The organism is Paenibacillus rhizolycopersici (genome assembly GCF_014947195.2).
Lineage (GTDB): Bacteria > Bacillota > Bacilli > Paenibacillales > Paenibacillaceae > Fontibacillus > Fontibacillus rhizolycopersici.
Genome location: NZ_JADCNN020000016.1, coordinates 57,672 through 104,704 on the forward strand (window position 1 = coordinate 57,672; position 47,033 = coordinate 104,704).

A 47,033-nucleotide genomic window follows, 5' to 3' on the forward strand; every position below is an offset into this window, starting at 1 on the left:
GGACTAGGGACTGCTCCTGATAGGACTGCGAAGAGAACGCGAACAGGATCGCCATCATCGCGATCGCCGGCAGCCAGCACAGCCAGGGTCGAAGGTTGTGCAAAGGGGGTCACCTCGTTTGTTTGTGATATGAATGCATAAGAAAACCCCGGGTTCCTCCGGGGTGTTTGCTAGCGAATCTTCAATTGTTAACCATCGTACCGTTCATATGTAGGTCGGCTGTGCCGGATGATTACAGTTTGATTACGTTAGCGGCTTGTGGACCACGAGCGCCTTCAACGATTTCGAACTCGACGGATTGGCCTTCTTCCAGCGTTTTGAAGCCTTCAGTTTGGATCGCGGAGAAGTGTACGAATACGTCGCCGCCTTCTTCAGTTTCGATGAAACCGTAGCCTTTTTCTGCGTTGAACCATTTTACTTTACCTTGCATGCACTAACATTCCCTTCGTTATCAAATAAGAGTGTGATCCTTGTAACCAAGCCTCACATGTCTGACTATACCACCCGAACTTATCCAGTGTCAATTACCAAGGAAAAGGTTTTACTGTAAGGAATTTGTAAAGATTTGTCGGAATATAGTCAGCTGTTGTCGTGGGATCGGAGTCACACCTTAACCTTATTAACCGGGAAGGGAGGGGCATGAAACATATCTAAAGTATAGAGTTCCTAACTGCTTCAATTATCTGATTGCTCATGTAGTCAATCATCTGGTCATTTAACCCCGGATAAACCCCAACCAAGAAGGTGTCCTCCATAATTTTGTTCGTATTGTCTAAAGAACTTGCTTGTCTGTAATCAACATTCTCAAAAGCCGGTTGCTTGATAAGATTACCTGCAAACAACATTCTGGTTTGAACTTTGTTTTTTTCCAAATGGGTAATCATTTTATTCCTTGATAAGCGGTTACCATCTTTAATAGTAAGGATAAAGCCAAACCAACTTGGCTCGGAGTTAGGTGTTTCATAAGGTAAAATAAGGAACTCCTCTAAAGGTTTGAGATTATTTTTCAAGCGATGAAAATTATGAATTCGCTTCTCGATGAACCGTGAGAGTTTTTTTAACTGTTCCAAACCAATAGCAGCTTGCATATCAGTTACCTTTAGGTTGTATCCTAAGTGCGAGTACGTATATTTATGGTCATAACCCTGTGGAAGTTGACCTAATTTCCAGTCAAATCGCTTTTTGCACGTATTGTCGCATCCTGAGGGACACCAACAGTCCCTTCCCCAATCCCTAAAGGATTCAATGGCCATCTTTAATAAGGGGTCATTCGTATAAACCGCTCCACCTTCCCCCATAGTTATGTGATGTGGAGGATAAAAACTGGACGTACCAACATGACCGTAGGTCCCTGTCAGTTTCCCATTATATCTTGCTCCTAAAGCGTCACAATTATCTTCTACGACCCAAAGATTGTATTTATCTGCAATCTCCATTACTTTGGCTAAGTTAAAAGGATTACCCATGGTGTGGGCTATCATGATTGCTTTCGTCTTTGGAGAAATAGCCTGTTCAATTTCTTCAATACAAATATTGTATGTTCCAAGGTCTACGTCGACAAAAACAGGAACAAGCCTATTTTGCACAATAGGCGCAACCGTAGTAGGAAATCCTGCTGCAACGGTTATTACCTCATCACCTGGCAATAATCTTCTCTCTCCCAATTTAGGCGATGTCAAGGCAGAAACTGCCAGTAAGTTTGCAGAGGAGCCCGAATTGGTTAAAAGTGCATACCTAACCCCAAGATATTGCGCAAATTCTGCTTCAAACTGTCTAGTAAATCTTCCAGATGTTAACCAAAAGTCAAGCGATGCATCCGTTAAAGCCACCATTTCCTTCTCATCATAAACTTTCCCTGCATAGCTTAAATTGGACACTCCTGCCTGAAAACTCGACTTCTGATGAAATAATCGATGGAATTCCTCCACTTTTTCGAATATCAATTTTCTTTTGATTTGTTCAAGAACCTGATGTTCTACTGCAGTAACCAAATTTGTGCTTTCATCCGTCAACTCTTCAATACTAAACTCTATCTTCGAATCATAATTGATTAAGATTTGCTTTTCTGTCTCGATTACACATGAGAAAGCAACAATATTTTTTTGATTTATTTCAGCTATTACAACCTGATTATTCTTAGTCTGTAGAACGTCTCCTATGTTAAACACGTACGCGCCCCTCTCCCTGTTACGATTTGAAATACTCTTTCAAACCATCTCGTAGACTTATTTCCGGCGACCAACCAGGTAATGTAGTTCCTCTATTCCAAGGAACCATAACTTCACGTTCCCGGTACTTCCTCTCCCCCCATAATATAGGCAACTTATCATTGATAGTTTCCTCAATTATAGCTACTAATTGCTTTACAGTTTGGTGTTCTTTAGCTGAGATGGCGTAAGCTTCCGAATCAGTTACACAGTCACTCAATAAGCGTTCGGCACCTATTAAAAATGCCTGCACAACGTCCTTAACATGGACCAAGTTAATGATTTGTTCCCCACCAGACATCCCTAACAGTTCCTGGCTTTCCACTGTTTTCTTTAACAGCGAAAGTAATTTGCTCCTAGGATCATTTGAACCATACGTGTCAAATAACTTAAGAGTAATCGACTTAATACCCTTAGCTTTGACGTAATAAGCCAATATATCTTCGAAAGCCTGTTTCGTCGCAGCATACAAACAAACAGGATTGTAATCTTCATTATTATAATGTTGCCAAGATGTTCCTGTATTTATCAAAAGATTCGAACCACTCTTATGCATGCCTTCCAATAAATGCAGTCCCAAAATAATATTGCTTTGCGCTAAAAAATCGATTTTTTCTGATGTATGCTCAGCAACGAAATACGATGCAAGATGGAATACCACGTCCGGTTGTACATTACATAATACCTTTATCATAGTCTGAACTGAGCCATCGTAGTAATGAATCTGAACCTGGTTTTTCTGGTCCTGAATCAACCCCAAATCGGATTGTTCCCGTAAGAGAATATTTATACACCAGCCGGTATCCAGTAACTTTTTCACTAAATTTGACCCAATATATCCAGTGGCTCCAGTGACAAGCGCTTTTCTCATCTTTATTAACCCTCAATTATGTCATATGAATTTACTTTCATACTCTTCAAAACGCTTGAATCCTCGGTCTCTATCCGATAAAATCGGATCCATGTCCGGCCAATCAATCCCACCGGAAGTCCAATGAATTCCATCATCTGATTCTGGGGAATACGTACTAGATACATTGTAGACCATCGTTGCATGTTCGCTCAGTACATAAAAGCCATGGGCAAGCCCCTTTGGGATGTATAATATATTTCCATTATTTGAGCTGAGATTAACTTTGATGTGTCTTCCATAAGTTGGAGAGCTTCTCCTCATATCCAGGACCACATCTAGAACCTCCCCCTCCGTGCAATATACGAGCTTCACATGATCGTGAGGGGGATTTTGAAAATGCAAGCCTCTCAAAACTCTTTTTCTGGACCTAGAATAGTATTGTTCCTGAAACCGGGTCTCCATACCTTTTTCTCGAAAACTATCAAAATGAAAGGTTTTAATAAAAGCCCCTCTAGTATCATGTATAATTCGAGGTAGTAACTCATAGCAGCCAGGAATTAGAGAAGGGATAACGTCCATTTGAAGCCTCTCCCATCAAGCATTATTTTTCCATCGTATACTGAGCGATTTGGTTCGAGCATAAATTTTCCACATTTTCTGAATTTCTGTATGCTTTGTACCAATCAACCGTTGCCATTAAAGCTTCATCAAGAGAGAATCGTGGACTCCAACCAAGTTGTGATTTCGCTTTTGAACAATCAAGCTTAAGGAAACGAGATTCATGGACTTGCAGATTATTGTCCTGGATAGAGTATGAAGCTTCTCCCCCCCACAGTGTACAAATCCTTTGCACGACGGATTCTACAGACAACGTATCTACATCATTCGGCCCAAAATTCCACGAAGTTGCAAAATCTCCTCCTGATTCATACATATTCTGGGCGATCAGCATATATCCATTCAATGGTTCCAAGACATGCTGCCATGGTCTTATAGATAGCGGGTTTCTCACTCTTATCGGCTCATGATTCAATAATGACTTTATACTATCCGGAATTAGCCGATCTACAGCCCAATCTCCTCCACCTATAACATTTCCTGCTCTTGCAGAGGCCAGCAAAACGCCGTGACTTTCCAAAGAGTGAGGATTAAAAAAACTGTGTCGATAAGAAGCTGTTACCAACTCCGAACATGCTTTGCTATTGGAATAAGGATCATATCCACCTAAAGCGTCGATCTCCCGATAACCCCAATCCCATTCTCTATTCTCGTAACATTTATCTGTCGTAACGTTAATGATTGCTCTTTTCTTATATTGCCCTCGGGTCGAGAGGTAACGAACACTTTCCAATAAGTTAACCGTTCCCATCACATTTACTGCATATGTTCCTGTAGGATCTGTATAGGATTCTCTGACTAAAGGTTGTGCGGCCATGTGAAACACAACATCTGGATTCACCTGGGTAACCGCATTGGTTAACATTGAGAGATCCCTAACATCATGAATGTAGGTATTCATATGTCTGTTAAGCCCAAGAAGCTCATATAATGAGGGTTTTGTTGGAGGTTCTAGAGAAAAACCCGTTACCTCCGCTCCCATTTGCAATAACCACAATGAAAGCCAAGATCCTTTAAAACCGGTGTTGCCCGTTATGAAAACCTTTTTGCCCTTCCAAAACTCGTTATTTCCCATCACTTCCATACCCTCCATGGGGCAGATCCGCTTTTCCAGAGTTCCTCAAGCATGTTCTTATCCCTTACCGTGTCCATTGGCTGCCAAAAACCCGTATGCTTGTATGCCATTAACTCATTATCCAAAGCAAGTTGTTCAAGCGGCTCTTTTTCCAGAATAGTATAATCATCATCAATGTAGTTTATCGCTTTAGGCGACATAACAAAAAAACCCGCATTCACCCATCCGCCGTCACCCTTGGGCTTCTCTTCAAACTGCCGCACTCTGCCATCTTCTCCAAGATTCAACGAACCAAACCTTCCAGGGGGCTGAGTAGTTGTTACAGTAGCAAGCCTACCACTTCGCTTATGAAATTGTAGCAATTCAAGCAAATTGACGTCAGACAAACCATCCCCATAAGTCAGCATAAAGGCCTCATCCTCTTCAACAAAGGGTAAGATTCGCTTAACTCTCCCACCCGTCATCGAATCAATACCCGTATTAACTAGGGTCACACGCCAGGGTTCGGCGCTATTCGAGTGGATTATTCGCTGGTTACTATTACGAAAATCAAAAGTAACATCCGATTCATGTAGGTAATACTGAGCAAAATACTCTTTAATCACGTATCCTTTGTACCCTAAACAAATAATAAAGTCATTAAAGCCGTAGTACGAGTAAAATTTCATAATATGCCATAAAATCGGTTTCCCCCCGATTTCAACCATGGGCTTTGGCCTTAAATGAGATTCCTCGCTTATTCTTGTACCGTACCCGCCTGCCAGTATCACAACTTTCATTTTGTCTCCCACCTTAGGCTTATCCAGCATTACTGACTAAATTGATCAACTGTGCAACGTATTCTTCACTAGACTCGATCATTTCCAAAAAGCGCAAGCTCAAATCCTTTTCACCATACTGATAAAGTACATATCCTAAATTATAGAGTGTATCATTATCCATGCTATTTTGTTCGTAAGCCTTAGTTAAATAATTCATAACTCTATCATGCTGTTCGTTTTGATAGAAGCCGATTGCAATCGCATTAAGTAGTTCGATTGGGTCACCTTGATATAATGCAAGTAAATTAATTATCGTGTTATCCTCAATGTTTTGCAGCAAACCAACAACTTGTGCTGGTTCTGTTCCTTGCTTAAGTAACGTAAAGGCCTTAAGGGACGTCATTAAACCATCACTAGTTTTAAGTCTCGCAGGTTCGGTAGCCCCCGCTAGATTATTAATCTTCAGCACACTAGGGTATAAGTATTGTTTCACGCAAAGGTCATCATAAATAATTTTATCGGCGCTCCCCTTGATTAGTCGGGATGATAGTAGACTGTTTGAGAGTTCCAATGGTAGCTGCATTTCCGTGCTCGGAGACCGTAGCTCGCCACCATAAACAGACATGTAATCTACAAGGTTTGAAATGGTGAATAATTGCATTAATATCTTCACTTCATCCCTAGGGTGTAACAGTAGATTTTTATAAATCTCCCCACCACCAACAGGGCGGGTATGCTTCACAGGGGTTTCATCAATAATAGCAATTTTCTTGTGGGGGTACCCCAAAATTTGAGGCCATATGAAATCCAACCCCCAACCTACCTGTCCAAGATTAAATGAGTGATAACATTGAAATAATGCATCCCTTGAAAATATAGGTGCCATAACTTCACAGTAAAACGAATATCTTAAGGTAGTTTCAGAATTTTGTAATGTTATATGATGTGAGTAAAAAGAATCATTAGTCAGTGCTGGTTGGGCTAACGCCAAGTTATGAGCATGAAATATATCGAACATTTTATTAATATTTTCTGTATCCGTTAATAAATCATCGTCTGGAAACCATACCGCATCGTATTGCTCAAATTTGTCTTGGTTCTTTAATATCGTGTTGTAAATAGCAGAGAACTTTCGTCCATTGTTATTGGTAATGTATAAATCACTATGGTCAGCATACTTTTGCTCCTCATCACCATAATAATCAATTAACAAATCGAAATTGCGAGTTTCTGATTCAATCCATTTTGGATGTAAGGAAGCATTTCCAGCCCTACAAACTATAAGATTTCTCCTTTTTGTACTCATACTTTACCCCCAACACCATATATTTTGGAAACGAAAGCCACCGAAATCTCATCTCGACACACCTCGTAATAATAAATAGAAAAACGGCAATGTCTAGTGAGGTTCCGCTTCGATGAATTAATTCTCTAACTAGACGACTGCCGTTCCATAAGTGTCTTATATATATTATCGAAAAAATTAAGACCCAGTATAATACTTGTTATAAACTCTTCTAACTCCATCTATAACATCCGAGACATCCGAAGCTGTCATTCTAGGAAACAACGGTATTGTCATCGCCGTTTGATAATAAACCTCTGCATTTCGACATAATCCGGCGCGATACCCCAACTTCTGATAATAGGGTTGCATGTACACCGGAATATAATGGACATGAACGCCGATATTCAACGATCTCAGTTCGTTAAATATTGTCTCTCTGTCAGCACTAAAATACTGTGGGTCCCATCGAAGCACGTATAAATGCCACGAAGATTCCGCTGATGGATGTTGTTTAGGCACGATCAAACCTTTCATTCCACCAAAAGCTTCGGTATAAGCAGCTGCTATCTCACGCCTTCTGGCAACGAAGCTATCCAGTTTATCCATCTGACTTACACCGAGGGCCGCTTGAATATCCGTCATCCGATAATTGTATCCAAGCTCCTGCATTTCGTAATACCATGGACCGTCATTGCTTATTAGCTCCTCCGGGTTCTTGGTCATTCCATGATTACGGAATAGTACAAGCTTGCGGTAATAATCTTCGTCGTCGGTTACGATGATCCCGCCTTCTCCGGTTGTGATGTGCTTCACCGGATGAAAGCTAAACATGGTCATATCCGCCCAACCACCGATTTTTCTACCGGAGAAGCTCGCGCCAAGCGAATGGGCTGCATCCTGGATAAGCACAATACCTCGATCTCTTGAAAGCATTGAAATGCGGTCGATCTCCACAGGCTGCCCCGTAAAATCAACCGCAATAATCGCTTTGGTTCGATCCGTTAACTTCAACTTGATTTCTTCGGGATCGATATTATAGGAGTCCATATCGATATCTGCAAAAACCGGTGTTCCCCCTTGATATAGAACGCAATTACTGCTGGCCAGGAAGGTAATAGGCGTTGTAATGACCTCATCTCCAGCACTGATACCTGCAGCAAAACAGGCTCCATGTAGGGCCGCCGTCCCATTTGTGAAAGCAACCGCATATTTCGCCCCAACGTAATGGGCCACCTTCGTTTCGAACCATTCGATGGCAGGTCCTTGTGTGATAAAATCACCACGTAATATACCAACGACCGCTTCGATATCTTGATCATCGATCCATTGCTGTCCATATGGCAGCATTGTTGATCGCATTGAATCTCGGGCTGTTTGGTTTCGATGTTTTTCCATATGAGATGCCCCCTTTCAATCCACCATTACATTACGTCTGGCTTTAATCTAAACCACCATTACGAATCCATTCTGTTGTGCGGGCGACCCCTTCCTCCAAACTCATTTGCGGTTCCCAATTCAATAGGCGTTTCGCTTTGACGGAATTGCAGAGTAACTTTTGAATCTCGCTTTGGGGGTGAATATGCTCGACATGTTTGATTCTCTTCTTATCCCCTGCGATCATTAATGCCAGATCATTGATCGTGATATCACACCCTAAGCCAGCATTAACAATCTCCCCGTTTACTGCTTCCGAGAAGCCAGCAGCAACAACAAAACGAGCGCAATCTTCAACATATAGAAGATCTCGCGTTTGAGTTCCTTCTCCGTAGATGTTTAAATCCTTGCCTTCAAGCTGATTCTTAATAAAGATAGCTACAACTCCGCCCTCTCCACCTGTTTTCTGATAAGGCCCATAAGTATTAAAAGGACGAATGACTGTGGTAGGCAAGCCATATGCATAGTAATAAGAAAGCACCATGTTTTCTGCGGCTATCTTTGCACCTGCATAGGGAGAGGCAGGCTTAGTTGGATGGTTCTCGGTTATCCCTTCCTCATCCGTGCAGCGGTCATAAACCATGCAGGTACTCATGAATACAACCCTGGTATTATGCTTGCGGCATTGCTCTAAAACATAAAAAGTTCCTACCGTATCATTATTAAATGTAGTACGCGGGTCATCTATTGAATCTTGAACATTAATAGAAGCACCGAGATGGTAACAAATGTCGAAGTTATTCGTTTCAAAAAGACTTGTTAATAAAGCTTCGTCCAGAATCGTACCTCTAATAAATTGTTTCAATCCTGGATGTTGCAGAAACTCTCCAATATTAGCTTCTCGTCCGTTTGATAGGTCGTCTAGAATCCAAAGTTGATGCCCCTCATCTAACAATCTTTTGGCAACCCAACGACCGATGAAGCCGGCCCCGCCGGTGAGTAGGATGTTCATTGTTATAATTCTTCCTCTCCTACAACATTAGAATCATACATCTATAACAAATCCCAAGTCACTGGAGTTCCTCTTGTTATATCCTTTCGAATCCGCTTGCCAAGCAGTTCATCTAGATATTTTGTTGGGAGACCCAGACCTGGGCGAATCGCCTTGATATTCTCCTTACTTAATATTTCCCCAGCCTTCATATCTTTAGAAATATAAAGTGAACGTCGATGTTTCACTGATTCTTTCTCCCGATCAGTTGCACCATAAGTAATTGCTCCTAAAGCCTGCCATGCTCGCTCCGATTCCACCACTAGTGCGGCAAGCTCATCCGGCTCCATGGAAAATGCAGAATCCACACCACCATCAGCACGACATAGAGTAAAATGCTTCTCAATAACTGTAGCTCCTAGGGCTACACTAGCAACCGAGACACCAATCCCCATCGTATGATCAGATATACCAACCTGACAGTTAAACAACTGTTCCATATGTGGGATTGTCATTAAGTTCGTATTATGAGGATCCGCTGGATATGTGCTCGTGCATTTTAGTAGGACAATATTTATTGCCCCAGCTTCCCTTGCAGCACGCACCGTCTCATCGAGCTCAGAGATGGAAGCCATCCCCGTGGAGATTATTAGCGGTTTCCCCGTTCGTGCTACGCGTCGAATAAGTTGAATATCTGTATTTTCAAAAGACGCTATCTTATATGCGGGAACATCCAAGGATTCAAGGAATTCAACCGCGGTCTCGTCAAAAGGTGTACTAAAAGCAAGTATCCCCAACTCCTTGCATTTATCAAAGATTGGCTTATGCCACTCCCAAGGTGTGTAGGCCTCTTGATATAGTTTATAAAGAGAAGTCCCTTTCCATAGGTTGTTTGGATCTCCGATAAAGAAATCACCATCTTCAATATCTAGCGTCATCGTATCCGCGGTGTAAGTTTGTAGTTTCACAGCATCGGCTCCCGCTTTGGCTGCGGCTTCAACAATAGCTAGGGCACGATCCAACGAGTGATTATGATTACCTGACATTTCCGCGATAATGAATGGTTTTTGATCCTTCCCAAGCCACCGATCACCTATTTGAAACTTCATAAATCCCACCCTATCTATTGAAAGTCATTGAAATGTGTAGCAACGATAGCATTTTGAGGCAAAAGACATGGGACTTGCTCCAGTACTGGATATGCAAGCATACCCTCACTTGAATAGTAAGCAGTTCCTTGTAGGTTTAACGATGTTTTTGTTATCGGGCAACAGAGTGGATTAGCATCATTTTGTTCGACGATTTCCGGATTCTTCTCAATAATCATTAAGCCTGTTGGATTTAATGGATTAAGAGATCGCTCAAACAAGCGATGTTCTATAACGTTATATCCAAGCTCAATTGCTGTATTGTAAAGGTTAGTTATATACCCATGCGAAAGCATACGTTGTCTAGCTTTTTCGTCAGCGAATTCAAACGCCGGCTCCAGCAATACCACATACTTCTTGGCAATTCGATATAATTCAATTAAGGCTTCCCGCTCTCGTCCACCATTGGGTTCTACCGCATGAACCGTATAAACAAGATCTACCGAGTTGTCTTTGATTGGCATCTGAAACATATCAGCCGTAAAAAGCTTCACATGATGAACATCCCGACTCTTCAAAAATTGTTGCCCGTATTTAATTCTCGACCAGGACAAATCAAAAGCATAAACCGCTTGAGGACGTGATTCCATTCGAATCAGGAGATTACCCAACATAACTGCTTCTCCCACCCCCGCCTCTAGCATGGAATCTAGGCATCCCAAGCCACTTATCACTTCAGCTAGTTTATCAGCGAATTCATTCCTAGGTTTCGGATTCATGTTGTAGCTTTGGATATAGCAACCCGCTTGAAAGTCATAACTGATCAAAATATCAGAGGTGGAGTTAGCATCCGCTCCATCATTTTGTCTTAAATGCTGGATGATGTTTCCCTGCTGGTTATACAATTTTTTGACATCCTTCAGTTGCTTTAGCTTCTCCTCCATCAGTTCCTCCTGATTTACATTTCATAAACTAGTAAACACCAATCCAAAGACGGTTACCCATAGCTGGCAGCCTCAGGTACAGCTTATAGTTTAAGTATCGACACATTTATACCAATTCATTTGTCAAACATCCTCAAGATTTCCCTAATCCAGACATTAGGAATCCCCTGGGCTTCTGTTATATTGAGTCCCTGCTTGCTCATGGATACGAGCTGCTCACTCATTAGTGGAAGCTTCTCTATCAACTGCGAATATATACTCGAATCAACTTCCTCATGCCAACCCAAATGAATAATTGCACCCAGCTTAGCGGCCTCTATAGTTGTATCGTGCTGATTGTCTGCCACGACAGTACTTGAGGAGGGTAAGCCTACATAACAACGTTCCCACATAGCCGTACCGCCGGCACCAATCGCAAAATCGGCTTCTTGCATTAACCTTGCCAAGTAATCAATTTGGCAATGGTATTGCAGTTGTAATGCTTCACATCGCCGCTTAACTTCGTAACGATTCATATTGCTACTGCCCACAACAACATCAATATGCTTAAAGCGGGTGGCTACCTGCACTAATGCATCAATAACCTTGAGCGTCTCCCCTGTCGGGTCGCTCCCCCCCATAAATACGAGCAGGCGCTCTACTCGTCCCCTTCTTGCTAATGAACATGTTCTCGCCTCTATAAATTCATCGCGTATAATTAGATATTTCGGGCCAAGTAGCTTGCGGCAATGAACAGGTACCAAATCATCGTAACGACGTTCATAACCGGCTACGACATTCTGATCCAACAGAAGATCACAATCATGTTGACGATTCGCCAAATCGTCGATAACGACAATTTTGTTGAATATCGTACGCACAGATTGCTCCCATAGCTTATCCAATTGATAATGATCTACAATTAGCAGATGAGCAGGTATCGCTCGCTGCACAACAGTAAATCCTCTACCTTCTACAAGATCAATCAGATGTCCCGGCAACCGCTCCATCCAAAATTGAACCTCGTGTCCTAATTTTCTGAAGTTATCCGCAATTGTCAGACACCGCATCACATGCCCGCTACCAATCGTACTGGAAGCATCCGTTCGGATTAATATAGTTAATCTGCCAGTATTCATAAAACAGGCTTCTGCTCTACATGCGCGTTGATTTGAACTAGCTCGGGATGTTCCAACAAATATTGAAGGACTGCGGCACTGGAGATATGCGGATCTTTGAAGTGATTAGCTACCGCAGAGATTAGCGCGTAGTCCTCTTCCGTATCCAATGTAATCCTAAGTTGTGGATACAATCGGCTTACTGGGGGGTGATATACCGCTCTTTTGAATTGCCCTTTATATTCATAAGCATAATAAGTTACATGCTCTCTATGACGAGACTCTTGTCCATGTTGATCGATATATTTTAAAGCAGCGTACGAAATGGCCTCAACAGCAAGACCCCTTGGCAAATCCGCTCCAAGATCGACGATATCGACATCCTCTTTGTGAATCAGACGAATCATATCTTGTGCCATCTCCACATCGAGAAAAGGACAATCCGCTGTAACACGAATAACGTAATCGGGTTGATACGGTTTGGCCGCCTCTATATAACGTTCCAGTACATCCTCTTCCGATCCACGATAGCAAATGATCTGATGCTCATCACACCATTTCTCCACTACGTCATCCTGAGCTAACCTTGACGTTGCTACAATGACCTCATCAACTTCGGGGATGCTTTTAGAGCGGGCGGTTACATAGTACAAATTATCGTGTTCCCCAAGTGGCATCAGGATTTTCCCCGGCAATCGGGTGGAGCCCATTCTTGCCTGAATCACGACGATTATCTTCATTGGTGGCACACCTCGATTTTTCTCTTTCTTTTTCACCCATTATATAATCACTATTTCTCGTGTAAATGAACGTAAAAAGCTCTGCCCATCCCATGTCTCTTGAAAATCCAGCGCCTTACCAATCGGAACAATCCGATCGATGCCCCGATCGGAAATGTTTGCAGCCAGTTCCATTAACTCGACCTTATTATAACCAAAATACGATAGGGTCTGATCCTTGTCGTTCAGTATAGGCAATAGATGGGAGATCTCTTCCACGATCATTTCCATGAAAAAACCACCTCCGCAATGGCGTTCTCTTACATCTGCTTTTACATGATCCAACATAACTCGCACATAGGCTGGTCGGTTAACCATCTCCGTCACCTCCTGATCTGCAGCAAGCCATAAGCCTGTCGTCAGCTTCTGAACCTGTAGAGCAGGGAGTAACTCCGAAGCCTTATCCCTATGAACTTCTTCGAGCGTTCGCCAAAATCTATCCTGCGCCCGCTTCACCTCCTCATGATCCCCGTGCCATACAATTAGCCGCGGAGATGAGCAGGCCAGTTGATCGAACCAGTAGGCATCGTTGTAAAACTGCTGGACTAGCTGCACGAATGCCGTCTGTTCCAGTTCGTTACACGCTTCCGCCTTCATCAGCGAAAGGGAAAAGCGATCCGGAAACACCAGTTCACTCGCCACAGGCAATAGAGGAATGCGACGCACTGTATTAACCGTTGCATCCCCACCCCATATCACACGTACGTGACACATCCCACTAAGCTCCGCTGTTATAGCATCATTGTGTTCATAAGTCAAAATAACATTCCGTTCGGCAAGTTCCTGATAAGCTGGCTTGGCCAACTCGGAAACAATTTCTTGTAGCAAAATATGCTGCTGTGCTTGCTCCTTGTTAGACAAGCGAATAATGTTGCGATTACCTGCCAATAAAGACAGTATCCATGAATATATGAAAATCGTATCCACATTGGATGGGGCAATATGGAACACTGTCCCTCTTGCTTTCATGATGCGCCCCGTCGTATCCTGCTTCCATTGTTGTTGCATGGCTCCCATACTCGCTTTGCGCATCCAAAAGCCCAGGGCGATGATTTCCGGATACTGACGCATTCTAACGAACCGTTGCGACAAGGCTTGTGCAAATGTAAGCACAACGGGGTGAAATGGGGTCAGGGGGCTCTTGTCGGATAACTGCTTCAAAACCTCTTCCCCATGTTCATAAGGAAAGAAGAATTTCCTACTCATGCTTCCCGCCCCCTTGTCCAAATGCGTAAGTATCACTACAACCTCTCAGTTCAGCCTTAGGGATTCTACCCTCCACGCTGAAATATTTCCCTTTCCAGCCACAGGGGCAATCATCCTCCCCATGAATGACTCCCAGATCTTCTGTCAGCAAACTATGGCCTGGGTAACTCTTGGGCAATAAGCTCAGTACCTGAATGAGGCCTTGCTGTCCATTAGGCAGTACCTCAAAGGTAATCGGATCTCGTATGATAACGTCGGCAAAATTGGGGGTATGCAAGTGACCATGTTTGCACTCTACAAAAATAGAGCCTACTTGTTCAACCATACCGTAATAGTTATGAATTTGACGAATGCCCAGCACGCGCTGTAATTCGGATTTGAAGGTTGCAGCGTCCACAGCTTCATCCTGCAGCTTCTTCCAACCTCCGCCGTGAATGAGCAAGCTGTCGCCGAAATTAATACTAATTTCTTTCTGCTTCGCCTCCAGATACACATGTTTCCAGATCATATAGGTGAATCCGAATAACAAAATTTGGGTACCTTCATGTTGGCTAATGAACTGAGCAAGACCTTCCCAGTCTACGGACATATCATCGTTCAATGCATAAAAATGTTGCCTGCCGAAGTTGGCAAAGCCTAATATTCCTGCCCCACGAGCGCTGAACGAACGTCGGTCCTTTAGTACGGACTTCGTATCCAATATAATCATCGGAATACGCTGGGTTCCCAGGATGGGCTTCATAACTTCCACCAGAGCCTTGGATTGTTGCAAGGCTGTCTCTTTGTCTAGATAGATTTTCGATACCTGCTGGCCTGTCGTTCCACTAGAGGTTAGTACTTTCACAATACGTTCTTGAGGAACCGATATCAGATCCATCAATTTAAATAGTTGCACAGGCAGATAGGGGAGTGCCTGGAGCCGCGTACTTTGTTGCAGTGAACCCGATTTTTCAAGCATCGCTCGATATGCAGCGTTGTTGTCTATATGATGCAAGGTCAGTTCATTCAGCCCTTGTAGTAGCTGCTGCTGCTTCAACTGTACATGCAAATTATAAGGATAATCCATCATGATTCATCCTTTAGTGACTGATAGTTTATTTTCCCGTTAGCCAATCTTGGAATTTCATCTACGCTGATAACCTTATACGCTGTCGTATGCAGCTTATATAGTTGATCAATATGATGCTTAATATCGGTAACATGCTGGCTGGATTCCGTCACGACGAGCATTCGATCATCGTTTCCGGTACAGGCTACAGGTTGCTGAAGCAACACTTCGAGCTGCTTTTCGACCTCATCAAGATTGATCCGCAATCCAAACAACTTGATAAACCGCTTCATTCGACCAGTAATCGTAAAAAACCCTTCTTCATCCACCGTTGCGGTATCACCTGTATATAGTGTCCCACCATATTCATCACCTTTAGCCAAATCTTTCAGCGTCTCCGCATAGCCTAACATCACGTTATCACCGTAGTAGATTAACTCACCTGTGTTAGATGCGAGATCCAGCCGGCCGCCAGGTATAGGAATACCTATACATCCCGGTTTGTCTAGTACCCGATTGCTGGGGATATAAGAAATACGAGGGGCGGCTTCAGTCTGCCCATACATAACGAAGAATCGCTTCCCCAACTCCATGGCATACTCACCAAATAGGCGTACCAATCGTTCTTCGAGACGCCCGCCTGCCTGAGTCAAGGTTTGGAGATGAGGAAGGTTCATTTTAAAGAAGCCTACTCGCTCCAGCATCCGGTATGTAAATGGAACACCCGGAAGAGAAGTAGCATGGCCATCGCGAACAAACTCCCAGAACGATTTAGCTACAACGCTTTCCCTTGTTAATAGCACAGCAGCTCCTGCTTGAAAATGGCTGTTCAATATGGATAATCCGTACGAATAGGATAAGGGAAGATTCAAGATCCCCCGCTCATCAGAACCAATATTCAGATACTGTGCAATCGCCGCTGCATTTGACTGCAAATTCGTGTAAGACAGACGCACAAATTTCTGGCTACCCGTCGTACCTGATGTGCTAAGCAATACCGCAAGCTCAGGATGAATAAACGCTTCGCTATACTGCTCGCGCTCCAAAAAATGACCAAGCTCTTGGTATCCAGCAAAGAGATGCTGCTCATTCGAGCCAACAATCCACTTTGGCTGATAAGTCGCTACAATTTGCTCCAATAACTCGATATTAGCCGCAGCGTTCATCAACATTACCGCCTGCCCGGCTTGTAAAGCAGCCACATAAGCTGCTACGACCTCTATCACATGATCGCAAAGTAATAGAACGAGTTCTTTATGACTGGATTGAAACTCGTACTGGTTCGCCATAGCTTGCAACTCAGCATAGGTCAACTTGCGTTGTTCTGTAATGACAGCGTATCGTTCCCCAAGTGACTGTATATTGAAAAACATCGCTGACTCCTTTCAAACGATAAAAGAATGGGGTCTGGTATCTACACCACACCCTTGAATATTAAAACTGCACATCGTATTTAGCTAGTATTTCCTTGGCCTTCGCAAATGAACTCAACTCAAGCACATCATCCGTATCCAGCATAGTATCAAATACATCGTCGATCTCAGCTATCAAGGTCATATGAGCAATGGAATCCCACTCGGGAATTCCGTTATAAGTCAAGTTGTTCGTTACGAGCTCTGGATCTATTTGCAGAGCATCTGCAAAGATTTCACGCAGCTTTTGTTCATTATTCATCACTTATCCCACCTTACTATTCTATATATTATATCGGGCCTTACTTATCATCGTGTTAGAGAGTTATAGGAGGAATTCAGTAGTGAATCTATGGTATCGCTGACTCAGCTCTTTCCATGTCGACGCGAGCAATTCAAAGTAATGCACGTCATGATAACGTTCGTATTTATAAATATGCTCCTTGAAGATCGCGGTCGGTGTATAACCGTGATGAAGATGCATCTTCATGATGCCATCATTCCCCTCCATAACTTCTGCATACAGCTTATTCAAGCCGAGATCAAAAAAGGCGAAGTTATATAAGTAAGGTAGAATACGCCCTGCAATCATCGTGTAGTGCAAATCTCCAAGGTAGTAACCAGATGCTGCCTTTCGGTTTTTTCGATCTAGATCATTAAGTGAAACCAATCCTATTGCAGCCTTCTTATATTCAATCATCCAATAATATTGGGTGTCGTCCTGAGATATCGACTTATACCATTCCATTTGCTGATCCAAATTTCTCTCAATATCGGTAAACATGTATTTGGTGACATGCTCGCTGGTTCGCCACTGTAAGACCTGCTCCATATCACTCGCGGCCATTTTTCTAAAGGTTATCACGTCACATCACCACCGCTAATCCTTAGTCTTTAAATAACCATTCCGCCATCCACACCAATGACTTGCCCTGTTATATAGGAGGAGAGGTCAGAGGCCAGGAAAAGGATCGTATTGGCCACTTCTTCGGGTGTGCCGATTCGGTTCATCGTGATGCCGTTTAATCGTTGCGCATGTTTTTCCTCTGATAACATTGCAGTAAAGTCAGTGGCAATGTATCCTGGGGCTACTGCATTCACCCGAATATTATGTTTCCCCAACTCTTTGGCTGCCGAGTAGGTTGCACCGATCACGGCTGCCTTACTTGAAGCGTAGGCTACTTGCCCCGCATTACCCGTTCTGCCAATAATGGAGCTGATATTGATTATTGACCCTTGCTTTTGCAGAGTCATCAATCGAGAGGCATATTGCATGTGATAAATGACAGCCTCAATATTTATCGAGAACGTAGACTTTATTTGCTGCTCATTGACCATACCCAGCAAAGCGTCATCCAGCACCCCGGCATTATTGACTAGCACATCTAGTGTTCTAAGGTTCTTTTTAATCCATTGAAAAGCATGCTTGATTTCATGTGTATCACTCACATCGTAGGGTAACAGGTAAACCTCTGCGTCATACTCATGTTGCAACTCAACCTTTAAATGTTCAAGCGACTCCCTATTGCGCCCGTTTAGGACAAGTACTGCTCCATGCTTGGCAAATTGTATAGCTGTCTCTCGACCGATGCCCCGGGATGCTCCGGTAATGAAAGTTTTTTTACCCTGCAACATGTTAATCATCCTTTTACAAAAGGGTCCAGAACTCATTTCGAATATACTTGTGTTATGAATAGCGTAGCAAACTTGTTCTTAATTCACGCATAGTAAACTTATACTGGACAGATGCCTCACCTAGTTTATCCAAATTGTACGCTGCATCCAAGTAACCGGGATAATGCAGTAGCGCACGCTTCAATAATGTTTTTGCTTCCTCAGTATCTCCGTCCACCGCACATAATACAGCAAGATTGTTTAAAGCCGCACCATGAGCGTGCTGGTATTGAAGAATGCTCTGATACAACACCTTTGCGGCAGAATAATTCTGATTATGTAGTGCGATCAAAGCCTTTGTGAATAATACTGAGATATATTGAGGGGACTGGGGATCTGGCCGCAACTCGTCAGCTAAGATACTCGCTTCCTTCCACTCCTCGAAGCGAATTAGGAAACGTATATAATCCAATTGGTTGTCCTCCAGCAGGCGGTCCCGCTTAAATACTGCTTTCTTAAGCGTCTGTAAGCCAAACTTTGCTAATAGAACCTTTTCACCTTGTCTGGTCGACTCCATACTGCTCGTCGTGTTGGAAGGATGTCTACGAATATATGACAGAGGCTCGGGAACATGCCCGATGTTTTTTCCGCTTAGAAGGACTCTAAGCCAAAGATCAACATCTTCAACATATTTAATCGACGTATCGAATCCACTCATTTCTTCCAGTACAGCTTTCTTAATCAAGCTGCCAGACGGTGATATGATCGGATTTCGTAATAACATTTGGACAAAACCATCTTGTCCATGAAGACCATACCCCTTAAATGCTTCTGATATTGACTTACATGTTTCATCTATCTGTACGGCCTCACTATACACTGCACAATATCTGCCGGGATTCTCCTCGATATAACGAGCATACTTTTCGATTAGGGTAGGCGCGCACTCGTCATCCGCATCCAGAAAGAGAATCCAGTCTCCTTGCGCTTTCTGTAAGCCTGCATTTCTTGCAGCAGACGCTCCCTGGTTGGTCTGTCTCAACAGTACAATATGTCGATAGGTTTTTTGAAGATCACTAACCAGGCTCAGTGTATCATCAGTACTGCCATCGTCAATAATAATAATCTCATGAATGGTTTGAGATTGGTGTATCAAACAGAGAACTGAACGCTTTAAATATTTTCCAGCGTTATATGCAGGAATTATTGCGGATATCTTCATCGATAAAGCCCCTTAATATCTTGAATGCAGATCTACTACATTTCCACATCATATTCCAAATTGAGAAGCTAATCTCCATATAGATGTTAGTTCAAAAAAATCTTGATTCTCCACCAACCCTAACCCGGATAATTGTTGAGATATTTCCTTAACGTACATGCTTGTAATGAAAATCACTATGTTCTCAAGTTCCATGATCTCTCTTGGTGAGAGTACTTTCACTCCATTAAAGAACGTATTCCATTTATCCGGAGAATTATCGCAGAAATATGCTACGTCTACTCCATATTGTTTGAATTTTTCTAAATTTGTTGCTCCCGCTACACTTGCGCCAAATAGGACTATCTTTTTCTCCGTTTGTTGTCCTAGAAATACGAGTTCGGGATATTTAACATAAGAATAATTAATCTCGTCCAAGTAGTGGAAATATCTTTCTTGATAAGGATGAGAACAAAATACATACCACGGCTTATACCGTCCTATATAATGGATAATTGAAGGGGTGCTAACAGCTTGCTCCACTTCCCCTATCCCGAAATGTTTGGAATATTGATCTTCAAAGAAGCTAAAGTTGGTTGTACTGTTCCACTTTAAATGGAACCTTTTCCAATTTCCTCGCAGTACTCCATTTAAAATATCCTGATCTCCATAGACAAGCTTATCGGGATGTGTCAACGCATAAGTACGACACGTTAGCCAAAAATCTTCTTCTCTCCACTTTTTAAGGTTAATCAAAATAACACCTGCGTTGAAATAATAAGTGTCCCTTTCCAACTCAAGCAATTTAATCATTTCGTATGATAACTCATTAGTTGCAGCAAGGTGATAATCTTCTAAGTCTATTGCATAGAGTTTACTTATGTCATCCTCTACAATTACATCACAATCTAAATACAATACTTTATTTATATCTTTTGGTAATAGAATAGGGGCAAGTAAGCGATACAAAGTCTGAATAGTTAAATGCTCGGCTATGATATTTATCCCCGCAAGAATATCATCCTTCACAGTATAGTAATACAAATCGACTGAAGAATATTCACAAAACATCTCAGTAATATATTTTTTATCAACTTCCAAAAAATCGTTATTCAAAATGTGTATGCTTAATTGCTCAGTCGTATTTAAAATCACCGATGCAAGCATAGCACACATATGTTGTTTATAATCTCTATTTGCTGCACAAACCAAATGAATCATGGTATCTCTCCCTTTATAGGTTCTACTGAAAATACAATTTCAATGTAGGGTACAACTCTGTTTGGGTAGAGGCAGTATAGAGAGTAATCCCTTTTTCTTGAAGAAACAATTCATTGATCATATAGATGTATTTATCTGCTCTTAAGGCATATTCTTCGCTCATCACGCCGTGTTTCTCTCTTTTTTGCCATTCCTCCCTGTTAGGATATCTAGCATTACTGTCATATATATAGTCTTTCGAATCCTCGTAAAAATGAGTATCATTACAGAGGTCAACACCACACAAAATAATCTCTTTATATCCCATAGCCATAGCATGAAATATCACTGTAGTAATACTTGTGACTCCACCTAAGTGTATTCCTTCATCAGCAAGTAGTTCCTCTATGTTTAGCAATTTTATTAAAAGTAACATTTGTCTTTGTGATTGTTCTGTAAATGAATGTAATCGTATATCATATGTGAGTGGAACACTATCAAAATTATTAATTAAATAAGCATAGTAATTAGGATTAGATGAAGGAATATCTTTAATATACATTAAGGGATAACCAGACCTTGCTTTAACATTATGCATTAACATATCAAATTTATCTAAATCATTGTATACGAATTCGGTTGAATAATACGTAGGAACCAAACGATGAACGTTCCAAAAATTCACCCCCCAAGAATCACATCTATTTATGTGATCCCATTGTTGTTCAGTGAAAGAATTTGTGGATGAGCCGGTTCCAAATATAAATAGTGTATCATTCTTTTTGTATTTCCTAAGCTCTTCCCTGAGAACAAAATGATATTCCACTCCGAAATCATCCATTTCCTGAATGATTCTCTTTGAAGTATCCATCTCTCGTTTCATGATGGTTATTGCAGATGAATCAAAGAAATCCCGCGCTTCAATCAACCCGTATGCTTCTAATTGTTCCTTGATCTCTTTATAGTACATACTGGCAATTATTATAGGGTGATTTCTTATATTCTCATCATTAGGTATGAAGACCTCATAATTCATAAATGCATTTTTACGCTGATCATTATCCAAAAAATATGCAATTTCAATTTGTGGAAGATATTCAGAAAAGAACTGAGCAACTACTTCACCAAAAGTTGATGCGCCAAATATAACTATATTTTTCATAATGCCCCATCTCTATTTGTTCAAATGGATGTCTCGAATTTATCAATCTTCATTAACCCAATACTACAATCATCACCTACAGGGAAGAGAACAACATCTTTTATCATTGATTGGAACTCTCTCACAGCCTGTTTAATGCCTAAATAAGCACCTGAATAGTAATCATGTATTAAGATAACTCCACCTACACTTAATTTAGTCCATAATACCTTTAACCCTTCAATAGTAGGCCTGTATAAATCTAAATCCATACTAATAAAACAAAATGTATTTTCCAATCCAATAGTTGTTTCAGGGAAATATCCTTCCTTTATCACGATATTCTCAGGGTGCTTCATCTTCTGCATTACTAAACCAATCGAAGTGTTCTTTAGATGTCCTTCACTAGCATTTGAAAATTGGTACATCTGTTCGACTTCAATGTCTCTTTGATCGAATCCATTGAAAGAATCGAACAAATATAATCTTTTATCCGGAAAGCACTCATTGATATGGCTCGCGAAATCTCCTTGAAACACACCAACTTCAGCCACATCACCTAAAACCAGAGCCTCTCGTAACTCTACTGATAACTTCCTTAAAAAATCGATTCTTGCCCGGACTCTATATTCGACATACTTTGTAAGTATGCATTTTTCATCTATACCTAAGCTTAGAATTTGATTTTTAATACTAGTCATGCTCGAGAGACTGGCAATAATAACATAGTCATATTCAAGTGTAACAAGCTGTGGTGGAGAATATACTTTTGTGCCAAAAAGAATAGTATTCCATTTTTCGGAATTATTATCGATAAACCCAATAATTTGATATTCCTTATTAACTTCTTGAAAAATAGTTTGAATAGATGGACTAGCCCCCCAAATTAAGACCTTTTTCATTCCAACTACCACTCCTTAATAATTGTCTTACGCTCCATAGGATCTTTATTACGAATGTTGTTATCCTCATAATAAGAATCATTTCTTACATGGGTAGTTGAAATCTCTTCAAAGATGGCACCATTTTTGGAAGAGAATGAATGTACTTGTCCCCTAAGCACAGTTTGCATATCTCCAGGACTCAATTGCTTCCTTTGACCGTCAATTTCCACTTCCAAATCCCCATACAATAACTGAAAGCTCTCCTCTTTTATTTCATGGTAGTGGCGAGGGTGCTTTTGCCCAGGCAAAACAACAATGAGTTTTTTACAGTACTCACGATTTATAATATTAATAATAAGGGCACCAAATTGTCTAAAGTTACTAATACCATAGTGGTGTGAAAGTTCTAGCTCAAATTGATTACCAACGGCGATTCCAGCTTCAAACAGCATCCCTTTGGCATCATGTATAACACTTCTTGCACTCTTAATGTCCGAAATATATTTTCTCTCATAAATTGCTTCATTCACTTCATACTCCCTCGATACGACGATCCCCTCATAAAAATCCCCACTCGTGAGTTGCTCCTCTTGATAAGGCATTGCAAAAAACACATCATCTTTCGTAAGCGCTTCACCTTTAACTATTTTTCTCTTTGCATATACCCCTCTGGCTAACGAGTGCAGTGAATCAATTTCCTCTTGGCTAATGTATTTCGTATTTTCTTTCTTCAATTCACATATACTCCGAGCCTTAACAATAGAAGCAACCCACTGATCAGCTTGCTGAGGATTCATCGAGTAAGCATTTAAAGTAATCGTTTCAGTAGGAAGACCTACATGTCTTTCGAAGATTTTTGCTCCTTTGGCTACTGTTAGCATAGACACTGTATGATCATCAGGATCCTCGTGTCCTGAATAACCAATCTGTACGTTACGGTACCGACCCTTCATACGGTCTATAAAATCCAGTTGTAGCCGCTCTAATGGAGCAGGATACTCCGCCACACAGTGCAATAACGAAAACTCAGCATTTCTATGCGTGAAGAAATTATATATTTTATCGATATCAGAAATTGTTTTTCCGCCTGTAGAGATAATTAATGGCTTGCCTGTCTGTGATGCTGCTTCTAGCAATGGCCAATCCAGAGAACTACAACTTGCGATTTTAATAATATCTAAGCCTTGTTCCACACACCATTTCACGCCTTCTTCATCAAAAGGAGTGCTGATAGTTACCATACCTTCATCCTTCACTGCAGTTACAAGCTCACAAAACTGATCAAAAGAAAGACGAGTACTCATAAATCTCGGTATATGTTTAACATCTCCCCTTTCCTTATATTCTGGATGAATAAATGTGTCCAAGTCACGATATTGCAGTTTGACAGCAGCTTTAACATTATATTTGCGTGCAATCTTTCCCATTTCTTTAATAATATTAATTCCGTGGCTTACACTACCTTGGTGGCTATTCGCCATTTCGAATATAATCAAATTATCAAAGACACTCACAACAATTCCTCTCCTATCACCACAGAAAAATTTGATACAAGAAATTTATATCCAGCATCTTATCATCAATATAGTAATCCGCATGAGGTTTTCCGAATATAAGCTCATGGTATTGAACGCCCCATTGGGCCATCTGTGTTTTAGTTACTTCTTCCCAATCACGTTTAGTCACATACCCTCTAGCGGTAAACAAAACAATATCGTTGCCCATGTCATACAATTTATTGATCACTTTTATCAACTGCTGATTTGGTTCTGCCTTAGTGTAATCCAGATCCCCTCTAAACTGTGCGATTACTCCATCTATATCAAACACGAACCTTTGATTGCCAGCCAATATCTTAAGATATTGTTCAGCTCTCAAAAATTCTTGCTCCGTATCAATATCAAAGTTTTGTCGCATAACGTATCCTTTAATATTGCTACCTGTCATGGAGTTCAACTCCGTTATTACTTTTGTTCTAACCACATCTATACAAGCATTCTGGTAATAAAGAGTCGGCAATTTTTGCCTAGGCATGTTATAAGCCTCTGGAATATCAGCTAAGAGTGGAGTTAATTTATTATCTCCATCCATTCGCCACATCTTATAGGCAATTTCATTTGCTTGTGCTACACATCTAACAGAATCGGCTGTTTCATCTGTGAGTAAAATATCAACCATAGCATCAATATCTCTTACATCCCTTATAGGGTACGTAGGTCTTAATTGTACGACTACATCAGGAATATAACCCTCATGATCACTCAAGTAATTTAATGCATGTTGAAATACTTCTATATCAAGTGAATGATCCTCAGATATTTCTTTGGGCCTTAGAAAGGGAACATCTGCCCCATATTGCTTGGCAATATCTGCATATTCCTCACTATCCGTACTAACAATAGTTCTGTTTATGCGCTTCGAATCTAAAGCATGTTCTATTGAATATGCTAACATTGGCTTCCCATTAAGGGGGCGAATATTCTTATGTTTTACTGTTTTCGAGCCTGATCTAGCAGGGATAATAGCAAGTATCTCACTCATAAAATACTCCCATTCATACAGCAGTCTTTTATAAAATTTGGATAGCTACTTGTTGAGAATTACTAGTGTATCCGATATATCGAAAACTTATATTGTTTTCATTCACATATTCCATAAATGCTTTATATTCGCCATTACGCCATCCAGGGTAATTGAAAAATTCATCAAAAACAATTACTGTTTCCTTTGTAATTCTCTCTTTTAACACATCAATTATGTCCTTAGTGGATGAGTACAAATCACAGTCGATGTGGATAAATGAACAATTTCCACTGTGAAAACCAATAAATTGAGGAAGCGTCTGGTTAAACCAACCTTTGACCAATTCAACGTTGTTATTTACTACTGGAACTTCTTCTACCTTAAAATGTGCAGCTGAATATCCGTCTCTCCAGTACTCAGGTAAGCCCTCGAATGAGTCAAAGCCATAAACAGTCTTGTCGACTTTAGACGAAATAAAGTTTATTGTAGCACCTTTATATACACCAAACTCCATAAATAATCCGTTAGATTTACAGTGATTTAATGCGAATTCTAATAAATCGAACTTATTCTCAAAAGAGTTGGTTTTCACCAAATACTTCTCAACAAAGTCAACGGTTTGTTCAAGAGCTCTTCTCTGCAGTTCTCTTTTGATATCAAAAGAATGTAAGTTCAACAATCTTTTTGTATTTTCAGAGGCTAGATCTTCTAATTCCTTTATACCATCCCAAAAATGAATACCTTCCACCAACTGAAAAGAAATCAACTGTTCTTTGATTTCGCTATAGAAGGATGATGCTACAATAATTCTTAAATTCTTTTTATCCATCTTGGATAATATCTGCGGGGGCTTTATTAAATATCCGTAAAAGTCCGTTTCCCATTTGTCAGGGTTATTATCAATAACGAAATCAATTGCTAGAAATCGATGCCACTGAAGAATCCGTTTTCCACCATCTCCTGCTCCGAATACTAATAGCATATCGTTTCAACCTCATGGGTCTTCAACATATTTCGACCATCAAAGATAACTTCCGACTTCATCAGTTTACTCAGGCTCGACCAATCTGCCTGAATGAATTCTTCCCACTCTGTAACAAGCAATGTAGCATCTGCCTTTGTCACACACTCATCAATATTGCTAGCGTAGGTGAGATTAAACTGATCAAATAAAGGCGTATGCTTTACCACTGGATCATAGACCACAATCCTAGCTCCTTTTGCAACTAGGCTACTAATAATGTCTATGGATGGTGCTTCTCTCATATCATCCGTATTTGGTTTAAACGCAAGTCCCAATACAGCAATTTTTTTACCATTAACATCGCCTTCGAAATGCCGTAGGACCTTATCCACAAAAAGTTGTCGTTGCTCTTTATTCGCTTGAATTGCAGACTCCACAATACTCATCGAGATATCACTTTTTCTGCCTAAATTTACAAGCGCTTCGGTGTCCTTAGGAAAACAAGAACCTCCATAGCCCAAACCCGCATTAAGAAACTCTCGACCAATACGTCGATCCATCCCCATCCCATCAGATACAGCTCGAATATCCGCACCCAAAGCTTCACATAAATTAGAAATTTGGTTAATATAGCTAATCTTCACCGCTAAAAATGCATTAGATGCATATTTAATCATCTCTGCACTTCTTCGATCGGTACGCAATATAGGAATTCGAATAGGGTTAAATACAGATTCAACCAAATCGCCAGCCTTCTCATTGTCGGCTCCGATAACGATACGATCCCCATGCAGGGTATCCTGAACAGCATGTCCTTCACGCAAAAACTCGGGGTTAGATACCACCTGAATATCCAGACCCGGCTTAGCATATTGCCGAATTATTTGTTCCACCATATCATTCGCACCTACAGGAACCGTACTTTTAACAACGACTACAACATCTTGTACAACATGAAACGCAATGTCTTTAGCAGCCTGCTTGAGATAAGTAAGATTAGCAGCCCCATCCTCACCCTGTGGGGTGCCTACGGCGATAAAAATTACTTTCGAATCCTTGAATGCTTGTTCAGTTTTCGTAGTAAAATGTAGTCTCCCAAGTTCCATATTTCGTTGAAGCAGTTCTTCCAGCCCTGGCTCAAAAATCGGGGATACCCCCGCAATCAGTGTATTTATCTTATTCTCGTCCGTATCCAGACAAACTACAGTATGTCCAATCTCTGACAACACCGTCCCTGTTACTAACCCTACGTACCCCGTACCGATGACTGCCACATTCATATGCAAACCTTCCTTCAAGTAAACTGTTTGCTGCTTCTTAATTAGGATCTATCTTTAAAGTATTGAACCGTCTTTTGAATTCCTTCATCTAACCTTACTTTTGGAGACCAATTGAGCAACCTCTTTGCCTCATCTATCACAGGCTTTCTTTGCTTGGGGTCATCCTCCGGTAACGGCAGGAATTTCAATTCTGTAGTATTTTGGGTCCATTTCATTACTTTTTCTGCAAGCTCCAGCATGGTAAATTCATCGGGATTCCCCAAATTTATTGGTCCAGTTACTTCCTTCGGAGACTCCATCATTCTCAGAAAACCCTCAATCAGATCGTCTACATAACAAAATGATCTAGTTTGTTGACCATCGCCATACACAGTCAGCGGTTTATCCTGCAGTGACTGTACAATAAAATTGCTGACCACACGACCATCTCTAGCATCCATACGGGGTCCGTAGGTATTGAAGATACGAACTACTTTAATAGGAACATCATACATGCGAGCATAGTCAAAAAGTAATGTCTCCGCTCCACGTTTCCCTTCATCATAGCAACTACGAATTCCAATGGGATTTACATGCCCCCAGTACTCCTCAGGTTGAGGGTGAACGATGGGATCCCCATACACCTCTGAAGTTGATGCTTGCAGTATTCTAGCGCCATATTTTTTTGCAAGTTCAAGCAATTGAAGCACACCCAATATGCTAGTTTTGAATGTATGTATCGGGTTCGCTTGGTAATGGACAGGACTAGCTGGGCAGGCAAGATTATAAATGTCATCAAACATGCCCAGTTCAGGAAGCGGCTCAGTTATGTCATGTTGGATAAAAGTAATAGCATCGACCACATGCTCAATATTCTTGAGTGATCCTGTCAGCAAATTATCTACACATACAATTTCATGTCCCTGCTCAAGCAATCGATCTATTAGGTGCGAGCCTAAAAACCCAGCGCCCCCCGTTACTAATATTCTTTTCATAGAGACCCTCCAAATTTTGCTTCATGCCAGTTCCAAGCAGTTTCGATAATTTCATGTAAATCGTAGCTAGGCTCCCAGCCAATGATTTGTTTGGCCTTATCCGCACAACCAATTAATTTTTCAGGATCCCCAGGTCTCCTATTGGCCATAACATAATTGACCTTTAAGTTTGTGATGTTTTCGATTTCCTTAATTATCTGTAAATTAGAATAACCTTGCCCGTTGGAGAGATTTAACTTAAGGTTTTGTACGTCATGCTTTAAATAATTTAAAGCTTTAAAATGGGCATCCGCTAAATCCATGACATGAATATAATCCCTTATGCAGGTCCCATCAAAAGTATTAAAATCCGACCCAAATACATGTATAGACTCTCTTTTTCCTATAGCCACATCCATAATTAGTGGAATCAAGTGAGTTTCAGGCTCATGCCACTCCCCTATTGTGCCATCCGGTGCTGCACCAGCCGCATTAAAGTACCGTAATGCCGCAAATTTAAAGCCATATGCAACAGCATAATCTTCGATCATCTGTTCCATCATTAACTTTGTTCTGCCGTACGGATTGATAGGCTGTTGTGAGTGTTCCTCAGTAATGGGTAAGGATACAGGGTTTCCGTATGTTGCACAGGTGGATGAGAACACCAAATGCTTCACTCCGGTCTCTAACATAACATCCAACAAGTTTATTGTATTCGCCAAATTATTTCGATAATATTTTGAAGGATCCATTACCGATTCGCCAACATAAGCAAACGCAGCAAAATGGATAACAGAATCAATCATTGGATATTGAGAAAAAAGAGCACGTAAATCATCCAAGGAAGCTAAATCCCCTCGAACTACTTTCACTGCTGGGGGAAGAAGTTCCATATGCCCTGTACTAAAATTATCGAAAACAACAATGGACTCATCCCGCTCATGCAAGTACTTCACCATATGGGAACCTATATATCCAGCGCCACCTACAACTGCTATCATTCATACCCCTCCAATAAGCACCGGCTTATCTCTATCGCTACATACTATATCGGCAATTTACTTAATAGTATAGAGAAATAGTTTGTTGGAAATTAAAACAAAAAATCGTTTTCAGTTGGAGAAACCACCCACTCTTCTCACCGAATACGATACTTTGCCTAGCTTTATTTATTCAGTCTTTATATCGCTCATCAAAAGCCCGTGAACGAATGAGCAACTCTGACACTTCATCAAATTCCAACGGCTTCTGGTCTTCCGAGCTATACCTTCCATTCTTCAAGGGCCGGGAATTAGGATAAGTCCCTTGTTTAACAAATTCATTTGGTATAACAAACATTTCTTTCAATTCTCTTGCTCGTTTTCCTTCTTCATCTGTCATTAGCTCCTCATACATTTTTTCACCAGGTCGCAACCCTATTTCTATAATCTCTATTTCCTCAGGAGTTACTCCCATTATTCTTGACATTTCTAATACCACAGCTTTCGCTAGATCACCTAATCGGACTACTGGCATCTTCAAAACAAAAACTTCCCCACCCTGAGCATAATGCATTGCTCGAATCGTCAACTCTATTGCTTCATCTAGAGTCATCATAAAACGGCTCATCGACGATCGAGTTACTGTAATTTCACGATTACGTTCAATCTGCTTTTTGAATAGTGGGATAACGGATCCCCTTGAGCCCATAACATTTCCAAAACGAACAGCCGCAAATACGGTGATGGACGACCCCGCTTGATATTGAGCTGAAGAAATCAATCGTTCAGCCATTAACTTAGTTGCACCATACGTATTGGTAGGAGCAATGGCTTTATCTGTACTTAGAAAGATGACTTTCTTCACTCCGGCCGACAGTGCAGACTGTATTACATTTTGTGTACCAATAACATTGGTCTGCACCGCCTCAAACGGATTATATTCGCAAGCAGGAACATGTTTCATAGCCGCACAATGAAACACATAATCTATACCTTCCATAGCTCTGGCTAATCTTTGTTGATCCCTAACATCCCCAATTAAAAACCTAAGCCGGGAAGAAAATCCATGAAACTCCTGAGCCATTTCGAACTGCTTATACTCATCCCGGCTGAATATACGAATAACTTTGGGATTATCCGCGAGCAGTCTCTTGGCCAAATAGCTTCCTATCGTTCCCGTCCCACCTGTAATTAGTATTTTCTTATCTTTATATAAACCGTTCATGCTAACCACCTTACCAATTTAATTAGTCAATTGCTTCTTTTAATTCTTTCTATGGATATTCGGTATAAATCCTCTAATTTGGGCTGTATCCCAATAATCTCTCGCACTATTTTGCCTAAGTACATCACAAAATACTTCGATTTATCATGAATATTTTCTTCTGAAATAATTCGTGATAAATGGTTATCAAAGAATTGGAGTTCCTCAGGCAACAGGGGTTCGTATAGAGTTTTAAAAATTTCTCCATCTACAATGGACGACCAAATCTCCTCAACGACAACCATCGTATTTTCACATTTTCTTGGGTTTGTTCTGCTCAATTCTTCAAGTTTTCTTAATAATCTCAAGATTTTTCTTGTCTTCTCACTAATCCGTTCAATTTCGACAGCTATACGTTTTATCTTATTTACTATATCTTCAATCTGCGTCGGGTTATAGCGCCTGGGCTTATTTACCAGAGCCTTTTCGAACCGGTCGGGGTCGGGATCATTTGTGTTTTTTAAACGGTCGATTATCTCCTCAATAGGAACCCAATTTGTTCCCTCTATTTTTGCGCCTAGTTTTGAGGTATTAATAAAATTAACCTCAGGAAACCACGATAAGACCTCTTCCATCTTGTTAAGGAGAATCTTATAGGGAAGGGTCGTCCGATTCGAACTGCCACTCACGTTTTCAACCCAAATGTTTGCCTGACTTATTGCTCTCGATTGATGAACCTCATGCACATGAGCTACTCCATTGGAGTAATGTTTGTCTGACGGAAATGAAAAGTCTTGGCCTGCAAAAATGATATCGCTGCACCCCATGTACACCGCTGCTTGTACCGCCGTTCCAGAGACCGATGCAAGCGAACGAAGAATTGGCTCCTCCTTATCCGTTTCAAAAAAATATCGCGTCACAGGATCTGTGTCATCATACGCATGAAACATTACAGCGTTAACGCGATCTGTCGCCTTGTAATTAGCGGACGGTGTGTACAGTAGTGGGACTTTTTCTGAACCTGGGACCAAAAATATATTTTCAACAACAGGCCCCCCATCAATGACCACTACCAAATGAGGGGTTATTCCATGTTGCAATAATGCCTGTACGCTTGATCCAGCAGCTATGATCAGACAATAATCTTTAAGTTCTCTAATCCAATTTATATCCAGTTCCAACGAAGGACCGGATCCAACAATTAATGCAGGGGTATTTTGAAACATGCCTTTTAATTGAAATAACGATAGTGAAGATAAATTGGTAACAAAATGATTAAACCGATTAATCATCCATATATCCTTAAACCGAATCAATGTATTCTGATTAATTTTATACTCCGTTACGATTTCATCAAAGACTTGCTGGAACCCCTGAATTTCTCCCATTCTCGTCTTATAGTGGAATGGTAACCTCACAACTGAGCAAGTACCTTGAGCTAATTGACAAATAGGAAAAATAAGTTGACGCCTTTGCCCCATGGATATGCCCACTGCCATACTCTTTACGTTCGGATGATCCAATATATCTCTCAAATCCTCGTTGATCAACGCTGTGATAAATAGATCCATATCCGGCTCATACACATAAATCCATTTATTTGGATACATGTCTAGCAGCAAGCGTAGATGATATCCTAATCCAAGTCCATAGAGCAAAATATGGTCATGATTTGATAATGCATCACTAAGCGATTGGACCCAAAGAGCTAACTCAAGCTGTGCATCATTATTCTCAAACAAGAGCTGCGGGGATGAACTGGGAAGGGTGTATTCGACATTACCTAGCCCCGATTCCATTCTCGAGAAATGATAAACCTCAGGGTCATAGTTATGCTTTTGAAGTTCCATACAAATGTGGGGGTACTTTTTATTAATTTTCATTAGGTTCAATTCTAGGTAATTCATCTACAGATCTCCCGTTCTAAACAAATCATCATAGTATATATATCGGATGATGCATTTATTTAATGATATGCAATACTTGGATACAAAAAAAAGGATATCTCCCGCTTAGGGTGAATATCCTGTGTTTATTAGTTCTTCCAATCGATATAATAGCTATCAACGGAATATGCTTTTTGATAAGCATTTTGTTGAACTTTAATCTGCTGATTTCGTTCTAGCCAATCCTTAGCCTCAAGCTTAAGGCTTTGCATTCGGGATAGAATTTCGTTATCGTAGGATAAAATTTCAGCCAAGAATTGCTTCTGTTCTTCTCCCATAGGACCATTTTCATTAGCTTTACTAATGATAACATCACTTAAATATTGCCTGGATTCAACAAATGACTCTAATTTCTCAAAGGACATATTTTGCAACTGGCTTACAGTTGTCTTTGTCATCACATATAATTCTTGAAGCAGCTCATCCATAATCGATCAATCCACCTTAAGTTATACACTTGCTAAGCGGCTTGCCTCAGTCCATGTATCTTTTAATTCAATTAAATACTCATACACTTCCATAGCGTGCGTTTTGTCTTTATGAATATTAGCCTGAATTAGCTTGTGAAGCATGTATTCATAAATCTTCAGCAAATCATTGGCAATAGGGTAATCATAATTCAAAGAAGCGATAAGCTCGTTAATAATAGCTTGGGTCTTGATTAAATTATTATTTGCTTTCTCAATATCCCTATTATCAATACCTTCAATTCCAAGTTTCAAAAACCGAATGGCGCCTTCATATAACATAAGGAGTAATTTAGATGAGTTTGCTGTTTGAGTTTGAGTTTGCTTATATTTATCATATGGTGATGTTAACAACCTTCCTCACACTCCCTTTACTTTAAGAAACTCGATAAACTACCAGATTGCGCGTTGTATTTGTTCATGGCCGACTCCATAGCAGTAAATTGCTTGTAGTAACCAGTCTCCAAACGGGATAGTCTATCTTTCATATCAGCAATACGGTTGTCCAAATCCCGACTTTCCATGCCCAGTTGGCTAGATGCCAACAGGATGCTATTAATGTCGCTGCTTATTCGAGAAGTCCCCGCTCGTTCCGCAAGTCGGTTAAGGCCTTCATTCAGCAGGTTGGATAGGCGATTAAAAATCCCTGTATCTTCATTGTACTTAACTCCCTTTTTCTTATCCTCATCCGATACTGATGTTCCCACTCCGGAAAAGAAATTTATGACTTGCTCAGGATTGAGTTCAATCATTTGTTTCAGTTGATCCTCATTTTCAATAACGAGTTTCCCGCCTTCATTCCATTTTCCCGTTGAGATTCCCATGCTAAAAATGGAAATGTCCCCTTCTGGCGTAGTAACCTTGCTGGTCAGTGCAGTTCTCATCCCGCTAACTACACTACTCAGAATATCGTCACTTTTGAGCATCCCGCTCTGTGCCTTGTCCTGCCAGAGTTTAATATCATCTTCATTCATTTCTTTCTTTTGGTCTTCTGTTAGAGGAGCGTATGAGCGATATCTCTCCTCGCCTAATTTACCATTTATTGACCCTATCAATGAATTGTAGTCCTCGATGAAGGATTTAACCGCATTAACCAATTTATCTGTATCTGGCTTCGTCTCAACAGTAACGGTCCCGAGAGATTTTAACGTTATCTGCATCCCGTCGTAATTAATAATATTAGAATTAGTCGAGTCAATGGTAATCGCCTTATTGGTTAGCAGTTGAGTAGAGTCTACCCCATTAATCTTGAATTGGGCACCCGAGCCGGATCCATTAATTATATCAGTGCCTGCTACAGAACTCTCAAACAAATCACCGGTGACTTGAAGGCTGGAATCCGCTCCAACTTTCTTGGCAGCTATGGAAAGAGTACCTGTTGCACTGTCAAATGAAGCAGTGGCCACATTACCCGCTTTATTGTTTATCTTTTGAACTAAAGATTGCATTGTATCCACCGAAGGATCGAAGCTGACTTCAACTCCGTTTACATATATCTTATTGCCTGCAGTATCAGGTAGAATATCCTGTAATAGTGTGCTGCGACTTACTCCAGTAAACTCTGCTTGAACCTGAGCTGCAGTTGCAACCTTAGTTACTTCTACAGTTACAGGCAAACTTGTGGCACCGTTAGAAGCTTGAACGTTAACTGCCGAAGTATCCCCGGTTAAGGATGCCGTTTTCCCTTGAGTTGACAATGTGTTCTTAAGGTTAGAGAGCTTATCATACAAAAAGCTAACCATTTTTGTACTTTGTGAGCGATACGCTTCCCGTTTCCAGTCCAGCAGTTGTTTTTGTTGATTAAGCTTATCAAGAGGAGCACGTTTCGCCTGCATTAGCTCCTTGACCATACTGTCAATATCCATGCCAGATGCAAAACCACTTATTCTCATGATTGCCCTCCTTTTATTTATACTCGTTCATCAACTAGCAAACCTGCAATTTCCATCATTTTTGCAACAATATCCAGCGTTTTTTCAGGAGGAACTTCACGAATAACCTCTCCTGTATCCTTATCTAAGACTTTTACCATTATGGCATGCGTCTTTTCATGAATTGATACATCAAGTATCGTTGTAGGTCCTTGCATAGCCTTCAAAGCACGATCAATTGCTTGAATAAGTTGTTTCTCGCCAATTGATACTTTTTCACCATGATTAATTGCAATCCGTAATGCACTTTGATCTAATTGAGTCGTATTCGAAGAGGATACTCCTGCATTTGCTATGGTGTTATTCCCTTTGTTGTTGGATTGAGGAGTTATTGAAGATGTAGAAGAGCCTGATGCCCCAATATTCATCGCTATAACCTCCAAACGTAAACTTTATACTATTTAATATATCGGCCCAAACTTTCTTGGATATTATAGGCTTCAATCGGAAACACCAATTAATTTTTCAATAAAGTCAACCACGTCGGCATCAATTGCAAGGTCAAATTTCCGAGCGAACAACCCCTCACTACTATATAGTGCGTGAATATCAGACATTCTAAAAGTTGCTGCGTGATATATCATTTTTTGTTGATCTGTTTCCATCCTAAGGCATCTCATATTTTTCTCTGAAATTTTGACAGAAAAAGGGCTGTTCATGATTAAAGTTTGAAAGAATTGCTCGTCCGGAATAAAGGTGTATCGGTAATATTCTTGCATTTCGAAGGATAACTGCGCAGTTACTGTATAAAATGCGAAATCTCTTGAAATCATCTTCCACTGAGAGCCACCAAATTGTTTAATATTTGGAGAGAAATAATCTTCGAATGGTTTCCGTTGGCCCAACATTTTTATCTCCCCAGCGTCCTCTATATAATATTTATCTTGTAGTTGGGCTCTTTTTCTCATCTCTTCCTCATCACGTTGCTTTACTTGAATGAAGTTGGTGTCTCTACCATTCAAAAAAGCCTGGATATTCTCTTGAGGTATTAGTGGAAAATCTTGACCGCTTAAGTTGATATAGTAACTCCATTCATTATTCCATTGAAGTAAATAGTTAATCGCATCCAATTCAACTTGAACCAGCGACCACCCTCCCCACATTAAATAACGTGAGGGTAGCATTCGAATGTTTGGATTGGATTCAACCAGGTTTTGTCCGAGTTCCTTCAAATCTTCACTGCTACCTAAATCAATATGGATGAGATACAAATTGTCCTCATTGTAAATAGCATTCATCATACGCAATAGCATATCCGGCTTATGATGAGCCATGATAAAATATGCAATTTTCATTTCGTTCTCTCCATTTCTAATTTTTACAAAACAAAAGGGATTGCCCGTAAGCAATCCCTTTTGTTTGATAAAAAGATCAAAATTAACGAAGCAGCGACAGTACGCCTTGCGGTTGAGAGTTAGCTTGCGACAACATCGCTTGAGATGCTTGAAGAAGGATGTTGTTTTTCGTAAGAGCAACCATTTCTTTCGCCATGTCCGTATCGCGAATACGGGATTCGGCAGCTGTCAGGTTTTCTACGGTAGTACCAATGTTGTTGGAAGTGTATTCCAGACGGTTTTGTTTAGCACCCAACGTACCGCGAACCGTCGACAAAGTGGAGATTGCACCACTGATCGCTGCACGGTCGGCAGTTGTAGCGATCGAGAAGGTAAAGCTATCGATTGCAATGCTTTCACCTGTGTCGTTCGTAGTGATGCTAGCACCACCTGTAATGGATTTACCGTTGAATTTAGTGTTACCGACAATGTTTGTAATTTGGTTAGCCAATTCTTCTACTTCTTTGTCGATGTTACCTGTATCGGAAGTAGTGTAAGTACCATTTTCGCCTTGTACGCGCAGTTCTTTCATACGAACGAGCATTGCACTTACTTCGTTCAAAGCACCCTCAGCCGTTTGAACGAAAGAAATACCGTCTTGCGTGTTGCGTTGCGCTTGTTCCAAACCGCGGATTTGGCCGCGCATTTTTTCGGAAATTGCCAGACCTGCTGCATCATCAGCTGCACGGTTAATACGAAGACCGGAAGACAATTTCTCCATGCTCTTACCAGCTGCTACGTTGTTCAAGCCCATGTTGCGATGAGTGTTCAGCGCGTTGATATTGTGGTTGATAATCATTGAATGTTTCCTCCCTGAAATTAAATTAACCCACGTCCTTGTGGTGATAGGTCTGAAGGTCGGCCGCCCGTTTCAAACCTGTCTAACAGTATTATCGGAAGTATCTTGCGTTTACTTAATAGACCTACATTATTTTTTTTCTAAAAATTATTCTTAGCCCCATCATTCCATCCGGTTATTTTCCTGAGCAACTCTTGTTTTCCTGACGAAGCCTCTTTATTACTTTCTTGAATCGCCAAATAAATTTCCTTCCTATGGATGTTGACTTGTTTAGGTGCTTTAACACCGATTTTTACATTTTCACCATCTATCGCCAGCACCGTTATTTCAATGTCCTCTGCGATAATGATCGATTCACCCTTCTTTCTTGTAAGAACCAGCATTACACATTCCCGCCCTTCAGCTCGACTCCTTCTCTAAGTAAAGGATGTTTTGATTTATACGAAGTGGGGTAAAGCACAACCTGCTTCCCTGTTTTATTCTTTGCATTGAAAATGAGCGGAGCCATTAAATTTGCTGTAACCTCCTGCAAGGTATTACCCCAAGTCACAATCGATCTTACGATAACATCCGCAATATCCTGGATTCCCATTTCCTCCAGATCACTTTCGGACAATTCGAATTCATAATCCTCAAAGAACAAAAATGGATTTATGATGATAAAGGCTAGCTCTTCTTCTTCGGAGGACTGCAGAATGGAAAAGTAATCATCATGGGGAAAAACCACAAACTTCGTGTACTGCTCGAATCCAGGGATTCCTCCTCTAAACTCAAAAACTTCATTTATTTGGATCTGGATTTCGTTCATTTGTTCTCTAGGAATTTGCATGTCACTCTTTCCTCCTCAGTAATAAAAAGGCTACGAACGTCCTCTGTTCATAGCCTGACTTCATACTATATCTAGCAGTTGTTATTTAATAAAATCCACTAATGTAGGTGTGATAATTTTTGCCCCAGCAGATAGTGATGCCTGATAGATGTTGGAGCTTACATTCGATTGTATCATCAGCTCTGCAATATCAGCATCTTCTGTCTTGGATTGCAATTCCGTTAATTTAAGGTCCTCGTTACTAAGTCTGGCCTGCATTAATTCAACCCGATTTGTACGAGCTCCCGTTTCAGAATGCACAGATACCATTTTATTTAGTCGGGAATCGATATTGGTTATCTCGGCAGAAATGTCACCAAACTGGCTACTCTGCATGGCAATAAGCAGTTTATCAATGATGTTAAAAACATTATCTGCGCCGTCCTTCTCACCAAAAAAGTCATTTCCGGACGTATTGATTTGAAAAGTCACCCCTTGCCCGACCGTGTACTCTACAGGATCTGGATCGGTTTCAGCCGAGGCAAAAGAGGCCGGGTTGTTGGAATCATATGGCTTGAGGTTGTATGTCTGTCCATTAAAAATATATTTTCCGTTGATTTGCGTATTTCCCAAATCCCCTAATTGCTTTTTGAGCTCGACTAATTCGGAAGCGATACTATCTAAAGCACTTTGCGGATTGGTGCCATTACTTGCCTGTGTCGTAAGTTCTTTTAAGCGATTCAAAACGTCCTCCGTCTGAGACATAACGGTATCCGTCGTATCCAACCACCCCAAAGCCGTGTTAACATTTCGGCTGTACTGGTCATTGGCAGCCAACTCGGAACGATAGCGGAGCGCGTAGGTTACGCCGACGGGATCGTCGGAGGGTTGATTGATTTTACGACCGGTGGACAGCTGATTTTGCTGTTCGGACATTTTGTTTAGGTTGCGATTCAGGTTGCGAAGCACCTGGTTGCTCATCATATTGGATGTGACGCGTAAAGCCATTGATTCAACCTCCTTAGCTTGCGAAACATGTTAGGCTTGAATACTATCAAAAATCATTTATATCATTTAGCGTCCTACCACACCGGTGCCGTTAATCAGCTTGTTCAACACTTCGTCGAAGGTGGTCATGAAGCGTGCGGCTGCGGAGTAGGCGTGCTGGAACATCATCATGTTCGACATTTCCTCGTCAAGGGAGACGCCGCTGACCGATTGGCGTTTGGCGTTCACCTGGTCGGTTAGGATCAGCGCGTTGTCGGCTTGTCGTTTGGCTTCATTCGCTTGTACACCGACTTGTCCAACGATGGCCTTGAAGTAGTCGTCAATCGTGGACGTTGCCGTTTGGCCGCCGCCGAAGGTGAACTTCACGTCCTTGAGATCGGCCATGATCAGCGCCAGACCGTTGTTCCCTTTGACCACCGTTTCCGTGGTGCCGGAACCCGTGGTTCTCAGCGAGGTTGCAATCAAGCTGGGATCGTCCAAAATCGCCTGACTCATGGTGATATTGCCGGCCGTGATCGCCGTCCCTCCGTCTTTGGCGGCAAAGAAATCGCCACCAGGGACAGGAACTCCATCATTCGCGCTGTAGCCAAGCTTGTGCAGTGCGTTAATGCCTTTAATGGTCACGGTCAGGTCTGTAGCCAGTGTGCGGGTAGGTCCCGAGAAGGTTTGATTCCCGATGACCGTACCTTCCGGTAGGATCGCCCCCGCCGGGATCGTAACGGTAATATCCCCGTTGACCAACGTATTCGCAAATTGATCAAGCTGGCTCTGATAATCCCGTACATAGGTGTCGCGGGAATAGATCATCCCATAAATCTCGCCGTTGTTTAGTGTTCCCGCAGCATAGGCATTCTGCAAAAAGTCAGCCGTGATTGGCGTCGGGTTCTCACCCGCAACCAATACTTGTCCGCCCATGGTAATCTGATAGCCTTCCGGAAGCTCGGTCACCTCGACATTGACCAAGTTGGACAGTTGATCCGTCAGCAAATCCCGTTGGTCCCGAAGGTCGTTAGCTTTATCGCCCAAGCTTTCGATCCGGGTGATCTGCCGGTTCAAGTCAGCGATCGAAGAGAGGATCGAGTTCATATCAGACGCGTTCACTGCGACGTTGTTCGTCAAGTCGGAATTCAAATCGCTAAGCTGTTTGCTGGTATGGTTCAATGCATCCGTCAGAGCGAGGGTCGTTTCCTTGACGATTTTCCGGTTCGTGATGTTCTCAGGGTCCTTACTCAAGTCGGACCATGCTTTCCAGAAATTATTTACGAGTGCGCTGATTCCAGTATCGGAAGGCTCGTTAATAATCGTTTGCAGCTTATCGAGCGTGTCGTATTGGATATTCCAAGCGCCAAGCGATTTATTTTCATTGCGGAATTGCTCATCCAAGAACTGTTCCCGAATCCGTTCAACCGAAACGACTTCTACCCCGGTACCCAATTGCCCCGGATTTACAGAACGGTTGATTCCGTAAGCTTCCAAAGGACGGGCCGCGCTCATTTTCACCGTTTGTCGGGAATAACCGTCCGTGTTGGCGTTCGCGATATTATGGCCGGTTGTATTTAGAGCCATCGTCTGTGTAAACAAGCTTCGCTTCGCGGTTTCGAGCGAATGGAATGTCGATGTCATAAGTTCCTCCTTGTCGGCTTACTGCTAAGCCCGAGCATCAAAAAAGCCCGGCCCCTTGGAGCCTGTCGGTTTATCTGTCGGCGGTTTGTAGGTTGCCTCCTGCATCGGCGAAGCCCCTAACAAATCCATCGAATAATTGACGAATGCGAGCGATTGCTCAATCAACTTCTGATTCAAATCGTTAATGAATTTCAACTCATTCAGCGTCTTGGATAACGCTTCTTGAGTATGCAATAGAGCTTTCTTCTCCTCGGGATCAAACACAAGCCGTGCCAGCTCCGTAATAGTCAAGTTAAGCGCCGACTTAATCCCCTTTTCCTGCAAAAAAACTTGGCAGGCAGCAACCCGTTCTTCCTCCAAAGCGGCAATCCGCTTCATCACCCGGGACTCCTGATTCATGATTTGAATCAAGGACTCGATGTCGTCCTTCATGATGGCTTCCTTCTTGGCCTGTCCCGACGCTAACATGGTTTGATGGACATCAACCAGTTGATTCAACGCATCAATCAGTCGTTTTATAGCCATAGCCGCCTCCTATTACTCGTTCAGAAAAGACTTGAAGTACGGAGCAAGCTTGTCAGCGATTTTGCCGGCTTCCACGTGATAAGTACCCGAGGAGACTTGCGTCTTCAAATCCTCGATCCGCTGAGCCCGCTCAGGATTAAATCCAACCTCCTGCGCCTTCAGCAGTTCCTTGGCTTCCGCCGAAATGGATACTTCATCCTTACGGCGAGCTTTGCTGCCTGTATCTTTATGTTGAGATTCAACCTGGCGTTGATAGTTATTGATGGCTCCAACCCGTCCGGTTTCATTAATTTTCATGGGTTCCACCTTCCTTCCAAATAGAAAAAGCCGATAATCTTTACTAAGTTTATCGGCGGCTTTGAAATCATTTTTAATAGCGAAGCATTGGATGTTTGAGAATATTATGCCAAAGAATCACGGTTTTAGTCATTTGGGACTACGGAATTTGTCGACGGCGCTATAAGCACCGCTACCGGTTCTATCGTCGGGACCCGACTTCTTCCCGGATTCATCCTTAGCAGCGGCCGCAAGATCACGGGTTAACCGGTTACGGCAGGAATCGCACATATTCCCGTCCCGAATCAGCACGCCGCACACCTCGCAGGGGTACATCATATTCGGGTTGTTGGCAACCGAAATACGCCCCTCCTTGATGAACTTGGTGATTTGTCGGATGGAAACTCCCGTACCGTCGGAGACGTCTTGAATCGTAGCCAGCTTCTCCTCACGCAAAAACTTCAAGCACTTCTCGTACTCATCTTCGATTTCTTTTATGCAAGAAGGACAAATGTCTCTGAAATTGTTGGCAAACAATCTTCCGCAACGTGGACAATTCGCAAGATTCAACCCCATGCTCTTACGTCCTTTCTCTAAATCATCATTTGATGCTAGATTACCTTATTTGAGGGGGATTCGTCTATATCTTTGTCAACAGAATTGCAGAAATTTGTAAGAAATTAGGTTAAGACCGGGCCCAAGTCAAACAATAAATTTCGGCGCGTCGCCCGATTCGCTCGCAGATCTCATGCAGTATCCGGGAGCAGGCCTCCAGCGTACTCCCTGTCGTATATACGTCATCTACCAGCAACAGACGTACCGGTTCGGGTGAAGAATCGGGCAAAATTCGGGAAAAAGGATCCGGCTTCACAGCTTGAGGAAGCCAGGTTACCGACCAAGCGGAGGGGTTACTCTGATTCCGTTTCACGGCATCTACTGCTGCTAACAACTTGTCCGCTGCCTGGGCTGTAGGCTGGAACACATCATGCAGATCGTGCAGGCGTTCCCAGCGGGTTTTGAAGCTTTGCTTTTCGGTATGCCGGGAGCGTTCCAGCAGGTTCAACAGGGGAATTTGTCCTGCGGACGCAGCCCCATAGGCCAACCGGGCGGCTTGATTAAACCCCCGTTCCTGCATACGGTCGTTGCTGACCGGGACGGCGGTTACGGCATGGAAACGAAAGGGAGTTCCGTTGTTGCCATGCCCGTTGCCACTATAGCCGGCTTCATCTAGTTCTTTGATCATCCGCCGGTAAGCCATTCCTGTCATTCGTGCCAGGACAGCACCGTACGCCTCATTGCCGCGGTATTTGTATTGCGCAAGCCACTCGCGCATGGCCGGACTGTAGGCGACAGCGCTCCGATTCATCACAAAACTGCGGGGAGCTTGACCCGAACGGGTACAGTCCGGGCAGCCCACTTGTCGGCCGCAGATCCGGCAGCGAGGGCATTTGATCCACGGAATCGAGATATAGCAGGACAAGCAAATTTCCGGGTAGCCCCGCACGCGGTCGGAAATCGTCTTGCCACAGGCCAAACAGGGAATTGCGGGTGGCGCCAGCAATTGATGTAGCGGGGATAATAAGCGGGTCCAGGTAAAGCCTTTCCCCTCATAGAAGCTGTAAATACTCGAGGACAAGGAATTTGATAAGAAATCATCCGCAGAATGGACGCCATTCGCCGTTTGTCCCCTTTTTTTTGCTGAAACAGACCTCCCGCCCTGTAGCGCTCGATTCGGGATGTACCTATTCTCGGCAAACGCATCACCATCCACTTGACCCGGGAAAAACCTGCCGCCGGACCGTACATAGGGACTTTGCTGGGGAATCCGGGAAACCTTAGCCCGATCCCAATTACGGCCTCTCGTCCGTGGCCCGCGATTCGCAACACTCAGGGATGACTTCATCATATTATTGACCCTCCTTTACCTTTAAAAACCCGTTTTTATAAGCAGCGGCGTTCATCATCCGAATTTGCCGGATGGCGCCTCGCTGCGATTTGGTCCAAGCCGGGGCAGCAAATACGACTTTCCCATTCGGATCATCCTTGGAACGACCGGCCCTTCCGGCCATTTGCACCAAAGAAGCTTCATCGAACAGGTCGCTGTCCGCGTCTACTATGTATACATCGCTTTTGGGCACGGTCACGCCGCGCTCCAGAATCGTCGTACTAATCAACATTCGAATCCTTCCTTCTCGGAAAGCCAACACTTTCTCGTTCCGGTCCGGATCCGTGGAGGATGTTCCCTCAATACGGATACCGGGAAAATAGGAACGCAGGAGCTGGGAGAAACCCGGTATCTGGCGGATCCGTGTCACGAAGATAAAAATCTGTGCCCCGCGCTGTTCCGAATGCCGGAGAGGGCGCAACAGTGCGGGGGGTAGAGAATGACGCCGCAGGCAAAGCTCAATGTTTGCCGCTATGATCCGTTCCGGGACCGGCAGCGGACTGCCGTGATACCGCGCCGGAACTTTGGCGTGCGGCAGACGACCGGCTCGGATCTCCTTTTGCAAGCGTACGGGAGGCGTTGCAGAGAGGAAAATAAAACGGCCTTTCGGTTTGCAGGCGGCCTCTGCTGCGAAGCCAAGCATCGGATCATTATGGTACGGAAACGCATCCAACTCATCGATCACGACCAGATCAAACGCATGATAGAACCTCAACAACTGATGGGTTGTGGCTAGGATCAACCGGGCATCCTCCCAGCGCTGCGGGCTCCCGCCATACAGGACGGCCAGGGGCTCATCGGGAAAAGCCTTCGCCACCCGCGGCGCCAGCTCCAACACAACGTCGCGCCGTGGCGTGGCGACCAAGACCCGCCCCCCTCGGTCCAGTGCATAGCGCAACAGGGGAAAGATCATCTCGGTTTTGCCGGCGCCGGTGACGGCCCAGAGTAGGAAGCGAGGCGGGTGGGAAACCATAGGGTGCGAGCGTCGCAGAACTGGGACAATGGCGGGTCTATTGCGGGCCCCGCCAGGTAAAGGAGCTTCCTGCGCTTGCGCCAGGAAGCGCAGCGCCTGCCCCGCCGCGCTGCGCTGGGCGGGGCTCAGCCCCCACCGGTCCAGCAGGGACTCGGTGGGGGCCAGGCCCGCGGCCGTGCCGCCTCCCGCCCCCGGCGGCGGTACGGCCCCCGCGCTGCTGCCGCGCAGCAGCAGCGCGCAGGAGCGGCTGCGCCCGAGCGCGAGGCACGCCTCGCAGTAGGCGCAGCCGCGCGAGCCGCACGACCCGCAGGGCGTGCGGCGATGCACTTCGCTGCCGCAGCGCCGGCAGCGTGGGGCCCGGGCCCGGCGCCAGCGCGGGCCCGCATCACGGCGGCGGGCGGAGGCCACGCCCGCCGTGAGCTGCACGCGCCCCTGCAGGTGCGCGTGCTGGACGGCGGAACGCCAGCCCGGGGCGAAGCCCGGCAGGCGTTCCGCCAGCAGCTGCTGGAGCTCCGCTTCCAGCAGCGAGCGGCCCTCCAGCGCAGCCGCAAGGCGCTGCGCGGCTTCCGCTAGGGGCGTGGCTTCGCCCCACGCCCCCGCTCCTCCGCCTATCCCTGCTTCGCTCCACACCCCCGCTTCATTCCCCGCCGCCGCAGACTTCCCCCAAGTCCCGTTTCGCTTCACGCCTGCGGATTCGTTCCAAGCTCCGTTCTTGCCCCGCGCCCCATCCGCTCTCCACGGGCCACTTTCCCCCGATGCCCCAACCTTTTCCCCCGTTCGCTCTCCTAACTCCACGATTCCCAACGCACTCTCCTCCATTCTTGAGTTCCCACTTCCCCTAACAACACGCCCTAATTCCGTCAACCGGCCTTCCTTCCACAACCAACCCCGACGCTCGCCTAACAAGGAACTTCCCTTCAATGACTCCCCCAGATCCCTTGATTTACTTGAACTCGTCAACCTCACTTCGAACCGCAGCTCCTCCTGCAGCTCTCTTACCAACATTTGATCCCATTGCCGATCGGACCAACGATCCATCTCGTCCAACAACTTGAAGTGATCCCTCACCTCAACAGCCCACCCCAGCGGCATTCCGTCGGATAACAAATACATAGATTCGGAATTCCTATCCATCCACCAAGACAAATCAACCTTCAGATCCAAGCTTACTCGTAGCTCCCATCCTGACTTGGATCTTACCGCATACAAACTCCCCCTCACATTACCACTCTCCTCCTAAAATCTAGCAGTATTATCCATATTTCAACAATTATCAGATAATTCCTCTTTTTCTGATATTTGTTTTTTGGAATTCTTATTTCGCCCCTTTTCTTCGACCTGATTCCCCAAAATCCTCACACTTCATGTCGCATCTTGTCTTTTAAAACGCCTCAATAACGGCCTCCATCATGTCTACTTAGGCGTTAACCATCGTAACGGAACTGAGAGACCTTATTCGCCAATTTCCCGGCTATTTCCCAAGCTAACGGAACCTACAGACCTTATTCGGCCATAAAGCAGGCAAATCACCCAAGTTCTGCACAAATAAGGGTTTCTCGTTCCGTTACAATCCATATCCTCGCGTTCCTAGGCAAATAACGTCCCTGAGTTCCGTTAGAGCTGCCAACACACGCGAACTTGAAGAGAACAACAACTCCGATGGATACTGATACCCCCTACTCCTCAGCTTCAATCCCATCAGCTCACTCCCACCTTTCTCCCCTACCGCTTCTTTCACTCTCTCATTACTCACTTGCCCTCAACCGCAACGTAAGCTTCCTCTCGCTCACTCCCTCCTTCCCCTCATACACCGGCTTCTTCCACTCTCTAATTACTCTCTGCCCCTCAACCGCAATCATCAGTAACCTCTCGTTGACCCCCCTCATCCTTCCCCCTCACTCTCACTTTCCTCTCGCAAACCAACTTCTCGCACGATCCCATTACTCCGCGCCACCATCTTCTATCCACCTCCCCTCTCTCCCACCTTGTTCTCGCAAACAGCACTCCCCCCTCTTAGCTCTTCGCTACTCCATCACTATGAACCCATTACTCCTCCTCCACTAGTCAGCCAGCTTTACCTTTCCCATGTCCTCTTTCCATCTCCCCCGTTTTTCCCCATAACACAAAAAAGCACACTCCCCGGCTTATCGCCATCAAGAGTGTGCTTCACACTTTACACTGCGCATTGCTATGCGCCAGCCTAGTCATATGCGGTTGTCCTTCCTGCATCCACTGCCGGTCATCAACTCCGGAACCCTTCGCCCCGGAAAGGGTGTTACACATGGACATAGGGTATTTTGTCCGCCTCCCGCGGGATGCGAAGATCGATGCAGACAGGCGTCTCTTCGTTCAACAAAGCCGCATGCGCTTCCACATCCTCTTGCCGCACCACCGCCAAGCCGATCACGGTTAGCTCCATCTCGCCTTGCGATTCCAGCTTCCGCATGATCGCCAGCGTGTCATCCTGCGAGCTCTCGTCGAGTACTGTCACTCTCAGAGGTAAACCGCGCAGCCGTGCATACCAGGAGAGTGCCCGCAAATACCATTCCATCTGATTCTCATGATTGCTCGTGACGAGAATATAATGAATCGCGCGATCCTTCCGTTTCCCTTGCTGAACCAGGCCGTGCAGCACATGGACCAACGCCGCGGCCATTCCGTAGCTGAGCAGGATCCAACCTACATAAGGAACCACCGTACCCACCTCCTATTA

General features: G+C 43.2%; 48 protein-coding genes (1 of these 48 only partly in view). All 48 read right to left on the reverse strand.

Annotated features, from left to right (window positions below; translation table 11 throughout):
• A protein-coding gene (locus IM700_RS16365) for a VanZ family protein (RefSeq protein ID WP_193417940.1) crosses the window boundary here: on the reverse strand, window positions 1-103 show its start. It extends 407 nt beyond the left edge of the window; the window shows 103 of its 510 coding nt (coding positions 1-103); the start codon lies at window positions 101-103; the stop codon falls past the left edge of the window.
• A gap of 129 nt (window positions 104-232) precedes the next feature.
• Complete coding sequence (locus IM700_RS16370; protein WP_114497214.1) at window positions 233-430, reverse strand: cold-shock protein; 198 nt, start codon at window positions 428-430, stop codon at window positions 233-235.
• A gap of 220 nt (window positions 431-650) precedes the next feature.
• The gene (rfbH, locus tag IM700_RS16375; RefSeq protein ID WP_193417942.1) at window positions 651-2,168 is read right to left on the reverse strand and encodes a lipopolysaccharide biosynthesis protein RfbH; all 1,518 of its coding nucleotides are present in this window, start codon (window positions 2,166-2,168) and stop codon (window positions 651-653) included.
• Window positions 2,169-2,187: 19 nt separating this feature from the next.
• Window positions 2,188-3,078, reverse strand: a complete 891-nt coding sequence (locus tag IM700_RS16380; RefSeq protein WP_193417945.1) for an NAD-dependent epimerase/dehydratase family protein — start codon at window positions 3,076-3,078, stop codon at window positions 2,188-2,190.
• Window positions 3,079-3,099: 21 nt separating this feature from the next.
• Window positions 3,100-3,639, reverse strand: a complete 540-nt coding sequence (gene rfbC / locus IM700_RS16385; RefSeq protein ID WP_193417946.1) for a dTDP-4-dehydrorhamnose 3,5-epimerase — start codon at window positions 3,637-3,639, stop codon at window positions 3,100-3,102.
• A 22-nt stretch (window positions 3,640-3,661) separates the two neighbouring features.
• Window positions 3,662-4,753 carry a CDP-glucose 4,6-dehydratase gene (rfbG, locus tag IM700_RS16390; protein WP_193417948.1) on the reverse strand — a complete coding sequence of 364 codons (1,092 nt, stop codon included), beginning with the start codon at window positions 4,751-4,753 and terminating at the stop codon, window positions 3,662-3,664.
• A complete protein-coding gene (gene rfbF, locus IM700_RS16395) occupies window positions 4,753-5,532 on the reverse strand; it encodes a glucose-1-phosphate cytidylyltransferase (protein ID WP_193417950.1) in 780 nt (259 codons plus the stop codon). Before rfbF ends, rfbG begins: the two co-directional genes overlap by 1 nt.
• Before the next feature lie 19 nt (window positions 5,533-5,551).
• The gene (locus tag IM700_RS16400; RefSeq protein WP_193417952.1) at window positions 5,552-6,820 is read right to left on the reverse strand and encodes a DUF707 domain-containing protein; all 1,269 of its coding nucleotides are present in this window, start codon (window positions 6,818-6,820) and stop codon (window positions 5,552-5,554) included.
• Window positions 6,821-6,997: 177 nt separating this feature from the next.
• Complete coding sequence (gene pseC, locus IM700_RS16405; RefSeq protein WP_193417954.1) at window positions 6,998-8,197, reverse strand: UDP-4-amino-4,6-dideoxy-N-acetyl-beta-L-altrosamine transaminase; 1,200 nt, start codon at window positions 8,195-8,197, stop codon at window positions 6,998-7,000.
• 43 nt (window positions 8,198-8,240) lie between these two features.
• On the reverse strand, window positions 8,241-9,188 hold the full coding sequence (locus IM700_RS16410) for a dTDP-glucose 4,6-dehydratase (protein ID WP_193417956.1): 948 nt from the start codon (window positions 9,186-9,188) through the stop codon (window positions 8,241-8,243).
• A 41-nt stretch (window positions 9,189-9,229) separates the two neighbouring features.
• On the reverse strand, window positions 9,230-10,276 hold the full coding sequence (gene pseI / locus IM700_RS16415; protein ID WP_193417958.1) for a pseudaminic acid synthase: 1,047 nt from the start codon (window positions 10,274-10,276) through the stop codon (window positions 9,230-9,232).
• 14 nt (window positions 10,277-10,290) lie between these two features.
• A complete protein-coding gene (locus tag IM700_RS16420; RefSeq protein WP_193417960.1) occupies window positions 10,291-11,199 on the reverse strand; it encodes a methyltransferase domain-containing protein in 909 nt (302 codons plus the stop codon).
• A 116-nt stretch (window positions 11,200-11,315) separates the two neighbouring features.
• Window positions 11,316-12,317, reverse strand: coding sequence for a UDP-2,4-diacetamido-2,4,6-trideoxy-beta-L-altropyranose hydrolase (gene pseG, locus IM700_RS16425; RefSeq protein ID WP_193417962.1), 1,002 nt, complete (start codon window positions 12,315-12,317; stop codon window positions 11,316-11,318).
• A complete protein-coding gene (locus tag IM700_RS16430) occupies window positions 12,314-13,036 on the reverse strand; it encodes a cytidylyltransferase domain-containing protein (RefSeq protein WP_193417965.1) in 723 nt (240 codons plus the stop codon). The genes pseG and IM700_RS16430 overlap by 4 nt, the downstream gene beginning before the upstream one ends.
• Before the next feature lie 39 nt (window positions 13,037-13,075).
• Complete coding sequence (locus IM700_RS16435) at window positions 13,076-14,281, reverse strand: acyl-CoA reductase (protein WP_193417967.1); 1,206 nt, start codon at window positions 14,279-14,281, stop codon at window positions 13,076-13,078.
• A complete protein-coding gene (locus IM700_RS16440) occupies window positions 14,274-15,347 on the reverse strand; it encodes a LuxE/PaaK family acyltransferase (protein ID WP_193417969.1) in 1,074 nt (357 codons plus the stop codon). Before IM700_RS16440 ends, IM700_RS16435 begins: the two co-directional genes overlap by 8 nt.
• On the reverse strand, window positions 15,347-16,702 hold the full coding sequence (locus tag IM700_RS16445; RefSeq protein WP_193417971.1) for an AMP-binding protein: 1,356 nt from the start codon (window positions 16,700-16,702) through the stop codon (window positions 15,347-15,349). The genes IM700_RS16440 and IM700_RS16445 overlap by 1 nt, the downstream gene beginning before the upstream one ends.
• Window positions 16,703-16,763: 61 nt before the next feature.
• A complete protein-coding gene (locus IM700_RS16450; protein WP_193417973.1) occupies window positions 16,764-17,003 on the reverse strand; it encodes an acyl carrier protein in 240 nt (79 codons plus the stop codon).
• A 63-nt stretch (window positions 17,004-17,066) separates the two neighbouring features.
• On the reverse strand, window positions 17,067-17,606 hold the full coding sequence (pseH, locus tag IM700_RS16455) for a UDP-4-amino-4,6-dideoxy-N-acetyl-beta-L-altrosamine N-acetyltransferase (protein ID WP_193417975.1): 540 nt from the start codon (window positions 17,604-17,606) through the stop codon (window positions 17,067-17,069).
• Window positions 17,607-17,635: 29 nt separating this feature from the next.
• Window positions 17,636-18,376 (reverse strand): SDR family NAD(P)-dependent oxidoreductase, encoded by a 741-nt coding sequence (locus tag IM700_RS16460; RefSeq protein WP_204801176.1) that lies wholly within the window; start codon window positions 18,374-18,376, stop codon window positions 17,636-17,638.
• A 52-nt stretch (window positions 18,377-18,428) separates the two neighbouring features.
• On the reverse strand, window positions 18,429-19,577 hold the full coding sequence (locus IM700_RS16465; RefSeq protein ID WP_193417979.1) for a glycosyltransferase family 2 protein: 1,149 nt from the start codon (window positions 19,575-19,577) through the stop codon (window positions 18,429-18,431).
• Window positions 19,578-19,625: 48 nt separating this feature from the next.
• Entirely contained in the window at window positions 19,626-20,777 is a 1,152-nt protein-coding gene (locus IM700_RS16470; protein WP_193417981.1) for a glycosyltransferase family 8 protein, read from the reverse strand.
• Between the two features lie 22 nt (window positions 20,778-20,799).
• Complete coding sequence (locus IM700_RS16475; RefSeq protein ID WP_193417983.1) at window positions 20,800-21,918, reverse strand: hypothetical protein; 1,119 nt, start codon at window positions 21,916-21,918, stop codon at window positions 20,800-20,802.
• 20 nt (window positions 21,919-21,938) lie between these two features.
• Window positions 21,939-22,799, reverse strand: a complete 861-nt coding sequence (locus IM700_RS16480; protein ID WP_193417985.1) for a TylF/MycF/NovP-related O-methyltransferase — start codon at window positions 22,797-22,799, stop codon at window positions 21,939-21,941.
• A 5-nt stretch (window positions 22,800-22,804) separates the two neighbouring features.
• Entirely contained in the window at window positions 22,805-24,295 is a 1,491-nt protein-coding gene (locus IM700_RS16485) for an N-acetylneuraminate synthase family protein (protein WP_193417987.1), read from the reverse strand.
• 16 nt (window positions 24,296-24,311) lie between these two features.
• Window positions 24,312-25,322: an acylneuraminate cytidylyltransferase family protein gene (locus IM700_RS16490; protein ID WP_193417989.1), complete on the reverse strand. Its 1,011-nt coding sequence runs from the start codon at window positions 25,320-25,322 to the stop codon at window positions 24,312-24,314.
• Window positions 25,323-25,350: 28 nt separating this feature from the next.
• A complete protein-coding gene (locus tag IM700_RS16495; protein WP_193417991.1) occupies window positions 25,351-26,286 on the reverse strand; it encodes a TylF/MycF/NovP-related O-methyltransferase in 936 nt (311 codons plus the stop codon).
• Window positions 26,277-27,548: a UDP-glucose dehydrogenase family protein gene (locus IM700_RS16500; protein WP_193417993.1), complete on the reverse strand. Its 1,272-nt coding sequence runs from the start codon at window positions 27,546-27,548 to the stop codon at window positions 26,277-26,279. The genes IM700_RS16495 and IM700_RS16500 overlap by 10 nt, the downstream gene beginning before the upstream one ends.
• Before the next feature lie 41 nt (window positions 27,549-27,589).
• Window positions 27,590-28,522: a UDP-glucuronic acid decarboxylase family protein gene (locus IM700_RS16505; RefSeq protein WP_193417995.1), complete on the reverse strand. Its 933-nt coding sequence runs from the start codon at window positions 28,520-28,522 to the stop codon at window positions 27,590-27,592.
• Window positions 28,519-29,502: a UDP-glucose 4-epimerase GalE gene (gene galE, locus IM700_RS16510; protein WP_193417997.1), complete on the reverse strand. Its 984-nt coding sequence runs from the start codon at window positions 29,500-29,502 to the stop codon at window positions 28,519-28,521. Before galE ends, IM700_RS16505 begins: the two co-directional genes overlap by 4 nt.
• Before the next feature lie 172 nt (window positions 29,503-29,674).
• Window positions 29,675-30,706: a UDP-N-acetylglucosamine 4,6-dehydratase family protein gene (locus IM700_RS16515; RefSeq protein ID WP_193417999.1), complete on the reverse strand. Its 1,032-nt coding sequence runs from the start codon at window positions 30,704-30,706 to the stop codon at window positions 29,675-29,677.
• 26 nt (window positions 30,707-30,732) lie between these two features.
• Entirely contained in the window at window positions 30,733-32,592 is a 1,860-nt protein-coding gene (locus tag IM700_RS16520; RefSeq protein WP_193418001.1) for a motility associated factor glycosyltransferase family protein, read from the reverse strand.
• Window positions 32,593-32,720: 128 nt separating this feature from the next.
• Window positions 32,721-33,059, reverse strand: coding sequence for a flagellar protein FliT (gene fliT / locus IM700_RS16525; protein ID WP_193418003.1), 339 nt, complete (start codon window positions 33,057-33,059; stop codon window positions 32,721-32,723).
• 21 nt (window positions 33,060-33,080) lie between these two features.
• Window positions 33,081-33,452 (reverse strand): flagellar export chaperone FliS, encoded by a 372-nt coding sequence (gene fliS / locus IM700_RS16530; RefSeq protein ID WP_193418005.1) that lies wholly within the window; start codon window positions 33,450-33,452, stop codon window positions 33,081-33,083.
• Between the two features lie 17 nt (window positions 33,453-33,469).
• Window positions 33,470-34,990, reverse strand: coding sequence for a flagellar filament capping protein FliD (gene fliD / locus IM700_RS16535; RefSeq protein WP_193418007.1), 1,521 nt, complete (start codon window positions 34,988-34,990; stop codon window positions 33,470-33,472).
• A gap of 17 nt (window positions 34,991-35,007) precedes the next feature.
• Window positions 35,008-35,397, reverse strand: coding sequence for a flagellar protein FlaG (locus IM700_RS16540; protein ID WP_193418009.1), 390 nt, complete (start codon window positions 35,395-35,397; stop codon window positions 35,008-35,010).
• 72 nt (window positions 35,398-35,469) lie between these two features.
• Window positions 35,470-36,324 (reverse strand): beta-1,6-N-acetylglucosaminyltransferase, encoded by an 855-nt coding sequence (locus tag IM700_RS16545; RefSeq protein ID WP_193418011.1) that lies wholly within the window; start codon window positions 36,322-36,324, stop codon window positions 35,470-35,472.
• Between the two features lie 82 nt (window positions 36,325-36,406).
• The gene (locus IM700_RS16550; protein ID WP_193418013.1) at window positions 36,407-37,162 is read right to left on the reverse strand and encodes a flagellin N-terminal helical domain-containing protein; all 756 of its coding nucleotides are present in this window, start codon (window positions 37,160-37,162) and stop codon (window positions 36,407-36,409) included.
• Window positions 37,163-37,302: 140 nt separating this feature from the next.
• Window positions 37,303-37,545: a carbon storage regulator CsrA gene (csrA, locus tag IM700_RS16555; protein ID WP_193418015.1), complete on the reverse strand. Its 243-nt coding sequence runs from the start codon at window positions 37,543-37,545 to the stop codon at window positions 37,303-37,305.
• On the reverse strand, window positions 37,545-37,991 hold the full coding sequence (gene fliW / locus IM700_RS16560) for a flagellar assembly protein FliW (RefSeq protein WP_193418017.1): 447 nt from the start codon (window positions 37,989-37,991) through the stop codon (window positions 37,545-37,547). The genes csrA and fliW overlap by 1 nt, the downstream gene beginning before the upstream one ends.
• 81 nt (window positions 37,992-38,072) lie before the next feature.
• Window positions 38,073-38,978, reverse strand: a complete 906-nt coding sequence (gene flgL / locus IM700_RS16565) for a flagellar hook-associated protein FlgL (protein ID WP_193418020.1) — start codon at window positions 38,976-38,978, stop codon at window positions 38,073-38,075.
• 66 nt (window positions 38,979-39,044) lie between these two features.
• The gene (gene flgK, locus IM700_RS16570; protein ID WP_193418022.1) at window positions 39,045-40,601 is read right to left on the reverse strand and encodes a flagellar hook-associated protein FlgK; all 1,557 of its coding nucleotides are present in this window, start codon (window positions 40,599-40,601) and stop codon (window positions 39,045-39,047) included.
• Window positions 40,602-40,625: 24 nt separating this feature from the next.
• Window positions 40,626-41,126: a flagellar protein FlgN gene (locus tag IM700_RS16575; RefSeq protein ID WP_193418024.1), complete on the reverse strand. Its 501-nt coding sequence runs from the start codon at window positions 41,124-41,126 to the stop codon at window positions 40,626-40,628.
• Window positions 41,127-41,138: 12 nt separating this feature from the next.
• Window positions 41,139-41,423 (reverse strand): flagellar biosynthesis anti-sigma factor FlgM, encoded by a 285-nt coding sequence (gene flgM / locus IM700_RS16580; protein ID WP_193418026.1) that lies wholly within the window; start codon window positions 41,421-41,423, stop codon window positions 41,139-41,141.
• Window positions 41,424-41,552: 129 nt separating this feature from the next.
• Complete coding sequence (locus IM700_RS16585) at window positions 41,553-41,972, reverse strand: TIGR03826 family flagellar region protein (RefSeq protein WP_155608238.1); 420 nt, start codon at window positions 41,970-41,972, stop codon at window positions 41,553-41,555.
• Between the two features lie 115 nt (window positions 41,973-42,087).
• Window positions 42,088-43,308, reverse strand: a complete 1,221-nt coding sequence (locus tag IM700_RS16590) for a ComF family protein (RefSeq protein WP_193418029.1) — start codon at window positions 43,306-43,308, stop codon at window positions 42,088-42,090.
• Window position 43,309: 1 nt separating this feature from the next.
• A complete protein-coding gene (locus tag IM700_RS16595) occupies window positions 43,310-45,433 on the reverse strand; it encodes an ATP-dependent helicase ComFA (protein ID WP_239483974.1) in 2,124 nt (707 codons plus the stop codon).
• 1,162 nt (window positions 45,434-46,595) lie between these two features.
• Window positions 46,596-47,015: a hypothetical protein gene (locus IM700_RS16600; protein ID WP_193418031.1), complete on the reverse strand. Its 420-nt coding sequence runs from the start codon at window positions 47,013-47,015 to the stop codon at window positions 46,596-46,598.
• Between the last annotated feature and the right edge of the window lie 18 nt (window positions 47,016-47,033).

Coding starts and splice junctions, on each gene's coding strand:
- IM700_RS16380 (WP_193417945.1), bottom strand. CDS start 3,078: ATGAGAAAAGCGCTTGTCACTGGAGCCACTGGATATATTGGGTCAAAT.
- flgM (WP_193418026.1), bottom strand. CDS start 41,423: ATGAAAATTAATGAAACCGGACGGGTTGGAGCCATCAATAACTATCAA.
- IM700_RS16450 (WP_193417973.1), bottom strand. CDS start 17,003: ATGAATAATGAACAAAAGCTGCGTGAAATCTTTGCAGATGCTCTGCAA.
- pseG (WP_193417962.1), bottom strand. CDS start 12,317: ATGAATACTGGCAGATTAACTATATTAATCCGAACGGATGCTTCCAGT.
- rfbC (WP_193417946.1), bottom strand. CDS start 3,639: ATGGACGTTATCCCTTCTCTAATTCCTGGCTGCTATGAGTTACTACCT.
- IM700_RS16515 (WP_193417999.1), bottom strand. CDS start 30,706: ATGAACGGTTTATATAAAGATAAGAAAATACTAATTACAGGTGGGACG.
- IM700_RS16445 (WP_193417971.1), bottom strand. CDS start 16,702: ATGTTTTTCAATATACAGTCACTTGGGGAACGATACGCTGTCATTACA.
- csrA (WP_193418015.1), bottom strand. CDS start 37,545: ATGCTGGTTCTTACAAGAAAGAAGGGTGAATCGATCATTATCGCAGAG.
- fliW (WP_193418017.1), bottom strand. CDS start 37,991: ATGCAAATTCCTAGAGAACAAATGAACGAAATCCAGATCCAAATAAAT.
- IM700_RS16410 (WP_193417956.1), bottom strand. CDS start 9,188: ATGAACATCCTACTCACCGGCGGGGCCGGCTTCATCGGTCGTTGGGTT.
- rfbG (WP_193417948.1), bottom strand. CDS start 4,753: ATGGGAAATAACGAGTTTTGGAAGGGCAAAAAGGTTTTCATAACGGGC.
- fliD (WP_193418007.1), bottom strand. CDS start 34,990: ATGAGAATAAGTGGTTTTGCATCTGGCATGGATATTGACAGTATGGTC.
- IM700_RS16500 (WP_193417993.1), bottom strand. CDS start 27,548: ATGAATGTGGCAGTCATCGGTACGGGGTACGTAGGGTTAGTAACAGGG.
- pseI (WP_193417958.1), bottom strand. CDS start 10,276: ATGAAGTTTCAAATAGGTGATCGGTGGCTTGGGAAGGATCAAAAACCA.
- IM700_RS16430 (WP_193417965.1), bottom strand. CDS start 13,036: ATGAAGATAATCGTCGTGATTCAGGCAAGAATGGGCTCCACCCGATTG.
- IM700_RS16480 (WP_193417985.1), bottom strand. CDS start 22,799: ATGAAAAAGGTCTTAATTTGGGGGGCTAGTCCATCTATTCAAACTATT.
- flgL (WP_193418020.1), bottom strand. CDS start 38,978: ATGGCTTTACGCGTCACATCCAATATGATGAGCAACCAGGTGCTTCGC.
- IM700_RS16575 (WP_193418024.1), bottom strand. CDS start 41,126: ATGGCTATAAAACGACTGATTGATGCGTTGAATCAACTGGTTGATGTC.
- IM700_RS16440 (WP_193417969.1), bottom strand. CDS start 15,347: ATGGATTATCCTTATAATTTGCATGTACAGTTGAAGCAGCAGCAGCTA.
- flgK (WP_193418022.1), bottom strand. CDS start 40,601: ATGACATCGACATTCCATTCGCTCGAAACCGCGAAGCGAAGCTTGTTT.
- IM700_RS16540 (WP_193418009.1), bottom strand. CDS start 35,397: ATGAATATTGGGGCATCAGGCTCTTCTACATCTTCAATAACTCCTCAA.
- IM700_RS16550 (WP_193418013.1), bottom strand. CDS start 37,162: ATGATTATCAACCACAATATCAACGCGCTGAACACTCATCGCAACATG.
- pseC (WP_193417954.1), bottom strand. CDS start 8,197: ATGGAAAAACATCGAAACCAAACAGCCCGAGATTCAATGCGATCAACA.
- IM700_RS16435 (WP_193417967.1), bottom strand. CDS start 14,281: ATGAGTAGGAAATTCTTCTTTCCTTATGAACATGGGGAAGAGGTTTTG.
- IM700_RS16495 (WP_193417991.1), bottom strand. CDS start 26,286: ATGCTATTAGTATTCGGAGCAGGAGATGGTGGAAAACGGATTCTTCAG.
- IM700_RS16470 (WP_193417981.1), bottom strand. CDS start 20,777: ATGATTCATTTGGTTTGTGCAGCAAATAGAGATTATAAACAACATATG.
- IM700_RS16490 (WP_193417989.1), bottom strand. CDS start 25,322: ATGAGTGAGATACTTGCTATTATCCCTGCTAGATCAGGCTCGAAAACA.
- IM700_RS16400 (WP_193417952.1), bottom strand. CDS start 6,820: ATGAGTACAAAAAGGAGAAATCTTATAGTTTGTAGGGCTGGAAATGCT.
- IM700_RS16475 (WP_193417983.1), bottom strand. CDS start 21,918: ATGAAAAATATAGTTATATTTGGCGCATCAACTTTTGGTGAAGTAGTT.
- IM700_RS16505 (WP_193417995.1), bottom strand. CDS start 28,522: ATGAAAAGAATATTAGTAACGGGGGGCGCTGGGTTTTTAGGCTCGCAC.
- IM700_RS16520 (WP_193418001.1), bottom strand. CDS start 32,592: ATGAATTACCTAGAATTGAACCTAATGAAAATTAATAAAAAGTACCCC.
- IM700_RS16465 (WP_193417979.1), bottom strand. CDS start 19,577: ATGAAGATATCCGCAATAATTCCTGCATATAACGCTGGAAAATATTTA.
- rfbF (WP_193417950.1), bottom strand. CDS start 5,532: ATGAAAGTTGTGATACTGGCAGGCGGGTACGGTACAAGAATAAGCGAG.
- IM700_RS16590 (WP_193418029.1), bottom strand. CDS start 43,308: ATGATGAAGTCATCCCTGAGTGTTGCGAATCGCGGGCCACGGACGAGA.
- IM700_RS16595 (WP_239483974.1), bottom strand. CDS start 45,433: ATGTATTTGTTATCCGACGGAATGCCGCTGGGGTGGGCTGTTGAGGTG.
- galE (WP_193417997.1), bottom strand. CDS start 29,502: ATGATAGCAGTTGTAGGTGGCGCTGGATATATAGGTTCCCATATGGTG.
- IM700_RS16420 (WP_193417960.1), bottom strand. CDS start 11,199: ATGGAGGAGAAGCTAAAGCAACTGAAGGATGTCAAAAAATTGTATAAC.
- IM700_RS16370 (WP_114497214.1), bottom strand. CDS start 430: ATGCAAGGTAAAGTAAAATGGTTCAACGCAGAAAAAGGCTACGGTTTC.
- IM700_RS16545 (WP_193418011.1), bottom strand. CDS start 36,324: ATGAAAATTGCATATTTTATCATGGCTCATCATAAGCCGGATATGCTA.
- fliT (WP_193418003.1), bottom strand. CDS start 33,059: ATGGATGAGCTGCTTCAAGAATTATATGTGATGACAAAGACAACTGTA.
- IM700_RS16460 (WP_204801176.1), bottom strand. CDS start 18,376: ATGTTGCAGGGTAAAAAAACTTTCATTACCGGAGCATCCCGGGGCATC.